This is a genomic window from Nocardioides lijunqiniae (genome assembly GCF_015024225.1).
GTDB classification, from domain to species: Bacteria; Actinomycetota; Actinomycetes; order Propionibacteriales; family Nocardioidaceae; genus Nocardioides; species Nocardioides lijunqiniae.
In genome coordinates, this window is sequence record NZ_JACJGM010000037.1 from 1 (window position 1) to 55,143 (window position 55,143).

General features: G+C 69.9%; 61 protein-coding genes (1 of these 61 only partly in view). 13 read left to right on the top strand and 48 right to left on the bottom strand.

All coding sequences use genetic code 11. The features are described from left to right. Positions 1-113: 113 nt before the first annotated feature. From IRQ30_RS19205 to IRQ30_RS19230, 7 genes are all read right to left on the bottom strand, one after another. The gene (locus tag IRQ30_RS19205) at positions 114-2,207 is read right to left on the bottom strand and encodes a reprolysin-like metallopeptidase (RefSeq protein WP_338089705.1); all 2,094 of its coding nucleotides are present in this window, start codon (positions 2,205-2,207) and stop codon (positions 114-116) included. Further along, positions 2,156-2,740, bottom strand: a complete 585-nt coding sequence (locus IRQ30_RS23560; RefSeq protein ID WP_227467558.1) for a hypothetical protein — start codon at positions 2,738-2,740, stop codon at positions 2,156-2,158. The genes IRQ30_RS19205 and IRQ30_RS23560 overlap by 52 nt, the downstream gene beginning before the upstream one ends. A gap of 113 nt (positions 2,741-2,853) precedes the next feature. Beyond that, positions 2,854-3,525: a dihydrofolate reductase family protein gene (locus IRQ30_RS19210; protein ID WP_193613457.1), complete on the bottom strand. Its 672-nt coding sequence runs from the start codon at positions 3,523-3,525 to the stop codon at positions 2,854-2,856. Next, on the bottom strand, positions 3,522-4,073 hold the full coding sequence (locus tag IRQ30_RS19215) for a class III extradiol ring-cleavage dioxygenase family protein (RefSeq protein WP_338089703.1): 552 nt from the start codon (positions 4,071-4,073) through the stop codon (positions 3,522-3,524). The genes IRQ30_RS19210 and IRQ30_RS19215 overlap by 4 nt, the downstream gene beginning before the upstream one ends. Continuing rightward, positions 4,070-4,933 (bottom strand): dihydropteroate synthase, encoded by an 864-nt coding sequence (folP, locus tag IRQ30_RS19220; protein ID WP_193613458.1) that lies wholly within the window; start codon positions 4,931-4,933, stop codon positions 4,070-4,072. Before folP ends, IRQ30_RS19215 begins: the two co-directional genes overlap by 4 nt. After that, the gene (locus tag IRQ30_RS19225) at positions 4,930-5,850 is read right to left on the bottom strand and encodes a glucosyl-3-phosphoglycerate synthase (protein ID WP_193613460.1); all 921 of its coding nucleotides are present in this window, start codon (positions 5,848-5,850) and stop codon (positions 4,930-4,932) included. The genes folP and IRQ30_RS19225 overlap by 4 nt, the downstream gene beginning before the upstream one ends. A gap of 33 nt (positions 5,851-5,883) precedes the next feature. Continuing rightward, positions 5,884-6,057: a hypothetical protein gene (locus IRQ30_RS19230; RefSeq protein ID WP_193613462.1), complete on the bottom strand. Its 174-nt coding sequence runs from the start codon at positions 6,055-6,057 to the stop codon at positions 5,884-5,886. A gap of 169 nt (positions 6,058-6,226) precedes the next feature. Between IRQ30_RS19230 and IRQ30_RS19235 the strand changes: the two genes are divergently transcribed. Then, positions 6,227-6,445, top strand: coding sequence for a hypothetical protein (locus IRQ30_RS19235; RefSeq protein WP_193613464.1), 219 nt, complete (start codon positions 6,227-6,229; stop codon positions 6,443-6,445). Positions 6,446-6,492: 47 nt separating this feature from the next. Here the strand turns inward: IRQ30_RS19235 and IRQ30_RS19240 are convergent, their stop codons facing one another. The 6 genes from IRQ30_RS19240 to rfbA form a co-directional block, all read right to left on the bottom strand. Next, on the bottom strand, positions 6,493-7,044 hold the full coding sequence (locus IRQ30_RS19240; RefSeq protein WP_227467843.1) for a DoxX family protein: 552 nt from the start codon (positions 7,042-7,044) through the stop codon (positions 6,493-6,495). 41 nt (positions 7,045-7,085) lie between these two features. Beyond that, a complete protein-coding gene (locus tag IRQ30_RS19245) occupies positions 7,086-7,997 on the bottom strand; it encodes an alpha/beta hydrolase (RefSeq protein ID WP_338089790.1) in 912 nt (303 codons plus the stop codon). 34 nt (positions 7,998-8,031) lie between these two features. Next, a complete protein-coding gene (locus tag IRQ30_RS24285) occupies positions 8,032-9,231 on the bottom strand; it encodes an O-antigen ligase family protein (protein WP_193614562.1) in 1,200 nt (399 codons plus the stop codon). Positions 9,232-9,348: 117 nt separating this feature from the next. Beyond that, positions 9,349-10,128: an N-acetylmuramoyl-L-alanine amidase family protein gene (locus tag IRQ30_RS19255; RefSeq protein ID WP_338089791.1), complete on the bottom strand. Its 780-nt coding sequence runs from the start codon at positions 10,126-10,128 to the stop codon at positions 9,349-9,351. Continuing rightward, on the bottom strand, positions 10,125-11,129 hold the full coding sequence (gene galE, locus IRQ30_RS19260) for a UDP-glucose 4-epimerase GalE (RefSeq protein WP_193614563.1): 1,005 nt from the start codon (positions 11,127-11,129) through the stop codon (positions 10,125-10,127). Before galE ends, IRQ30_RS19255 begins: the two co-directional genes overlap by 4 nt. A 47-nt stretch (positions 11,130-11,176) precedes the next feature. Next, a complete protein-coding gene (rfbA, locus tag IRQ30_RS19265; RefSeq protein ID WP_193609711.1) occupies positions 11,177-12,055 on the bottom strand; it encodes a glucose-1-phosphate thymidylyltransferase RfbA in 879 nt (292 codons plus the stop codon). Positions 12,056-12,077: 22 nt separating this feature from the next. On the opposite strand from rfbA, the gene rfbB reads away from it, so the two are divergent. Beyond that, on the top strand, positions 12,078-13,076 hold the full coding sequence (gene rfbB / locus IRQ30_RS19270) for a dTDP-glucose 4,6-dehydratase (protein WP_193614564.1): 999 nt from the start codon (positions 12,078-12,080) through the stop codon (positions 13,074-13,076). Positions 13,077-13,263: 187 nt separating this feature from the next. Next, entirely contained in the window at positions 13,264-14,661 is a 1,398-nt protein-coding gene (locus tag IRQ30_RS19275; RefSeq protein WP_193614565.1) for a sugar nucleotide-binding protein, read from the top strand. On the opposite strand, the gene IRQ30_RS19280 is transcribed toward IRQ30_RS19275, so the two are convergent. From IRQ30_RS19280 to IRQ30_RS19315, 8 genes are all read right to left on the bottom strand, one after another. Then, complete coding sequence (locus IRQ30_RS19280; RefSeq protein ID WP_338089792.1) at positions 14,628-16,316, bottom strand: polysaccharide biosynthesis protein; 1,689 nt, start codon at positions 16,314-16,316, stop codon at positions 14,628-14,630. The genes IRQ30_RS19275 and IRQ30_RS19280 overlap by 34 nt on opposite strands. Before the next feature lie 265 nt (positions 16,317-16,581). Next, positions 16,582-17,988, bottom strand: coding sequence for a polysaccharide biosynthesis tyrosine autokinase (locus IRQ30_RS19285; protein WP_193614567.1), 1,407 nt, complete (start codon positions 17,986-17,988; stop codon positions 16,582-16,584). 109 nt (positions 17,989-18,097) lie between these two features. After that, positions 18,098-18,382 (bottom strand): DUF2516 family protein, encoded by a 285-nt coding sequence (locus IRQ30_RS19290; protein WP_227464504.1) that lies wholly within the window; start codon positions 18,380-18,382, stop codon positions 18,098-18,100. A gap of 118 nt (positions 18,383-18,500) precedes the next feature. Further along, positions 18,501-19,184, bottom strand: coding sequence for a hypothetical protein (locus IRQ30_RS19295; protein WP_193614568.1), 684 nt, complete (start codon positions 19,182-19,184; stop codon positions 18,501-18,503). A gap of 43 nt (positions 19,185-19,227) precedes the next feature. Further along, entirely contained in the window at positions 19,228-19,605 is a 378-nt protein-coding gene (locus tag IRQ30_RS19300; protein ID WP_193609705.1) for a helix-turn-helix domain-containing protein, read from the bottom strand. Between the two features lie 319 nt (positions 19,606-19,924). Next, on the bottom strand, positions 19,925-20,890 hold the full coding sequence (locus IRQ30_RS19305) for an asparaginase (protein ID WP_193614569.1): 966 nt from the start codon (positions 20,888-20,890) through the stop codon (positions 19,925-19,927). Further along, positions 20,887-21,531: a PglD-related sugar-binding protein gene (locus IRQ30_RS19310; protein ID WP_193614570.1), complete on the bottom strand. Its 645-nt coding sequence runs from the start codon at positions 21,529-21,531 to the stop codon at positions 20,887-20,889. Before IRQ30_RS19310 ends, IRQ30_RS19305 begins: the two co-directional genes overlap by 4 nt. 4 nt (positions 21,532-21,535) lie before the next feature. After that, a complete protein-coding gene (locus IRQ30_RS19315; protein ID WP_193609702.1) occupies positions 21,536-21,886 on the bottom strand; it encodes a phosphomannose isomerase type II C-terminal cupin domain in 351 nt (116 codons plus the stop codon). Between the two features lie 100 nt (positions 21,887-21,986). Between IRQ30_RS19315 and cysC the strand changes: the two genes are divergently transcribed. The 5 genes from cysC (at position 21,987) to IRQ30_RS19340 (ending at position 28,672) form a co-directional block, all read left to right on the top strand. Further along, complete coding sequence (cysC, locus tag IRQ30_RS19320; protein WP_338089793.1) at positions 21,987-23,876, top strand: adenylyl-sulfate kinase; 1,890 nt, start codon at positions 21,987-21,989, stop codon at positions 23,874-23,876. After that, positions 23,873-24,901, top strand: a complete 1,029-nt coding sequence (locus IRQ30_RS19325) for a sulfite exporter TauE/SafE family protein (protein WP_193609700.1) — start codon at positions 23,873-23,875, stop codon at positions 24,899-24,901. The genes cysC and IRQ30_RS19325 overlap by 4 nt, the downstream gene beginning before the upstream one ends. A gap of 118 nt (positions 24,902-25,019) precedes the next feature. Next, positions 25,020-25,934 (top strand): sulfate adenylyltransferase subunit CysD, encoded by a 915-nt coding sequence (gene cysD / locus IRQ30_RS19330; protein ID WP_193609699.1) that lies wholly within the window; start codon positions 25,020-25,022, stop codon positions 25,932-25,934. Beyond that, positions 25,934-27,217 carry a sulfate adenylyltransferase subunit 1 gene (locus IRQ30_RS19335; protein WP_227467844.1) on the top strand — a complete coding sequence of 428 codons (1,284 nt, stop codon included), beginning with the start codon at positions 25,934-25,936 and terminating at the stop codon, positions 27,215-27,217. The genes cysD and IRQ30_RS19335 overlap by 1 nt, the downstream gene beginning before the upstream one ends. 165 nt (positions 27,218-27,382) lie before the next feature. After that, positions 27,383-28,672 carry an oligosaccharide flippase family protein gene (locus IRQ30_RS19340; protein WP_193614572.1) on the top strand — a complete coding sequence of 430 codons (1,290 nt, stop codon included), beginning with the start codon at positions 27,383-27,385 and terminating at the stop codon, positions 28,670-28,672. 45 nt (positions 28,673-28,717) lie between these two features. Here the strand turns inward: IRQ30_RS19340 and IRQ30_RS19345 are convergent, their stop codons facing one another. From IRQ30_RS19345 to IRQ30_RS19400, 12 genes are all read right to left on the bottom strand, one after another. Beyond that, positions 28,718-29,896 (bottom strand): glycosyltransferase, encoded by a 1,179-nt coding sequence (locus IRQ30_RS19345; protein WP_193614573.1) that lies wholly within the window; start codon positions 29,894-29,896, stop codon positions 28,718-28,720. A 1-nt stretch (position 29,897) separates the two neighbouring features. Continuing rightward, positions 29,898-30,458 (bottom strand): acyltransferase, encoded by a 561-nt coding sequence (locus IRQ30_RS19350; RefSeq protein ID WP_193614574.1) that lies wholly within the window; start codon positions 30,456-30,458, stop codon positions 29,898-29,900. Next, the gene (wecB, locus tag IRQ30_RS19355) at positions 30,455-31,585 is read right to left on the bottom strand and encodes a non-hydrolyzing UDP-N-acetylglucosamine 2-epimerase (RefSeq protein ID WP_193614575.1); all 1,131 of its coding nucleotides are present in this window, start codon (positions 31,583-31,585) and stop codon (positions 30,455-30,457) included. Before wecB ends, IRQ30_RS19350 begins: the two co-directional genes overlap by 4 nt. After that, positions 31,582-32,697, bottom strand: a complete 1,116-nt coding sequence (locus IRQ30_RS19360; RefSeq protein ID WP_193614576.1) for a polysaccharide biosynthesis C-terminal domain-containing protein — start codon at positions 32,695-32,697, stop codon at positions 31,582-31,584. Before IRQ30_RS19360 ends, wecB begins: the two co-directional genes overlap by 4 nt. Continuing rightward, positions 32,694-33,734, bottom strand: coding sequence for an SDR family NAD(P)-dependent oxidoreductase (locus IRQ30_RS19365; RefSeq protein ID WP_193614577.1), 1,041 nt, complete (start codon positions 33,732-33,734; stop codon positions 32,694-32,696). The genes IRQ30_RS19360 and IRQ30_RS19365 overlap by 4 nt, the downstream gene beginning before the upstream one ends. 54 nt (positions 33,735-33,788) lie before the next feature. Next, the gene (locus tag IRQ30_RS19370) at positions 33,789-34,397 is read right to left on the bottom strand and encodes a GNAT family N-acetyltransferase (protein WP_193614578.1); all 609 of its coding nucleotides are present in this window, start codon (positions 34,395-34,397) and stop codon (positions 33,789-33,791) included. Continuing rightward, complete coding sequence (locus IRQ30_RS19375; protein ID WP_193614579.1) at positions 34,394-35,641, bottom strand: glycosyltransferase family 4 protein; 1,248 nt, start codon at positions 35,639-35,641, stop codon at positions 34,394-34,396. Before IRQ30_RS19375 ends, IRQ30_RS19370 begins: the two co-directional genes overlap by 4 nt. 2 nt (positions 35,642-35,643) lie before the next feature. Next, a complete protein-coding gene (locus IRQ30_RS19380; RefSeq protein WP_193614580.1) occupies positions 35,644-36,231 on the bottom strand; it encodes a sugar transferase in 588 nt (195 codons plus the stop codon). Next, positions 36,228-37,424, bottom strand: a complete 1,197-nt coding sequence (locus tag IRQ30_RS19385) for a DegT/DnrJ/EryC1/StrS family aminotransferase (protein WP_338089794.1) — start codon at positions 37,422-37,424, stop codon at positions 36,228-36,230. Before IRQ30_RS19385 ends, IRQ30_RS19380 begins: the two co-directional genes overlap by 4 nt. Before the next feature lie 57 nt (positions 37,425-37,481). After that, positions 37,482-39,215, bottom strand: coding sequence for a DUF4012 domain-containing protein (locus IRQ30_RS19390; RefSeq protein ID WP_193614581.1), 1,734 nt, complete (start codon positions 39,213-39,215; stop codon positions 37,482-37,484). A gap of 127 nt (positions 39,216-39,342) precedes the next feature. Then, on the bottom strand, positions 39,343-39,765 hold the full coding sequence (locus IRQ30_RS19395) for a hypothetical protein (RefSeq protein WP_193614582.1): 423 nt from the start codon (positions 39,763-39,765) through the stop codon (positions 39,343-39,345). Positions 39,766-39,964: 199 nt separating this feature from the next. Next, positions 39,965-40,810: a beta-keto acid cleavage family enzyme gene (locus tag IRQ30_RS19400; protein ID WP_193614583.1), complete on the bottom strand. Its 846-nt coding sequence runs from the start codon at positions 40,808-40,810 to the stop codon at positions 39,965-39,967. A gap of 192 nt (positions 40,811-41,002) precedes the next feature. Here IRQ30_RS19400 and dtd point away from each other — a divergent pair, with 192 nt between their 5' ends. After that, entirely contained in the window at positions 41,003-41,428 is a 426-nt protein-coding gene (dtd, locus tag IRQ30_RS19405) for a D-aminoacyl-tRNA deacylase (protein ID WP_193614584.1), read from the top strand. Between the two features lie 211 nt (positions 41,429-41,639). On the opposite strand, the gene IRQ30_RS19410 is transcribed toward dtd, so the two are convergent. The 4 genes from IRQ30_RS19410 to IRQ30_RS19425 all read right to left on the bottom strand — a co-directional run bounded on the left by IRQ30_RS19410 (position 41,640) and on the right by IRQ30_RS19425 (position 43,965). Further along, a complete protein-coding gene (locus tag IRQ30_RS19410) occupies positions 41,640-41,936 on the bottom strand; it encodes a DUF1416 domain-containing protein (RefSeq protein ID WP_193609688.1) in 297 nt (98 codons plus the stop codon). Beyond that, a complete protein-coding gene (locus IRQ30_RS19415; protein ID WP_193609687.1) occupies positions 41,936-42,784 on the bottom strand; it encodes a sulfurtransferase in 849 nt (282 codons plus the stop codon). Before IRQ30_RS19415 ends, IRQ30_RS19410 begins: the two co-directional genes overlap by 1 nt. A gap of 30 nt (positions 42,785-42,814) precedes the next feature. Beyond that, positions 42,815-43,279, bottom strand: a complete 465-nt coding sequence (locus IRQ30_RS19420) for a DUF4395 domain-containing protein (protein ID WP_193614585.1) — start codon at positions 43,277-43,279, stop codon at positions 42,815-42,817. A 254-nt stretch (positions 43,280-43,533) separates the two neighbouring features. Further along, entirely contained in the window at positions 43,534-43,965 is a 432-nt protein-coding gene (locus IRQ30_RS19425) for a VanZ family protein (RefSeq protein ID WP_193614586.1), read from the bottom strand. Positions 43,966-44,075: 110 nt separating this feature from the next. Between IRQ30_RS19425 and gmd the strand changes: the two genes are divergently transcribed. After that, on the top strand, positions 44,076-45,074 hold the full coding sequence (gmd, locus tag IRQ30_RS19430; protein WP_193614587.1) for a GDP-mannose 4,6-dehydratase: 999 nt from the start codon (positions 44,076-44,078) through the stop codon (positions 45,072-45,074). After that, entirely contained in the window at positions 45,071-46,054 is a 984-nt protein-coding gene (locus IRQ30_RS19435; protein WP_193614588.1) for a GDP-mannose 4,6-dehydratase, read from the top strand. Before gmd ends, IRQ30_RS19435 begins: the two co-directional genes overlap by 4 nt. Before the next feature lie 3 nt (positions 46,055-46,057). Here IRQ30_RS19435 and IRQ30_RS24290 read toward each other — a convergent pair whose 3' ends face one another. Both IRQ30_RS24290 and IRQ30_RS19445 read right to left on the bottom strand, forming a co-directional pair. Further along, on the bottom strand, positions 46,058-46,525 hold the full coding sequence (locus IRQ30_RS24290; RefSeq protein WP_193614589.1) for a thioredoxin domain-containing protein: 468 nt from the start codon (positions 46,523-46,525) through the stop codon (positions 46,058-46,060). A gap of 297 nt (positions 46,526-46,822) precedes the next feature. After that, positions 46,823-47,125: a MoaD/ThiS family protein gene (locus tag IRQ30_RS19445; protein WP_338089795.1), complete on the bottom strand. Its 303-nt coding sequence runs from the start codon at positions 47,123-47,125 to the stop codon at positions 46,823-46,825. 86 nt (positions 47,126-47,211) lie between these two features. On the opposite strand from IRQ30_RS19445, the gene IRQ30_RS19450 reads away from it, so the two are divergent. After that, positions 47,212-47,952: a winged helix-turn-helix domain-containing protein gene (locus IRQ30_RS19450; RefSeq protein ID WP_193609681.1), complete on the top strand. Its 741-nt coding sequence runs from the start codon at positions 47,212-47,214 to the stop codon at positions 47,950-47,952. A gap of 21 nt (positions 47,953-47,973) precedes the next feature. Continuing rightward, complete coding sequence (gene mshD, locus IRQ30_RS19455; RefSeq protein WP_193609679.1) at positions 47,974-48,783, top strand: mycothiol synthase; 810 nt, start codon at positions 47,974-47,976, stop codon at positions 48,781-48,783. A gap of 3 nt (positions 48,784-48,786) precedes the next feature. On the opposite strand, the gene IRQ30_RS19460 is transcribed toward mshD, so the two are convergent. The 9 genes from IRQ30_RS19460 to ygfZ form a co-directional block, all read right to left on the bottom strand. After that, the gene (locus IRQ30_RS19460) at positions 48,787-49,815 is read right to left on the bottom strand and encodes a tetratricopeptide repeat protein (protein WP_193614590.1); all 1,029 of its coding nucleotides are present in this window, start codon (positions 49,813-49,815) and stop codon (positions 48,787-48,789) included. Beyond that, positions 49,812-50,795 carry a VWA domain-containing protein gene (locus IRQ30_RS19465; RefSeq protein ID WP_193614591.1) on the bottom strand — a complete coding sequence of 328 codons (984 nt, stop codon included), beginning with the start codon at positions 50,793-50,795 and terminating at the stop codon, positions 49,812-49,814. Before IRQ30_RS19465 ends, IRQ30_RS19460 begins: the two co-directional genes overlap by 4 nt. Next, a complete protein-coding gene (locus IRQ30_RS19470) occupies positions 50,792-51,760 on the bottom strand; it encodes a VWA domain-containing protein (RefSeq protein WP_193614592.1) in 969 nt (322 codons plus the stop codon). Before IRQ30_RS19470 ends, IRQ30_RS19465 begins: the two co-directional genes overlap by 4 nt. Beyond that, positions 51,757-52,221, bottom strand: coding sequence for a hypothetical protein (locus IRQ30_RS19475; protein WP_193614593.1), 465 nt, complete (start codon positions 52,219-52,221; stop codon positions 51,757-51,759). The genes IRQ30_RS19470 and IRQ30_RS19475 overlap by 4 nt, the downstream gene beginning before the upstream one ends. Further along, positions 52,205-53,092, bottom strand: coding sequence for a DUF58 domain-containing protein (locus IRQ30_RS19480; RefSeq protein ID WP_193609674.1), 888 nt, complete (start codon positions 53,090-53,092; stop codon positions 52,205-52,207). The genes IRQ30_RS19475 and IRQ30_RS19480 overlap by 17 nt, the downstream gene beginning before the upstream one ends. 4 nt (positions 53,093-53,096) lie before the next feature. Beyond that, positions 53,097-54,113: an AAA family ATPase gene (locus IRQ30_RS19485; RefSeq protein WP_476703680.1), complete on the bottom strand. Its 1,017-nt coding sequence runs from the start codon at positions 54,111-54,113 to the stop codon at positions 53,097-53,099. A 111-nt stretch (positions 54,114-54,224) separates the two neighbouring features. Continuing rightward, positions 54,225-54,884 (bottom strand): NUDIX domain-containing protein, encoded by a 660-nt coding sequence (locus tag IRQ30_RS19490; RefSeq protein WP_193614594.1) that lies wholly within the window; start codon positions 54,882-54,884, stop codon positions 54,225-54,227. Positions 54,885-54,927: 43 nt separating this feature from the next. Beyond that, positions 54,928-55,140 carry a hypothetical protein gene (locus tag IRQ30_RS19495; protein WP_193609672.1) on the bottom strand — a complete coding sequence of 71 codons (213 nt, stop codon included), beginning with the start codon at positions 55,138-55,140 and terminating at the stop codon, positions 54,928-54,930. After that, positions 55,141-55,143: the 3' portion of a CAF17-like 4Fe-4S cluster assembly/insertion protein YgfZ gene (gene ygfZ, locus IRQ30_RS19500; RefSeq protein WP_193614595.1), read on the bottom strand. It continues 981 nt past the right edge of the window; only the last 3 of its 984 coding nucleotides appear in the window; the start codon falls outside the window, past its right edge; it ends in the stop codon at positions 55,141-55,143. It lies immediately after the preceding gene.

Genomic DNA, 55,143 nt, shown 5'->3' on the forward strand with positions numbered 1-55,143 from the left:
GAGCGCCTGTCGAGAGCCGCAAGCGCCTCCACTCACGGGGTCTCGACGGGCGCTCGTCGCTGGTGCTCCTCTCTGCTCGACCACCGGTGGTCGAGCGGCGAGGGGATCAGAGGTCAGCGGATGCGGATCCTGGCGTCGTTGATGTCGAAGAAGTAGTTGCGGTTGGCGGCGATCATGATGCGGGCGTGCTTCGCCTTCTTGCGGGGGATGCGGACGGTCGCGCGGCCGTCGTTGGGGGTGGCGGAGCGCAGGGTGTAGCGCCAGGTGCGACCACCGTCGACGGAGAGCAGGATCCGCACGCGCTGGGCGAGCTTGCGGGTGCCGTTGACCTTCCAGGTGACCTGCCGCACCGACCCCCGCTTGAGGGTGACGCTCTTGCCGCCCTGCGAGGTGACGAGGAACGGGCCGGCGCTCGGGTCGAGCCGCAGGGTGACACCGTCGTAGGAGACGCCGCCCCCGTTGGGGAAGGTGTCGCGCGCCGTCAGCCGGAAGTGCATCGCAGGCTTGGTCGAGCCGGCGGTGCCGACGTAGCGCTTGGGCGGCAGGAACTCCGAGTAGCACGCCCGGACCCGAGACGGCACGGGCTTGTAGTCGTCGAGGTCGTCGGGCAGCGGAGCCACGGCGGGGCACCTGCCGGTCTTGGCGTTGGTGTTGCCCTGGAGGATCTGGTGGAGGTCGGGGAACATCCGGGTGCCGGTGGTGCCCGCCAGGTTGATGCCCGGGGAGGGCGACTCCAGCGTGCCCGTGTCGCTGACGGCGGCGGCCGTGCCGAAGACGCGGAAGAGCGGACCGGTGAACTTGCGGTTGGACACCAGCGCGGTGCCGCCGTCGGTGGTCTGGGTGTCCTCGGCGCCGACGTCCATCTGCTCCCACAGGTAGACGAGCTTCTGGCCGTCCCGGTCGGTCGCCGACCCCTTGAGCTGGAACGGCGTGCGCACCGGGATCGTGCGGTTGGCCGGTGCCCGCACGACCGGCGCGCGGTTGCGGGTGGTGGTGACCGAGATGCCGCCGTTGTCGGGCGCTCCGCCCTTGGCGGTCTCCCCGACGAAGCCGGTCACGCCGCCGGTGGTGGGACCGAACGTGAGCGGGTCGATGTCGGTGTGCGCGCCCGGCGCCTCCGGGTCGGCGGACGGGGCGAAGATCACCTGGAAGCCCGTGTCGTCGGGGGCGGTGAGGGGGGCGATGTCGTTGGTCGGGGTGTTGAAGGGGTCGTAGCCCCAGCCGGCGATCGTGACGTCGCGGCCCGTGAGCGACTCGACGGCCGCCTCGATGCCGGCGGCGTTGTAGTTGCCGCCGCGTGTCAGCGTGGCGGATCCCGCGCCGAAGCCGAGGTCGAAGCTGTCGCCGTCGTCGGCGAAGTCGCGCAGCGACACCGTCTGCACCTCGACCACGGGCGGGACCGTGCCCTCGGTGTAGGCGTTGACCTCGTCGAGCGTCTTGCCCGCGAAGTAGGGGTCGGTGTGGGGCTGCAGGTCGTCCTGGAGGCAGATCCCGGCGTAGGCCATCACCGAGGAGCCGGAGCCCGGCTCGACGGAGGTCCCGCCGTTGCGGTTGCCCCCGGCACACGAGCCCTGGACGCCGTTGAAGGTGTGGTTGCCCGCGAACTGGTGGCCCATCTCGTGGGCGACGTAGTCGATGGCGAAGAAGTCGCCCTTCGGCTGCGGCAGACCGGTGCAGCCACCGCCCTTGAAGTCCCAGCCGACGACGCCGAGGTAGGCGACCCCGCCGCCGTTGACGCCGAGGGCGAGGTGGCCGATGTCGTAGTCGGACGCGCCGATCAGCTGGCCCAGGACCGTGCGGTTGCGGCCCAGGCCGGGAACGTCGCAGTACTCGAGCTGGGAGGCGACGTCGTCGGCGTCGCCGGGACCGCCGAGGTTCTCCGGGTCGAAGCACGGGTGGGCGCCGCAGGGCCCGTCGGGCCCCGAGGCCTCCGCGACCGTGTCGAGGTTGAGCTTGTCGGTCTCGTTGACCAGGCGGAGGTTGATGGCGAGGTCGTCGTTGTAGATCTGGTTGACGCGGTTGATGAGGGTGACCTTCTCCGCCAGCACGTTGTCGGTGCCGAAGTAGGCGGCGTACGACGGGTCGCTGGTCAGGGCGAGCCGGTAGATCTTCTGCCTCACCACGCCCCCGGGGGCGGTGCGCGCGGCAGTCCTGGTCATGGCCTTGCGCACGGCCGGCGCCTCGCGCTCGGCGACCTGGTCCTCCATGCGGGGCACGGAGCCGCCGTAGTAGCTGAGGTGCCCGGTGGTGCCGCGGCGGTCGTAGGCGGGGTCGACGTAGTAGGCGCGCTGGCCCTGCGGGCCGCGGACGGCGGCGTGCAGGCCCATCGGGGTGACGTCGAGCGCGATGGAGGTCGAGGTCGGTCGAGGGAGCGGCCGGCGAAGGTGTCGAGCTCGGGGTGGGCCGCGGCGAGCTTCGACTCCATCACCTGGGTGCGCTGCACCGCGAACCGCTCCGACCCGCCCGCGGGCGTCGGCACGCGGAAGACGATGCTGCCGCCGGACCCCGCCTGGGGGGCCTGGGCCAGCGCCGAGCGCACCTGCTTGAGGTCGACGCGCACGGCGGCGTACTTGTCGGGAGCGATGCGCACCCGGTCGCCGGTGGGCGAGAAGCCCGGCAGCGCGCGGTACATCGTGGGGCGGTCGGCCACGGCGCCGGCCGAGGCGTCGAGCGCAGGCAGCATGCCGGCGGCCAGCACCACCGAGACGGCCGCGACGAGGCGGCGAGAACGAGACATCACGAGGTGGCTCCTAGCTCCCGGAAGTCGCCCGTCCGCGGAGGCACAGGCCCAGTCTCAGCACTGTAGGAGCCCTCGCCGACGGTGGGAAGGACCTGCCGAGCGGAACTTCCCGGCTAGCGGCGCACGAGCCACCGGGCGAGCAGCGTGCCGTCGTGCTCGAGCAGGGTGTGCAGCTCCAGGGGCACGTCGAGGGGCGGCGCCGCCACGATGCGCGGGTGGTCGCCGCCGACCAGCTGCGGCACGACCGTGCTGGTCAGCTCGTCGGCCACGCCCTGCGCGAGCAGCGCCCCCAGCAGGGACGGGCCGCCCTCGGAGAGGAGGTCGACCAGGCCCCGCTCGACGAGGCGCTCCTTGAGCTGCGCGAGGTCGACCTCGTCGTCGCCGAGCGTCAGCACCTGCTCGGCGCCGAGCAGCGCGCGGGCCTCCTCGAGCCCCGAGGCGCCGGTGGTCGTGGCCATGAGCACCGAGCCGGACGGCGCGTCCCGCAGCCGCTCCGGCACGTCGGCGCGCCGGCTCACCAGCACGATGGGCACGTCGACCGGCCGGTAGCCCTCGGTGCGCGCGGTCCCGGCGCCCACGACGATCGCGTCGGCGAGGCCGCGCAGCGTGTCGAAGACCTGCTTGTCCGCGGCGTTGTTGATGGAGCCGCTCTTGCCGGACTCGCCCGTGGCCGCGCCGTCGACCGTCGAGACCATGTTGACGCGCAGCCACGGCGTGCGCGGGGCGGCGTACAGCCGAGGCAGGTCCACCTCGTCCTCGGTGGCCGAGCCCATCAGCACCCTCATCGTCGTACGCCTTCCATCCGCATCACCCAGTACTGCACGCCGAAGGGGTCGGCGTCGTAGTCGACGCTCACCGACGCCGGGTCGACGTCGACCTCCTGCGCCAGCCGCACCAGGCCGTCGACGTCGGCCCACAGCTCGCGCGCCAGGTCGGCGTCGACGGCGCCGGGCCGCCCGGCCGTCAGCGCCGCCCGCAGCTCGTCGTCGAAGCCCAGCGCCCGGTCGTCCAGGTGTCCGGGCGCCTTCTCGGTCCGCGTCGCACTGCCGTTGGCGACGACCAGCACTCCCCCAACCGGTGGTCGAGGTGCGGCGAGCGCCTGCGGTGGTTGAGGTGCGAGCGGAGCGAGCCTCGAAACCACCTCCCCGCACAGGTACGCCGCCACCCGCTCACCCTGCGGCGAGGCGACCACCCGCGGGCCGGCGCCGAGCCACGCGACCGCGTCGAGGCAGGCCGACCGCAGCTCGGCGACCGGGTCCTCGAGGCCGCCGTACGACGGCAGCAGCGCGAGGACGCCGGGCACGAGCACGACCCGCACGGGCGCGCCGCTCACTGCAGGCCCCGGATCGCGCGACGAGGCGGGCGTCGGCCGGCGATCGTCCACACCATGTCGACGGTCTGCCGGGTCTCGACGACCTCGTGCACGCGGTAGACGCGCGCGCCGGCGAGCGCGCAGACGGCGGTCGCGGCGAGGGTGCCGGTCAGCCGCTCGCCGACCGGGAGGTCGAGGGTCTCGCCGACGAAGTCCTTGTTGGACAGCGACACCAGCACCGGCCACCCGGTCGCCACCATCTCGTCCAGGCGGCGGGTCACCTCGAGGGAGTGGAAGGTGTTCTTGCCGAAGTCGTGCGCCGGGTCGATCACGATCGACTCGCGCGCGACCCCGGCCGCGAGCGCCCGCTCGGCGTAGCCGACGGTGTCCTCGATCGCGGACCGCACGACGTCGTCGTACTCCACCCGGTAGGGGCGGGTGCGCGGCGTCGCTCCCCCGGTGTGGGTGCAGATGAGCCCGGCCCCGAACTCCGCGGCCACGTCGACCAGCTCGGGGTCGGCGCCGCCCCACGCGTCGTTGAGCACGTCGGCGCCGGCCTCGCAGACCGCGCGGCCGACCTCGGCGCGCCAGGTGTCGACCGAGATGACGAGTCCGGGGAAGCTCTCGCGGACCTGCGCGACGAAGTCGACGACCCGGGCCTTCTCCTCGGCGGCGTCGATCTCGACGCCGGGAGCGGCCTTGATGCCGCCGATGTCGACGATCTCCGCACCCTGCTCGACGACGAGCCGCACCCGCTCGAACGCCTTGTCCTCCGCCCAGGTCGCGCCCTTGTCGTAGAACGAGTCGGGGGTGCGGTTGACGATCGCCATCATCAGCGTGGCGTCGTCGTCGAAGTCGTGTCGTCCCAGCCGCAGCGTCATGCGGTCACCGCCGCCGGCCGCTCGCCGACGTCGACGAGCCGCTCGGCCGGCACGATCGTCCCGCCCTCGGAGCGGTACTGCCGCAGCACCACGGACCCCCCGGTGGTTGAGGTGCGAGCGGAGGGAGCCTCGACACCACCCCGCCGCCGCTCCACGGCCGCGAGGATCTGCGTCGCCATCGCCCCGAGGTCGAGCAGCGCCTGGTGCGCGTGCGAACGGCGCCCCAGGTCGACCTGCGCGATCGCGCCCGGTCCCCGCAGGGCCAGGGTGTCGATCAGCGCGGCCAGCTCGACGGCGTACCCGGTAGGCACCGACAGCGTCTCGAACAGCGAGCGCCGTACGGCCCACTCCCCCGCGAGCGGCTGCACGAGCCCGGCGAGCTCGGGGTACTCCAGCGCCAGGACCGGCCGCGCGACGAGCTCGGTCACGCGCCCGCCGTCCAGCGGACCGCCCTCGCCGTCGAGCAGCGGTCGCTCGTAGAAGCCCTTGACCAGCGCGACGTCCGGCTCGGTCAGCAGCGGACCCAGCAGCCCCGGCACGAAGTGGGTGTCCCAGTCGAGGAGGTCGGCGTCCATGAAGACGATGACCTCGCCGGTGGTGACGAACAGCGACTTCCACATCGCCTCGCCCTTGCCGCCGATGGTCCCGAGGTCGGGCCGGATCTCCGCGGAGCGGTGCACGACGGCTCCCGCGTCGGTCGCCACGTCGTACGTCGCATCCGTGGAGTCGGAGTCGATCACGACCACCTCGTCGAGCAGTGCCACCGTGTCGACCAGCGCGCTGCGCACCCGGGTGACGACGTCACCGACGGTGGCGGCCTCGTTGCGCGCGGGCACGACCAGGCTCACCCGGGTCTCCCCCTTGGCGGCCAGCAGGTCGTCGAGGGACCAGTCGTCCCAGTGAGCGGTGCGGAGCACGTGGCGAGCGTAGCCATGCCCCCGGCATGGCGCTCAGCCGATGAGCACCCGCCGGATCCGGTGCAGGGCACCGAGAATGCGCGAGGCGAGGTCGTCAGCGGGTCCCGCCACCGCGCCACGGCGCTCGAGCGCCTGCCGGACGCGCAGGTGGTCGTCGTCCATGCCCATCCACTCCGCGACGTCGAGCGGCACCGGTTCCCAGGTCATGCCCTCACGGTGCCGCCGTCCGCTCCGTGACGCATACCCAATTCAGGGGAAACGGAGAACTCACTATCGCTTGATCAGGCTCACCGCAAGATGCGTATCTATGCAATTCATGGTCAACGGACCCCTCCGCATGTCACCATCGATCCTTGACTGATCGGGGGATCGGACGATGCAGCAGCGGGAGTTCGAGAAGCTGGACGAGACCGTGGAGGGCGCTGCCCGACACGCCTGCCGGGCGCTGGTCGCGCTCGACGACCTGCGGACCTCCCCTGATCCGGTGCTGAGAGCGGCCTACCGCGACCTGCACGACCTGCTCGGCGACCTGGGCGGTCTCCGAGCGCAGCTGGGCGTCATGCACCTGGTCGAGTCGCTCCACCTCTCGGCCTGAGTGCACTGCGGGACCCGGGCCGTCGGGCGGGGGCCCGGCGGCGCGGGTCAGCCCTGCTGCGGCTCGGCGGCCGGCGTGGCGCGACGGGCGGCCTCCAGCGCGCCGTACGCCGCGGCGGCGCCGAGCGCGGCGGCACCCAGCGCGTAGCCCACGCCCTCGCGCTCGGTGCCCAGCAGCCGGTCCAGGGACAGCTCGCCCGGACCGTCCTCGGCGATGGCCAGCACGGCCGCGATCAGCACCGCGTTGTACTCCCAGCCGCCCTCGGCGTTCCACGGGCCGTTGGCGCGGTGCGCCTTCTGGATCGCGACCAGCATGGTGCCGGTCAGCGAAGCGCTCGCGAGCGGCGTGAGCAGCCCGGCGGCCAGCAGCGCACCACCGACGGTCTCGCTGATCCCGGCGGCGTAGGCGTTGCGGCGCGGAGGGTGCATCCCCATCGCCTCCATGCCGGCGGAGAGCCCGTCGATGCCGGGCCCTCCGAACCAGCCCTTGAGCTTCTGGGTGCCGTGGCCGACGAACAGGCCTCCGATCAGGACGCGGGTGGCGAGCTTGGCGAGCTTCATGGGGGTCTCCGAGGTGTCGTGGGCGTTCGAGTCTTCCATCGACAACGCCTCGTGACTGCCGGATCATCCCCGGCGCCACGTCAGCCGTGCAGCAGCGTCCGGGTACGGCGCACGAGGTCCTCGACCGCGGCGGCAGCAGCCGGGCTGGCCGGGACCATGTCGATGAAGCCGTGCACGAGGCCGTCGTACCGCACTCGGTCGACGGGTACGCCGGACGCGTCCAGCGCCGCGGCGTAGGCCTCGCCCTCGTCGCGCAGCGGGTCGAACTCCGCCGTCGCCACCAGCGCCTTCGCCACCCCGGCCACCTCGCCCAGCAGCGGAGACACACGCGGGTCGTCGAGCTGGTCCATCGGCACGCCGTAGTGGGTGAAGAACCACTCCATCGTGGCGTTCTCCAGCAGGTAGCCCTGCGCGTTCTCGGTGCGCGAGGGGTAGTCGCCCAGGACGTGCGTGGCGGGGTAGATGAGCAGCTGCGCGTCGACCAGGTCCGGGTGCTGCTGGGCGACGACCGCCGCCAGGTTGGCGCCGGCGCTGTCGCCGCCCACGGCGACCTGCTCGCTGCCGCCGAGCTCGGCTCGGTGCTCGGCCACCCAGCGCAGCGCGGCGCCGGCGTCGTCCACCGCCGCGGGGTACGGCGCCTCCGGGGCCAGTCGATAGGCGACCGAGACGACGACCGTCTCGGCACCCGCGCACAGGCGGCGGCAGAGCTGGTCGTGGGTGTCGAGGTCGCCGATGACGAAGCCGCCGCCGTGGAGGTAGAGCGTCGTCGGCCACGGGCCGTCGCCCTCGGGCCGGTAGGTGCGGGCTCGCAGGTCGGCGACCGTGCCGTCCTCGACGCTTCCCACGGGCACGACGTCCTCGGGCTTGACCCAGTCGACCGACATCGCGCGGAGCGCGCGCCGCCCGTCCTCGGGCGTGCCCTCGTGCATCGGCGGGAAGCCGGACGAGGCGATCAGGTCGAGCAGGGCACGGGTGGCGGGGTCCAGGGGCACGGGCACAACCTAGCGAGCGAGGTGCGGTCGACCTTCAGACCTTGGAAGAACGAGGCTGCGCTGGATCCCGAGTCGATGTCGCGACAGGCGGAACCCCTGAAGGCAACACCGTCGCCAGCCCCACCCCGATCAGCACCCACAGGAGGCGAGTGCCACCCAAGTCACTCGAGACCATGGCGTTGGCGATTGCGAAGAGACTGATCGCGAACAGCGCCAGGTCGGTCGTCGAGAACCCCGACGCGGCTCGCAGCCGCGCAACCGCGATGACCAGGATGCACACCAAGCCGATGAGCGCGACGAAACCTCCCTCAAGCGCCGCCTCGATGAAGATATTGTGTGCGTACTGCCGAGCCCCTGCTGCGACGTAGAAGCTCTGAGGCAGGGCCACTGTCTCGACCATGTCGCCCCATCCGGTACCGGCCCACGGTCGTTCCGGTATGGCTTCGAGACAGCGCTGCCACAGCGTGATCCTCTCCTCACTTTGGAGCTCTCCCAGCCGCGCAGTAGCGGTCCCCCGTGCACCAACGACCAGGGAGTACGAGGCATAACCCGCAACGGCCACCAAGGCGAGCCCTCGGAACCGACTGCGACCTCGACCGAACGCGAACACCAACGCAAGGGCGAGCAGAGCAGCGAGTAGAGGCCCTCGGCTCCCGGTCGTGCTCGACTGAAACGCACATCCAAGCGCGAGGATGACAAGCGCTGCTCGCTTCACAGGCGCCTTCACCTGAAATGCGGCCAGACCCAAGATGAGCGTCGCCAGCGCGCACATGAAACCGACGCCCAGGGGTGACGCCCCTGCGATGGTGGCGCGTCCACTGAGGGGATCGACCGTCCCAGCAACGAACAGGGTGACCGCGACGCCGATCCCGATCACGGCAAGGCACCCGACGAATGCTCGTCTCGCACGATCCCCTCGAAGCAGCTCGATCGCGCAAAACGCGCCAACGAAGCCGATGACCATCGCAGGCAGTTTCGACGCCGAGTAGGAGGTTCCCCCTGATTCGAAGATTCCCGGGAGGAAAGCGACGAACAGCAGCAGCAAGAGGGCGTGCGGCCGCCCTACGATCAGGTTCCTGGACAGCCACGCGTGCAGCGCGACGAGGCTGGTGAGGCCCAAGAAGACGATGGTCGGGTCCACAGGGAGACGATCGAGTGCCGGCAGGGCTTGGTTGGAGACCGCGAGGCCCCCGATAAGAATCCCGCCCAGGACCGCGTCGCGTGCGTCACCCACGGCGCGCGTCGTGGGCCTCATGACGGACTGGGAGTCTGGCCATGCGTAGCGATCAGGCACGCCGCCGACTCGCCGGCTCGGCCCTCAGCAGTACGTCGGCGACCCATGCCGGGCATCCTAGCGAGCGAGGTGCGCGCGCACCGCCGCCGTCAAGGCCCGGGCGTACCGCGCCTGCCCCCGGCTGCTCGTCATCCTGCGGGCGTCGCGCCGGTCGCGCATGTTGCCCAGCTCGACCATCACGGTCGGCACGTCCGAGAGGTTGAGCGTCGCGAGGTCGGCACGGAAGTCCAGGCCGTCCCCACCTGCGATGTAGCCGGCGACGCGGAAGCCACTCCGCCGGAGCGCCGCGCGCGTGTCTACCGCCAGCCGCCTCGACGGGCGGTAGATGTCGTGCGTCCAGGGGCGTCGGTCCGTCGGCGCGATGACGTGGAAGCCTCGGGCGCCGCGCGCGTAGGACCCGTCGCCGTGGATGCTGATCTTGAGGTCGGCCCGGGCCCGGTTGCCCGCCCGCCCGCGGGCGTCGACGCAGGGACCCCAGCGGTCGCGCCGGTTGCTGTCCCGGGTCATGACCACCGTGGCGCCGAGCGCCTCGAGACGCGTGCGGAGCCGCAGGGCGACCCGCCAGTTGAACGTCGCCTCCGGGTAGCCGCCGCGCGTCGCGGTGCCGGTGGTGTTGCACGGCTTGCGGGTGCCGCCGGCAGGCACGAGCCGGTTGATCCTGCCTGGGAATCGGCTGTTGCCGAGCTGGTGACCGGGGTCGACGACCACCAGCCGCCCGGCGAGCGGCAGTGCCTGCCGCGAGGGACGCTCGACCGGCGTCGCGGACGACGCCGGCCCTGCCGGGACCAGACTCATCAGGAGCGCGGTCACCGCGGCCGCCGCCGTACGTCGGATCACTCGTAGCCCAGGATCTCTTGGCGCCTCTCGCCCCAGGCCAGGGCCGAGGCGATGGCGTCGTCGAGGCTGAGCTCGGTCTGCCACTGCAGGAGCTCGCGCGACTTGTCGACGTTGGCGAAGGCGCCGACGGCGTCGCCGGGGCGCGGCGGGGCCTCGGCGATCGGGACCTCCTTGCCGAAGACCCGCTCGAACGACGAGACGAGCTCGCGCACCGTGACGCCCTCCCCGGTCCCGACGTTGATGACCGAGCTGGAGGCGTCGACCGCGGCGATCACGTCGTCGAACCGCTCGATCGCGCGCACGTGCGCCTTCGCCAGGTCCCAGACGTGGATGTAGTCGCGGATGCCGGTGCCGTCGCGGGTCGGGTGGTCGACGCCGGTGATCGTGAAGGCGTCCTTCTGGCCGCGCGCCGCCATGACGAGCTGGCCGAGCACGTGCGAGGGCTCCTTGGCGTAGATGCCGGACTCGAGGTCGGGGTCGGAGCCGATCGGGTTGAAGTAGCGCAGGATGATCGCGTCGAGGTCGGTCGCGGCCGCCATGTCCTGCAGGACCTGCTCCATCATCCGCTTGGTGCGGGCGTAGGGCGAGGGAGGGTCGAGCGGGTCCTCCTCGGTGACCTCGAAGTCGTCCTTCGTGGCGTAGAGCGAGGCCGAGGAGGAGAACAGGACGCGGGTCTTGCCGAGCGCGTTGAGCTCGTCGAAGAGCTCGAGCGACTTGGCGACGTTGTCGCGGTAGTAGAGGTAGGGCTTCTCGACCGACTCCGGCACGACGATGCGCGCGGCCATGTGGATGGTGGCGTCCAGATCGGGGTGGTCGGCCACGATGCGGCGCAGGAGCTCGCGGTCGGCGATGTCGCCCTCGTAGAAGGCGCGATCGCGCACGAAGACCTGCGGCCCGCTGAGCAGCGAGTCCAGGATGACCGGGGTGTGCCCGGCCTCCTCGAGCGCCTTGGCCGTGGTGGATCCGATGTAGCCGGCGCCGCCGGTGACGAGAACCTTCATCCGGGCAGCCTAGCGACGACCACGGGGCCTCGGATCATCCTCCGGGACTAGCCCTGGCTGAGCGGCTCCTCCAGCAGGTCGAGCAGGTAGGCGCCGTAGCCGCTCTTGAGCAGGCTCCGACCGATCTCCTGCAACCGGGCGTCGTCGATGAAGCCGAGCCGCCAGGCCACCTCCTCCGGCGCGCCGATCTTGGTGTCCTGCCGCTTCTCGATCGCCCGGACGAAGTTGCTGGCGTCGTTCATGTCGTCGAACGTGCCGGTGTCGAGCCAGGCGGCCCCGCGCGGCAGCACCTCGACCTGCAGGCGGCCCTGCTCGAGGTAGAGGCGGTTGAGGTCGGTGATCTCCAGCTCGCCGCGCGGTGAGGGGCTGAGGCCCTTGGCCATCTCGACGACCTCGTTGTCGTAGAAGTAGAGACCGGGGACGGCGTAGTGGCTGCGCGGGTGCTCGGGCTTCTCCTCCAGCGACAGCGCGCGGCGGTCGTCGTCGAACTCGACCACGCCGTACGACGACGGGTCGGCCACGCGGTAGCCGAAGACCGCGGCGCCCTCGATGTCGGCGAAGCGGCGCAGCCGGGTGCCGAGGCCGGCGCCGTGGAAGATGTTGTCGCCCAGGATGAGCCCGGCCGTCTCGGAGCCGAGGTGCTCCTCGCCGATCACGAACGCCTGCGCCAGCCCGTCGGGCGACGGCTGCACGGCGTAGCTGATCTCGATGCCGAACTGCGACCCGTCACCGAGGAGTCGGCGGAACTGCTCGGCCTCGTGCGGCGTGGTGATCACCAGGATCTCGCGGATCCCGGCCAGCATCAGCGTCGACAGCGGGTAGTAGATCATCGGCTTGTCGTAGATCGGCATCAGCTGCTTGCTCACGGCATGGGTGATCGGGTGCAGCCGGGAGCCCGTGCCTCCCGCCAGGATGATTCCGCGCATGCGGAGACTCTAGGGTGAGCGGGTGGAACACGTACTCGTGACCGGCGGCGCCGGCTTCATCGGCTCCAACTTCGTCCATCACCTCGTCCGCGAGACCTCGGCACGGGTGACCGTGCTCGACAAGCTCACCTACGCTGCGTCGCGGGAGTCTCTCGAGGGCCTCCCCAGCGACCGGGTGAGCCTGGTCGTGGGCGACGTCGCCGACGGCCCGACGGTCGACGGCCTCGTCGCCCAGGCCGACGCGGTCGTGCACTTCGCCGCGGAGTCCCACAACGACAACTCGCTGACCGAGCCCGGTCCGTTCATCCAGACCAACATCGTCGGCACCTTCCAGGTCCTGGAGGCCGCACGCCGCCACGGCACCCGCCTGCACCACATCTCCACCGACGAGGTCTACGGCGACCTGGAGCTCGACGACCCGCAGCGCTTCACCGAGGCGACGCCCTACAACCCGAGCAGCCCCTACTCCGCGGCCAAGGCCGGCTCCGACCACCTGGTCCGGGCCTGGGTCCGCAGCTTCGGCGTGAAGGCCACGATCAGCAACTGCTCCAACAACTACGGCCCCTGGCAGCACATCGAGAAGTTCATCCCGCGCCAGATCACCAACGTCATCGACGGCGACCGCCCCAAGGTCTACGGCACCGGCACCAACGTCCGCGACTGGATCCACGCACAGGACCACTCCGCCGCCGTGTGGCTCATCCTCCAGCAGGGTCGGATCGGCGAGACCTACCTGATCGGCGCGGACGGTGAGCGCAACAACCTCGAGGTCGTGCGCAGCATCCTCGAGCACTTCGACCGACCGGCGGACGACTACGACCTGGTCACCGACCGCGCCGGCCACGACCTGCGCTATGCGATCGACTCGTCCAAGCTCCGCGACGAGCTCGGCTGGCGCCCGGTCTACTCCGACTTCGAGGCCGGCCTGGCGCGCACCATCGAGTGGTACCAGGAGCACCAGGACTGGTGGCGCCCCCACAAGCAGGCCACCGAGGCGTCCTACGCCGCCAAGGGCCAGTGACCACGGTTGAGGTGGTTTCGAGGCTCGTCGCTGGCGCTCCTCGCACCTCAACCACCGAGGTGAGCCCCCGGTGGTTGAGGTGCGAGCGCAGCGAGCCTCGAAACCACCCAACGGCGGACGAGCGCCCGTCGAGACCCCGTGACCCGAGAAGCCACCGCGACCCAGCAACGATCGGACGCTGATCCCCATGCCTGACCTCACCATCGAGACCACCCCGATCCCCGGCCTCCTCGTGGTGCGCCTGGACCTCCGCGAGGACGCGCGCGGCTTCTTCAAGGAGAACTGGCAGCGCGAGAAGATGGTCGCGCTCGGGCTCCCCGACTTCGGGCCGGTGCAGAACAACGTCTCGTTCAACGCCCACCGCGGCACCACCCGCGGCATCCACACCGAGCCCTGGGACAAGTTCATCTCGGTGGCCAACGGCCGGATCTTCGGTGCCTGGGTCGACATGCGCGAGGGCGAGTCGTTCGGGGCGACGTTCCACGTCGAGGTCGACCCCTCGGTGGCGGTGTTCGTCCCGCGCGGAGTCGGCAACAGCTATCAGACGCTCGAGGACGGCGTGGCCTACACCTACCTCGTCAACGAGCACTGGCGCCCCGCTACCGCCTATCCCGCGCTCAACCTCGCCGACGAGACCGTGGCGATCCCGTGGCCGATCCCGCTCTCCGAGAGCGAGATCTCCGAGAAGGACCTCGCCACCCCCTCACTGGCCGACGTCACTCCCATGGCTCCGAAGAAGACGCTCATCGTCGGGGCGCTCGGCCAGCTGGGCCGCGCCCTGCAGGCCGACTTCCCCGAGGCCGACCTCGTCGACCTGGCCGAGCTGGACCTCACGGACGCGACGGCGGTCGCGGCGTGGCCGTGGCACGAGTACGCGCTCGTCCTGAACGCCGCCGCCTACACCGCCGTGGACGCGGCCGAGACAACCGAGGGCCGGCGCACCTGCTGGGCCGCCAACGCGGCCGCGCCCGCCACGCTCGCCCGACTGGCCGACGAGCACGGCTTCACGCTGGTGCACTACTCCTCGGAGTACGTCTTCGACGGCACCGTGCCCGAGCACACCGAGGACGAGCCGGTCTCGCCTCTCGGCGTCTACGCACAGGCCAAGGCTGCCGGGGACCTCGCGGTGGCCACCGCGCGGCGCCACTACGTCCTGCGCACGTCGTGGGTCATCGGCGAGGGCAACAACTTCGTGCGCACCATGAAGCGGCTGGCCGAGCAGGGGGTCTCCCCCGAGGTCGTGTCCGACCAGGTCGGGCGCCTCACCTTCACCGGCGAGCTCGCCCGCGCCACCCGCCACCTGCTCGACAGCCGGGCGCCGTTCGGCACCTACCACTGCAGCAACGGCGGCCCCGCCATGTCCTGGGCCGACATCGCGTCCGCGGTCTTCGAGCTGTGCGGGCGCTCAGCCGACGACGTGCGCCCGATCACCACGGAGCAGTACGCCGTCGGCAAGACGCTCGCGCCGAGGCCGGCCAGCAGCACCATGTCGCTGGCCAAGCTCGCGTCGACGGGCTTCGTGCCCGTCGACGCGGCGACCGCGCTGCGCGACTACGTGACCGGGAGCGCCCCGACCGACGGCTGAGGCACATGGGCCGTGCTGCACAGGTGCGCCATGGCTCCGCGGACCGTGTCGACCGAGCCGACGACCGGCAGCGACGCGACGACGTCGGCCGTCATCAGCGGCACCGGCACGTGCGACACCATCTGGTGAACCGGTCGGACGTCCTGGGGCTCGTCGTCGGCGAAGAGCTCCTCGTGCATCTTCTCGCCCTCCCGCAGGCCGGTGAACTCGATCTTCACCCGGGCTCCGGACTGCTCGATGAGCTGGTGGGCGACGTCGACGATCCGCACCGGCTCGCCCATGTCGAGGACCAGCGCCTCGCCCGCGCCTCCGATTGCGGCGGCCTGGATGACGAGCTGGCAGGCCTCCTCGATCGTCATGAAGTAGCGGGTGACCTCGGGGTCGGTGACCGTGACCGGTCCGCCCTCCGCGATCTGCTTGGCGAACGACGTCAGGACCGACCCGCGGCTGCCCAGCACGTTGCCGAAGCGCACCGACAGGAACGTGCCGTCGGCGTCCTGCGCCTTGGCGGAGGTGAGGCACTCCGCGATCCGCTTGGAGTAGCCCAGGACGCTGCAGGGGTTGGCGGCCTTGTCGGTGGAGATGTTGACGAAGCGGTCGACGCCCACGAGGTCGGCGGCGTCGAGGATGTTGCTGGTGCCGAGGATGTTGGTCTTCACGGCCTCGGCGGGGTACTGCTCCAGCATCGGCAGGTGCTTGAGCGCCGCGGCGTGGAAGACCACGTCGGGCCGACGCTCGGCGAAGATGGCGTTGACCGCGTTGCGGTCGCGGATGTCGCAGAGGATGACCTCGTCGGAGTCGAGCAGGGCCCGGCCGTGGATCGAGAGCTGCAGCGCGTGGAGCGCCGACTCGTCGCGGTCGAGCATCATCAGCTCGGCGGGACCGAAGCGGTGGATCTGCCGGCACAGCTCGGACCCGATCGACCCACCGGCGCCGGTCACCAGGACCTTGCGGCCGGCGAGGTAGTCGGCGATGGCCGCCACGTCGGTGTCGAGCTGGTTGCGCCCCAGCACGTCGGTGAGGTTGATGTCGCGCAGGTCGCGGATCCCGACGTGGTCGTCGAGCAGCTGGGTGCTGGCGGGCAGCACCTTCACGGCGAGGTCGGCGTCGAGCGCTGCGAGGCGCAGCCGATTGATGGTGTCGGCGTCGGCGCTGGGCAGGGCCAGGACGATGGTGCCGACGCCGTACTCGGAGGCCTTCTCGGCGAGCTCCGCGGTGGTGCCGACCACCGGGATCTGGCGGAGCCGCAGGTGGCGCTTGCGGCGGTCGTCGTCGAGGATCGCCACCGGTCGCCACTGGCGCTGCGGGTCGCGCATCATGGAGCTGATCAGCTCACGACCCGCCTCACCTGCTCCGACCACGAGCACGCGGCTCGAGCCGTCCTCGGCGAACCGCTCGTCGTCGTACTCATTGAAGCGGCGCCACGACGCCCGCGAGTAGGCCATCAGCACGAGGGCGAGCAGGGTCGCCCCGGCCGGCACCGTGCGCGGCACCCACTGGGTGAACAGGTTGATCACCGTGACCACACCGCCAGAGCTGGCGGCACACACACCGAGCAGCAGCATCTCCTCGAGGCTGGCGACGCGCGCCCGCCCCTGATGGAGTCGCACGGCTCGCGCGAGCACGAGGAAGAGCCCGGCTGTCAGGGCACCCACGGCGACTACTTCCCGCCAGGGCACCCAGTCGGCGTCGGTGTCGAACCGCAGCCAGGCAAACACGAGAAATGACACCATCCACGCCACGACATCCAGCCCTGCGGAGAGGACCAGTCGAAAGTGACGCGCCCGAGCGACGATGTTGGTCACGACGACACAGCTCCAAACTTCTTGAGTACCCCCAGGAGTATCCACCTGAAACGGACTGCTTAGGTGGGATTTGCCGAATTCTGAGCGACGATCCGGCGATCATTTGCAGCGACGACTACGCGCGGCGGTCGTTGCCGCGCTTGCCGGGGTCCGTCGCCGTGGGTGCGTAGGAGTAGCCGTAGCCGTACCCGTAGCCGTAGCCGGCCGACTTCTTCGCGGGAGCCAGGTTCACCACGACGCCGACGCACTTGGCGTCGACCTGCTCGACCCGCTCCAGCGCGTGGCGGAGCTGGTCGCGGGTGGTCTTGCCGTGGCGCACGACCGCCAGCATGCCGTCGGCCTGGGCCGACAGAAGGGCTGCGTCCGTGACCGGCAGCAGCGGAGGCGCATCCAGGATCACCACGTCGAAGCGCTCGCGGAGGTCCTTGATGAGCACCTCCATGGCCTGCGACTGCAGGAGCTCGGAGGGGTTGGGGGGCAGCTGGCCGCAGGCGAGGACGCTCAGGTCCGTGCCGTCGTAGGTCTGCAGGGCGTCGTCGAGCGACACCTTGCCGATGAGCACGCTCGTCGTGCCGACCGCCTCGTCCAGACCGAGGCGGCGCGCGATCAGGGGGCGGCGCAGGTCGCACTCCACCAGCGCGACCCGCTCCCCTGCCATCGACAGCGTGATGGCGAGGTTGACCGCCGTCGTCGACTTCCCCTCGGCCGGCAGGGAGCTCGAGACGACGAACACCCGCCGCTCGTGGTCGACGTCGACGTACTGCATGTTGGTCCGCAGCACGCGGAAGGCCTCGGCCCAGGGCGTCGACTCCGCGAGCGCCACGGCGGGTGCCTTCTTCACGGCGGAGGGGTCGCTGTTGATGTGCCCGAGGATGGGAGCCGACGTGACCAGACCGATGTCGTCGGACGATGACAAAGACGTGTCCATGAGGTCACGCAGCACTGCGAGGCCGATCCCGAGCACGAGGCCGAGGAGGGCACCGAGACCGATGTTGCGGACCGGTTGCGGGCTCACGGGCGACGACGTGACCTGCGCATTGTCGACGATCGATGCCGTGATGACCGCGTCTCGCTTGCCCGGCGGAGTCTCCAGGTCGGCGACGAGGTCGCTGAGAGCCTCGGCGTAGGCCTGGGCGATGTCGCGCGCTCTGGTCGGGTCGGGATCGGTGGCGGTGAGCACGATGTTGACGGTCTCGGGGACGACCTGGGCTGAGATGGCGGAACGGAGGCTCTGGGGGTCGTTGGCCGCCGCGCCGCCCAGATCGTTGGCTACCCGGTCAGCCAACTGGCGCGTGGGGACGAGGTCGACGTAGGACGAGGCTCGCTGGGTGGCGAAGGTGTTGCCAGCGAGAGCATCACTGGTGTCTGCAGGTGTCGTGGACACGAAGATCCGGGCCGAGGAGGCGTACTGGGGGGTGGCCTGCCAGGTGAGGACCCCGGCCCCAGCGACGAACAGGAGGAAGACGACGACGATGAGCTTCCAGCGACGACGGATCGTCTGCCAGTAGTCCTTGAGTTCCACGCTCGTTCCGTCCTGTTGTGCGCGCCCCACGTCTACGCGCAGTCACCTTAACGGCAGGTCAGGGGGCGGATGAAACTGTCGCGGACAGAAAAGAGGACTCTCGTCGCAGTCAGCGGCGCCGCAGTCCGGCGAGTGCCGGGCGGACGTCGACCAGGAAGACGATCGCCGCGATGGTGAACGCCAGGTTGATGAGCGGACCCAGGACCGGCAGCAGCTGCATCACGACCGCCAGGCCCAGGATGATCGTCCAGGCGGGCTTGGTGAGCTTGCCCGCGGCGACGTACGCCTCGGCGGAGTAGGTCATCGCAGTGACGAACGCGAAGATCTTGACGGCCAGCAGGGCCAGCACGAGCACCAACCCGACCGTGCCCTCCAGCGATCCCAACGCGTCCATGCGACCAGCGTATCTGGAGCGATCGTGCCCGGACGTGACGAGGCCCCCGGCGGTCACGCCGCCGGGGGCCTCGTGCTGCGCTCTAGAACAGCGCCAGCTGTCCCTCATCGAGATCTCTTCAGTCGCCAACCTTCACCGCGGCGTCGGTGGCGGCCTTGGCGGCGCTCGACGCGGTCTTCTTCGCGGCGGTGGTCGTCGCCTTGGCGCTGCTCCGTGCGGGGGCCGAGGACTTCTTGGCGGTGGTGGCCGTCTTCCGGGCCGTGGTCTTCGCCTTGGTGGCGGTCGACTTGGTGGCCTTCGCGCCCTGGGTCCTGGTCGACTTGGCCTTCGCCGTGGTCGTCTTGGCCGAGGAGACCGTGGCCTTCGTGGACTCCTGCTTGCGCACGCGAGACACGAGCTTCTCGCCGCGCTGGGCCAGGTCGGCGTAGGTGCCGGTCACGGTGGTGACGTTGTCGTTGAGGGCGCTCTGCACCTTGGTCGGGAGCGCGAGGGCGTCGGCCTGGAGGGCCTCCACGCGGGCCTCGACGGCGGCGCGACGGGCGCGGGCGTCCTTGGAGAGGGCCTCGACGCGGGCGTTGACGACGGTCAGGGCCTGGTCGCGGAGCGCCTTCGGCTCGAGGTCGAGGCTCGTGACGGTCTTCTGCACGTCCTTCTGGTAGCCCGCGAGCACCTTGCGCACGTCGGCGACGTAGTCGCGGACGACCTCGACGGCGAGGTCGGTGGCACCCACGCCGGCGTAGAGCGGCTTGGCCGCGACGGGGGGAAGGTCCAGCGTGGTGATGTCGAACTTGGCCTTGGCCATGTCGTTCTCCTTTGGTCGTGCGGTGAGGTGGAGGTCGTTCGGGTCAGTCGTCGTCGGGCGTGCGTCCGGCGTTCATCGCCAGGAACGACGAGTAGACGTCGAGCAGCGACTGCTTCTGCCGCTCGGTCAGGCCGCTGTCGTTGAGCACGGCCAGCTCGACCGAGCCGCCGACGCCGTCCTCCGGGCTGATGATCCCGGCGCGGATGTAGAGCTGCTCCGCGGAGATGCGCAGCGCCTTGGCGATCTGCTGGAGGACCTCGACGGAGGGCTTGCGGAGCCCGCGCTCGATCTGGCTCAGGTAGGGGTTGGAGACGCCCGCCTGCTCGGCGAGCTGACGGAGCGACAGCCGCGACGCGACCCGCTGCTCCTTCAGATAGTCCCCGAGAGACTCGACGGTCTTGCCGACCTTCCCCTTTGCCATGCCTCCATAGTGCTAACTCCAGCAAGCAAAATGCAAACTAGAGCAGGGTGACATGAGGCACAGACCCCGATTTAACAATGTTTCGAACGAGTCACACAGCAAGCACGGATGCCAGGGTCGGGGTGGTTTCAGCGCCTCCGGTGGTTGAGGTGCGAGCGAAGCGAGCCTCGAAACCACCCCACTGCCCCCGGTGGTTGAGGTGCGAGCGAAGCGAGCCTCGAAACCACCCACCGCCGATCGAGCAGCGAGGAGCGTCAGCGACGAGCGCCCGTCGAGATCCCCGCACCCGACCGCGGCCGCAACCCCACAAGAGACAGCGTCAGAACGACGCGCGGATCTCCCCGACAACCACGCCGCCACCCAGCAGCTCATGCACCCCGGTACGCCGCACGGCGTCCCCGTCGACCCACGCCTCGCCGTCGACACCGGAGCGTCGCAGCGCCTCCCCCATCAGCACCGGCCGCACACGAGCAGCCCCGTCGTCCGTCTTCAGCGCGAACGCCCGCCCGTCGGGCAGCGCCACGGCGTAGCAGGACTCCGCCCCGGCCTTGCCGATCGACCCGGGCATCGCGGTCAGCAGCGCGAGCTCGTCACGACGGGTCCCGGACACGAACTCCGGGTGACGTCGGATGGCGGCCGCGATGCGTGCCTCCGGCCCCTGCTCCGCGACGGCGAGCGCCCGGAAGGCTCGAGCCAGCCCGACCAGCGTGGTCGAGAGCAGCGGTGCCCCGCAGCCGTCCACGGCGACGGTCTCGACCGGCACGCCGGTGAGCTCGGCGAACGTCGCCAGGATCAGCTGCTGCAGTGGATGCTCGGGCTGGAGGTAGGTGCCGACGTCCCAGCCGTTTACCACGCACGTGGCGAGCATCCCGGCGTGCTTGCCGGAGCAGTTCATGGCGATCGACGTCTTCGGCAGGCCGGCGCGCAGCGCCTCGGCCCGCGCCTCGTCGTCGAGCGGGTAGTCGAGCGGGGTCTGCAGCGCCGACTCGTCGATCCCCGCAGAGGCCAGGATCCGTCGGACGCCATCGATGTGGAAGGCCTCGCCCGAGTGAGAGGCACAGACCAGGGCGAGCAGGTCGTCGGGCAGGTCGAGGCCGGCCCTCACCATGGCGAGGGCCTGCACCGGCTTGTTGCACGAGCGCGGCAGCATCGCGGTCTCGACCGGTCCGACGGACCAGTCGACGCTCCCGTCAGCAGCCAGGGCGACGACCGAGCCGTAGTGGTGGCCCTCGACGAAGCCCGACCGGACGATCTCGGCGATGGCAGGGGATGAGCTCATAGTCATGTGCGCCTCCTCGCGGGCGTGCCGACGACCGTGGTGCCGCTTGCTACGTCCCGGATCACGGTGGCGCCGCTGCCGACGACCGCGTCCTCACCGACGCGCACCCCTTGGTTGAGTGCGGATCCGGTTCCCACGAAGCTGCGCTCGCCGAGCTCGACGTTGCCGCTCACCGCCACCAGGGGGCTGACGGTGACGCACGAGAGAAGAACGGCGTCGTGGCCCACTGTGGTGTTGGCTCCCACCTGCACGTCGTCGCCGACCACCACGTGGTTGGCTACGCTCACGTGCGAGCAGAGCACGGCACCCTGACCGATGTGGACCACTCGTCCCCTCGTCACCGTCGGATGGATCAGCGCCGGCCGCGTGCGGCCGCGCAATGACTCGACCACCCGGTGCCTGGTCTGCGGATGGGCTATACCCACGGTCACGAGGACGTCGCTGGGCAGCTCGTGCACATCCGCCACGGTCCCACGGCGGCTGGTGCCATAGGCGGCGAGTAGACGCTCGTCGGGCGTGCCGTCGTCGAAGACCCCGACCACCTCGTAGCGCTCGCTGGTGCGTCCGTCGGCGTTGATCGCGTCGACGATGTCGAGGATCTCTCGTCCGAACCCACCGCCACCGACGACTGCCAGCTGAGCGCTCACGCGATCACTCCGCCCGACCGAAGTCGTCCTCGAGGCGGTTGATGTCGTCCTCGCCGGTGTAGGCGCCCTGCTGGACCTCGATGATCTGCAGGTCCTCGGCGTGCTCGTTGGAGAGACGGTGCGCGGCACCGCGGGGCACGTCGATGCACTCGCCGGGCGCGGCGACCACGATCTCGCCGTCCACGGAGCAGGTCGCGATGCCGAAGATGACGACCCAGTGCTCGGAGCGGTGGCGGTGGGTCTGCAACGAGAGCCTCTTACCCGGATGGACGACGATCCGCTTCACCTTGTAGCCCTGGCCGTCCTCGATGACGTGCCAGCTCCCCCAGGGACGGTCTTGCGACAGGTCGGACATGGGCTCACTCTCGTCGGTGGCGCAGCGATGCGCTGCCGAACGCTAGCAACGGGCCGCCGCGGGTGCGGGAGGCCCCCTGGAGATGCGGCAGGATGAGTGCGTGCCTCCTTCACCCGCGCCCCAGCACTGCCCCTCGCCGCGCGAGCTGGACGACCTCGAGCTGCTCAGCGTCGGGGCGCTGCTGCCGGTCCGCGCGTTCAACGAGCCGGGCAGCGCGGTCACCCTGGACCTGCCCCCCGACGTGGCCGCGGTCGCCCATGAGGCCGGAGCGGTGGAGCTCGTCGATCCCGAGGGCCTGCCGCTGGCCCGCGTGAGCGTGGGGTCGCCGGACGGCTGGGCCGTCGAGCCGCTCACCCACGCCCAGCACGGCCCGTTCCGCAGCCACTACCTCTCCCCCGCCGTCGTGCGCGAGCGCTTCGCCGGGCGTGCCTTCGTGCCCGTCACCGACGCCCTCACCGACGTCCAGCTGCGCGACATCCGCGACCTCGGGCCCTCGGTGCTCCTCACCCTGGTCGGCCACGGCACACCGCACCTCTCCCCCGTCGCGCTGCTGCGGGCCACGCTGGTCGCCGCCGACTTCCTCGACACCGCGGTGGTGGCCGTGCCGCTCGCCTCCCACGGCGACGCGACGGTCGACCACGAGCTCGGCGTCCAGGTGGTCGCCAACTACGCCGGCATCGACCGCGTCCACGGCCTGCGGGACGGCGGCGAGCTCCCGCTCGAGATCGCCGAGATCGTCGAGGCGGACAGGCCGGAGCCCGACGAGCAGGGCTTGGTGCTGTTCTTCACCGGGCTGTCCGGGAGCGGCAAGTCCACCCTCGCCCGGGCGCTCATGGACCGGATCCTGGAGCGCGGCGAGCGCACGCTGACCAGCCTCGACGGCGACGTCGTACGCCGCAACCTCTCCTCCGGCCTGACCTTCTCCAAGCAGGACCGCGAGACCAACATCCAGCGCATCGGGTGGGTCGCGGCGGAGATCTCCCGCCACGGCGGCGTCGCCGTCTGCAGCCCGATCGCACCCTTCGACGCCACCCGTCAACAGGTGCGGGCCATGGTCGAGGACGCAGGGGGCGCGTTCTTCCTGGTCCACGTGGCCACCCCGCTGGAGGAGTGCGAGCGGCGGGACCGCAAGGGCCTCTACGCCAAAGCGAGAGCCGGCGAGATCCCCGAGTTCACCGGCATCTCGTCGCCCTACGAGGAGCCGCAGGACGCCGACGTGCGCGTCGACACCACCGGCCGCTCGATCGACGACGCTCTCGGCGACGTCCTCGACGCGCTCGCGGAGGCGGGCTACCTCGACCTGCGCCTTGACGAGGGTCTCGAGACAGGCACCGGCACGCCTTCCTCCACCCCCGAGCCGGCGACACCGTCGGAGGTTGAGGAGGTTGCGAAGCAACCGTCTCGAAACCCTGACGACGCCGATGGGAATGGCGTCGAAGAGCCGACCGAGCCGCCCTCGCTCAACGTGCTCTTCGTCTGCACCGCCAACATCTGCCGCTCCCCCTACATGGAGCTCTCCGCACGGGCAGCGACCGCCGAGGACGGCAGCGTCGTCTTCCGGAGCGCCGGCACCCACGGCTTCCGGGAGCACGGGATGGACGCCGTCATGGCGGAGGCGATGGGTCGTCGTGGTGTCGACCACGCCGGCTTCGTCAGCCGCCCACTCACCCCTGCCCTGATCGAGCAGTCCGACCTCGTCCTCACCGCCGAGGCCACCCACCGCACCTTCATCCTGCAGGACCACCCGGCGGCGTTCCGCAAGGTCTTCACGCTCGGCCAGTTCGCGGACGCCGTGGCCGGCAGCGACCTCGTCGGGGCCGAGCTCCTCACGGCTGTGGGCGAGCGGCGCGGCAACGCGGAGACCAGCCTGGACGTCCACGACCCCTACGGTCGCGGACCCGAGGCCGCCGAGGCCTGCGCGACCCAGATCGACGACCTGCTGCGCGTCGTCGTCCCGGCGCTCACCGGGTCGACGAGGATCGGCGCATGAACGACCTCATCACCTCCGACTTCCCCTCGATCCTCGCGGCGGCGTTCTTCGTCGGGATCGTGGTGGGCCTCACCGGCATGGGCGGCGGCGCGCTGATGACCCCCGCGCTGATCTTCCTGGGCGTCGGAGACACCGCCAAGATCGTCACCGCCGACCTCACGGCCGCGGCGATCTACAAGACCGGCGGTGCCATCGTGCACTCGCGCGAGGGCTCGCCCAACCTGGACCTCGCGAAGTGGCTGATCCTCGGGTCGGTGCCGACCGCCCTGGCAGGTCCGCACGTGCTGGCGGGCGTCGTGGACCCCGAGGACGTCGACGACGTCCTGAAGATGAGCATCGGCTTCGCGCTGCTGCTCGCGGCCACGACGTACGCGCTGCGCCTCTACATCAACCTGCGCCGGGTGCGCGCCGGCGGAGCCAGCGGCAACCCCAACCCCCGGGTGCGACCTGTCCCCACGCTGCTCGTCGGTGCCCTGGGCGGCCTGCTCGTGGGCATCACCAGCGTCGGATCCGGCTCGGTCATCATGGTGGCGCTGCTGATGCTCTACCCCGGCCTCTCCGCGGTGAAGCTGGTCGGCACCGACCTCGTGCAGGCCGTGCCGCTCGTGCTGGCCGCCGCGATCTCCAACATCATCGTCAACGACGGTCTCGACCTGGGCCTGACGCTGCCGCTCGTGATCGGGTCGGTGCCCGGCACGATCATCGGCAGCAAGCTGGCCCCGCGGGTCCCCCAGTCGTTCATCCGGCGCGCCATCGTGGTCGTGCTGACGATGTCGGGCGTGGCCCTGCTCGACAAGGCCGGCTGGGCTCCGCTCGGCGTCGAGGAGACCCACCCGATCCTCATCGGCGGCATCGGCCTGGCGATGGTCGTCCTGGTCCCCCTGGTGTGGGGACTGCTGCGCAAGGAGCAGGGGCTGCCGATGTTCGGCGCGCCGACCGTGGCCCAGCTCGAGGACATGGGCTACCACCAGCCGGCCGGCCGAGCCGCCGGCAAGCCCGCGGCACCGGAGGATGCCAGCCCGTAGGACGCCGCATGGCGGCGAAAAGTGATGTGCCACACTCGACAATGCTCGCTTCTTCGTCACCGGAGAGGCACCTGGCTACGATGTCGGTTGCTGTCCACCGAGAGGTCCCTGTTTCCCCATGTCGCAAACCCACGCCGACTACCGGCTGAGCCAGCTCGACCAGCTGGAGGCCGAGTCGATCCACATCTTCCGTGAGGTCGCCGCCGAGTTCGAGAAGCCGGTCCTGATGTTCTCCGGGGGCAAGGACTCGATCGTGATGCTCCGCCTCGCGGAGAAGGCGTTCTACCCCGCCAAGATCCCCTTCCCGGTGATGCAGATCGACACCGGCCTGGACTTCCCGGAGGTGCTGGTCACTCGGGACCACTGGGTCGAGCGCCTGGGCGTCAAGCTCGTCGTGGCCAGCATCGACGACGCGATCGCCAACGGCGTCGTCGTCGACGACGGCAAGACCAGCCGCAACCGGATGCAGACCGGCACCCTGCTCAACGCCATCGAGGAGAACGGCTTCACCGCCGCCTTCGGCGGCGGCCGACGCGACGAGGAGAAGGCCCGCGCCAAGGAGCGCGTCTACTCCCACCGCGACGAGTTCGGCCAGTGGGACCCGAAGATGCAGCGCCCCGAGCTGTGGAGCCTCTACAACGGCCGCCTGCACGCCGGCGAGCACATGCGCATCTTCCCGATCTCCAACTGGACCGAGCTCGACGTCTGGGACTACATCGGCCGCGAGGGCATCGAGATCCCGCCCATCTACTTCTCCCACCAGCGCCGCGTCTTCGAGCGCGACGGCATGCTGATGAGCGAGACGCCCCTCAACCCGCTGCGCTCCGGCGAGGTCGTCGAGGAGCGCACCGTCCGCTTCCGCACGTGCGGCGACATCACCCTGACCGGGTGCGTGGAGTCCACCGCCTCGACCATCCCCGAGATCATCGCGGAGGTGTCGATCGCCAAGCTCACCGAGCGGGGCGCCACCCGCGGTGACGACCGGTTCTCCGAAGCAGCCATGGAAGACCGCAAGAAGGAAGGCTACTTCTGATGCCCGACGCCACCGAGTCCATCACCGCCAACATGGACATGCTTCGCTTCGCCACCGCCGGCTCGGTCGACGACGGCAAGTCCACCCTCATCGGGCGGCTCCTCCTCGACTCCAAGTCGATCTTCGAGGACCAGCTGGAGGCCGTCGAGGCCACCAGCGCCTCCAAGGGCTACGACTACACCGACCTGGCCCTCTTGACCGACGGGCTGCGCTCGGAGCGCGAGCAGGGCATCACGATCGACGTCGCCTACCGCTACTTCGCCACCCCGGCTCGCAAGTTCATCATCGCGGACACCCCCGGGCACGTGCAGTACACCCGCAACATGGTCACCGGCGCCTCGACCGCCGACCTGGGCCTGGTGCTCGTCGACGCCCGACAGGGCCTCACCGAGCAGTCGCGCCGCCACGCGGTGATCCTGTCGCTGCTGCGGGTGCCGCACCTCGTGCTCGCGGTCAACAAGATGGACCTCGTCGACTTCTCGCAGGAGGTCTACGACAAGATCCACGCCGAGTTCACGACGTTCGCCACCAAGCTCAACATCCCCGACCTCGAGGTCATCCCGATCTCGGCGCTGGCCGGCGACAACGTCGTCAACCGCTCCGAGAACATGGACTGGTACTCCGGCCCCACGCTGATGCACCACCTGGAGAACGTCCACGTCGCCTCCGACCGCGACCTGGTCGACGTCCGCTTCCCGGTGCAGTACGTCGTGCGCCCCAAGTCCGACGAGCACCACGACTACCGCGGCTACGGCGGCATGGTGGCCGGCGGCGTGCTGAAGCCCGGCGACGAGGTCGTCGTGCTGCCCAGTGGCATGACGTCGAAGATCGCCGGCATCGACCTCTTCGACCAGGAGATCGCCGAGGCCTTCCCGCCCATGTCGGTCACGGTGCGCCTGGAGGACGACGTCGACGTCTCTCGCGGCGACATGATCGCCCGGCCGTCCAACGCCCCGAAGCCGAGCCAGGACATCGACGCGATGATCTGCTGGATGGCCGACGCCCCGCTCAAGCCCCGCCAGAAGCTGGCGATCAAGCACACGACCCGCTCCGCCCGGACGCTGGTAAAGGACATCCAGTACCGCCTGGACGTCAACACCCTCCACCGCGACCAGGAGACCAAGGAGCTCGGGCGCAACGAGATCGGCCGCGTGCAGCTGCGCACCACGGTGCCGCTGCTGTGCGACCCCTACTCGAAGAACCGCACCACGGGGTCCTTCATCCTGATCGACGAGGCGACCGGAATCACCGTCGGCGCCGGAATGATCAACTCCGGCGCGTGACCTGCTGGGAGGGGTGACTCCTTCGTTGCGGGCCGGCAGCGACTCGCGATGCATCCCATCCAGACCCCTAACGCAGTCGAGGGCAGAAGATGCCCCTCCACCCGGTACGTTTCCCGTGCCTAGCCACCTGCCCCAACCCCGGGACCTGCCTAGACGGTCACTCCCGTGGTAGCCGACGGATCGAGCAGCCCGCGGCGGGCGGTTCTCTCGATCGCCGCGGGAACGGGGGCGGCGAACCTCATCGTCGTCGCGGGTTCCCCCGTCATTGCGTACCTCTTCACGCCGTCGGAGTTCGGCACGTTCTCGAGCATCGCCGCAGTCGCGTTCATCCTCACTCCGCTCCTGTCACTGCGACTCGAGCTAGCGGTTCCCCTTGCTGAGGACGAGGTCGATAGCCGCACCTTGGTCGTAGTCGGTTGCGCGTGCGCACTCGTCGTCGGAGCGTTTGTCGCGACGGCACTCCTCACGGTCACGCTGGTCACCGGTGATGCACTTTCCCCCTGGGCCTGGACTGCCCCGCTCATCGCGGCGCCCATGGCCGTGTTCCAACTGTTGAACGCCCTCGCCATCCGCGCCCAGCGCTACAGTGCGATTGCCATCAGGAACGTCACGGTGGGCTTGGCCACCCTTGTTCTGCAGGTCGCACTGGGGGCCAGTGGTCTTGGCATCAGTGGCCTGCTTCTCGGGTGGGGGTTAGGGCAACTCGCTGGAGCGATGTCTCTGCTCCGGAAGAGCGGTCTGAACGACGCCGGCGCACGACAGAGCTACACGCTTCGCCAGGGCAAGGCGATCCTTCGGCGATTCCGGCACGTCCCAACGGTCCTGGCGCCCGCCGGCGCAATCAACGTCATGGGACTGCAGTTGCCGGTGATCCTCCTCGCTGCGTTGTACGGACCTGACGTGGCCGGTCAGTTCGGATTGACCCAGCGAGTCCTGACCGCCCCGGTGGCTCTCATCGGTCTGGCCGTCGCTCAGGTGTACTTGGGGCGTCTCGCTGCTGTGCGCCGGGCGGGCGGCGAGCCGCCCGTGCGCGTCTTCCGCGATGCCACTCGCCAACTGGCTGTTATAGGCACAGGTGGTGCGGCCGTCCTTCTCCTGTTCAGCGAGCCTCTGTTCCTATGGGTCTACGGAAGCTCGTGGGCCACCAGCGGTCAAATGGCGCGCATGCTGAGCATCGCCCTGCTGTTCCAGATCGTCGCGTCGCCCTTGTCGCAGACTCTGGTGGTCTACGGAAGACACAAGACGCAGTTGGCCTGGGACTCCAGCCGCCTCATCATCGTCGGATCGACGGTGTACTTCAGTAGCGCGTTGGATGCCTCCCCCGTGCAGACGGTGGCAGGACTGTCCATGGCGACGGCCGCCACCTATGCGATCTCGTGGTACCTGTCCTGGCGAACGCTGTCCGTTGCCCACGCGCAATGGAGGCAGGAACAGCCGCCCCAACAGCTCAGCTGAACAGTGAACGAGCGAACCGTGCGCCCATGCCCCGGTCCTCGACGCTCAATGAGACAGCCCGACGTGCTCCAACACCTGGCGCGCGATGCCATCGCCACTGAACCTCGAATTGCGCCTCGCACGCTCGTCTCGCCGTTCGTCTGTGCGATCCGCACCGGAGTACTCATCGAGCGCGCGGGCAAGACCCTCGATGCCCAACTCCGCCTCGAAGTACTTTCCAGTTCCAGGTTCGACCAGATGTCCCACCCACTGGTTCTGAGGCAGCACGACGAAAAGTCCGGTCCCCATGGCCTGCTGAATGGAGATGGCGGGCAGCCGCGGCCAGACACCGATGTCAGCCGCGTTGTACAGGGCGTTCAGGCTTTCAGCATCCCGGAAGTCGAGAACCTCGACGGGGACGGCATCCTGGTCACGGCCGGCGACCATCGCGCGGATCTCGTCGCTGTACTCAGAAGAGTCTGCGCCGACCAAGAGGACCCGGAGGTTGACGTCCTGACGACTTGTGCGGTCGACCGCTTCGACGATGTCTTCGATCCCCTTGTAGCGCTGGAACTTGCCCACCGTGATGACCAGCACGTCATCTTCGCGGAGCCCCAACTGAGACCTCGTTGCACGACGGAGATCTGCGTCGTGGAAGAACCTGTCTGCGTCGTACGCGAGGGGCAGTACGTCTGCTGGCGTGCTGCCGAAGAAGCCGCGCAGCCGAGTGATGGTGTCTGGCGTGTATCCGTAGGCGTGCACCGCGCGCGAATTCACGTAACGGTAGGCAAGGCCCTTCGAGATGGTGAAAGCAACCCACTTCAAGGCCTGTTTCCACTGGGGCAGCGCAAGCCACATTGCGGCATTGTCACCGTAGAGCGCGACGCGCCGTTTGCCCGCGGAGGCGAGCGACGCAGCGATGGGCAAGCCCTGGCCTGGCATCACCTGGACAACCAGATCGTGATCTGAGCGCCTCAGGTACGAGACTGCCTGGGACGACCAGACCATGGACCGGACCTCCCGCACCGGGAACCTCGTCACCGTGACTCCGTTCTCGATCGTCGTCCCTGAGTCGTAGGCCCGATGACGCCCCAGCTTCTCCAGGTGAGCGTCGTTGAAGATCGGAGATACCCGGTCCCCTGCAATCACCTCGACCTCGGCATAGCGGGAGAACGCCTCGGCCAGGGCAACCTCTTGGTAGCCGCTGAACCAGTCGAAGTAGCCGCAGACAAGAGCGATACGCACGTCAGTCTCCCCGAAGCTCACCGGCGAACCGGGGCTCCAGCAGAGGTCCATCCAGCACTCGTGAGTGCTCCGCCACTTCGCGCTGGCTGCTGAACCGGTCGCCGATCTTGGTCGCCGGTACGCCTGCGACCACGGCGAACGGTGGGACGTCCTTGGTGACGACGGCGTTGGCAGCGACGATCGAGCCACGCCCTAGCCGCACACCGCGCCTGATGATGGCGCGATACCCCACCCAGACATCGTCCTCGATCTCGGTCCTACTTTGTCGGGGTCTCCCTGAGAACTGCATGGGAGTGCCCACGAGGTCGGTGACGTGGTCGTCCCCCACGATGGCGACATGGCTCGCGAGCATGGTGTACCGACCGATCGTCACACCGGGGTCGATCTGGCAACCTGGGGCGACAAAGACGTACTCCGCGCAGGTGAGGTCCTTAGCGACTACTGCCGTTCCATGCACGTATGCCGTCGGATGGACAGCCTTGAGGCCCTTCTTCACGTGAATGGCCTTGTTACGAAGCATGCGCAGGTTCTGACCCAGTCCGCTGTCGCGTGAAAGTCTCATGTCGCCGACTCCCTGATACCTGCCCAGCTCTTGTGGCGGTGCGCCGTGGAGAGGATGAACCGGTATGTCCTCAGAGACGTGTCAAGCACCTCGTACCCAGCGGGAAGCGCACTTGGCACCCCACGGGCGAAGTCATCCATGACCGACCGGACCGCGGCGACGACATCGTCGCGGTGCAGTCCTGTCATGATGATGGCGCCGGCGTCGAGGGCTTCCGGCCGCTCGATGGAGTCGCGGAGGGTGACCGCAGGAAACCTCAGGACGGAACTCTCCTCCGAGATCGTGCCGCTGTCGGAGAGGACGCACGCGGCCGCAGTCTGCAGCTTGTTGTAGTCGTGGAAGCCGAAGGGGTCCATGAACTCGATCCCGCTGACCTGGTCGACGTCATCCAATGCCTCCAGACGCTTGCGGGTGCGTGGGTGGGTCGACACCACCACGCGGTATCCCCATTCCTCCCGCACCGCTGAGAGGCAGTCGAGCAGCATTCGGAGCCGGACGGGCGAGTCGACGTTCTCCTCGCGGTGTGCGCTGACCAGAAAGAACTTGGCCGGCTCCAGCCCGAGCCTCTCCACGACGTCCGACGACTCGATCTGACTGCGATAGTGCTCGAGCACCTCTCGCATGGGCGACCCAGTGAGCAGGATTCTCCGCGGATGGAGTCCCTCCGCCAGGAGGTTGCGCCGCGCGTGCTCCGTGTAGACGAGATTGAAGTCGGCGACATGGTCCACCATTCGCCGGTTCGTCTCCTCTGGGACGTTCTCGTCGAAGCACCGGTTGCCCGCCTCCATGTGGTAGGTCGGGATGCGGAGCCTCTTCGCCATCACAGCGGCGATGCAGCTGTTGGTGTCGCCCAGGACGAGTACGGCGTCCGGCTGCTCGGCCCGCATCACCTCCTCGACGCGGATCAACGTCTCCCCCAGCACGCGACCGAGGGAGGAGGTGTCCACCTCGAGGAAGTGGTCAGGCTCCCGGAGACCCAGGTCATCGAAGAAGACCTGGTTGAGCGAGTAGTCGTAGTTCTGCCCGGTATGAACCAGGACATGGTCGACTGAAAGGTCGAGGCGCTCGATCACGCGGGCGAGGCGGATGATCTCCGGCCTCGTTCCCACCACGGTCATGACCTTCATGGGCGACCTTCCAGAGCGACGAGTTCGGGGTACTGATCCGGATTCTCGGGATCGAGGAGCTGATCTGCCCAGAACATGGTGACGAGATCCTCGGTGCCGACATTGCTGATGTTGTGCACCCACATGGTGGGCATGTCGACGAACCCTGGCCGCTCTCCGTCGATCCGGAAGGTCACCACGTCGTCTGTCAGCAGCCGACGCAAGGAGATCTCGGCCTGGCCTCTCACGACGAAGAACCTCTCCACCTTGTGCAGGTGATAGTGATCTCCCCGGGTGAGACCCGGACGAGTGGTCGACACGAATGCCTGACCCGTCCCTCCGTGGCTTCGTGCGGTCTCGACCAGCATCCCGCGGTCGTCGGCGTGCACCTGCGGATGGATGGGGAACGCCTGAGGAAACGTGTAGGACCTGTAGGTGTTGAAGAGGTCGACGAGGAACTGCTCGCTCAGGTCCGGCACCTCACCACGCGAGTAGAGGTCGCGGAAGCCAACCAGCAGGTCCAGCACCTCCGAGACGAGGCGGCGTTCGGCCTGAGGCCGGATCTGGACGTTCTGCTCGCCCTGCATCGCCTCGATCAGGCACTCGGCTGCGGCCTGAGCGTGCAGCAGCGGGATCTCCTTGTCCCCCATGACCGACGGCGAGCCGCCCTCGGCCAGCACACTGCAGAAGGTCGCCACGAAGGAGTTGTAGTGCGGCCTCCCATGCTCACCGAACAGGTTGGGCAGCAGGACATCGGCCAGAGAGCCGCCCACTCGTGCCGCGGACTCCGCCAATACCACTGCCGCTGCCGCCTTGCCGGCCCCGTAAGGGCTGTGTTCGAGCTCGGCTTGGATGGAGTTGGCGTAGACGACACGGATCGGCCGCCCCGAGGCCACGATCGCCGCAGCAACCGCACGCGCGAGGTCCTCGTTGCCCTGTCGCACCGCCTCGTCCGACTCGGCGCGGTTGACCCCCGCGATATGGATCACGACGTCGGCGCTCGCGACGACCGTTTCGAGGTCCGCCTGGTCTTCACGACCCAGGCGTGTCGCGTCGATCCCGTGCATGGCGCGTAGGCGGCATGCGGTGTGCCAGCCAAGGAAGCCGTAGCCGCCCGTGATGACAACCCTCACGCGGTCGACTCCACCGGTCGCCCCGCAGCAGCCAGCTCGCGTCGAATGGCAGGAAGAGTGAGCAACAGCGTCTTGACTCCCTCCACATCCAGGCGCTCCGTGTTGTGCGAGGTGTAGTCGTGGTCGATCAGCTCCCGCTCACCTTCCTCGAAGAAGAGTTCGTACTCCAAGGAGCGCGCGTCGAGGGGCACCCGGTAGTAGTCGCCGTGGTCGTCCGCCTTCTGCAGCTCCTCGCGGCTCAGCAGCGACTCGTAGAGCTTCTCACCGTGGCGCGTCCCCAAGATGCGGATCTCGGGGTCCTCCACTCCGAACAGCGAGGCCACGGCCAAAGCAAGGTCCTTCACCGTGCTCGCCGGTGCCTTGCGGACGAAGAGGTCCCCCGGCTTCGCCTCAGTGAAGGCGTACTCCACGAGGTCGACGGACTCGTCCAACGACATGAGGAACCGCGTCATGGTGGGATCCGTGATCGTCAACGGCTTCCCCGTGCGCAGTTGCTCGACAAAGACCGGAATGACCGATCCGCGGCTGTACATGACGTTGCCGTAGCGGGTGATCGAGACGATCGGCCCATCCTCACCGCGGTGGCGTGCGTGCGCCTGCGCCACCTTCTCCATCATCGCCTTCGAGATGCCCATGGCGTTGATGGGGTAGACCGCCTTGTCGGTGCTCAGGCAGACCACCGACTCGACGCCGGCGCGTTCGGCTGCCCTGATCACGTTGTCACTTCCGGTGACGTTCGTGAGCACGGCCTGCTGGGGGAAGAACTCGCAGCTGGGCACCTGCTTGAGGGCGGCGGCGTGGAAGATGTGCTTCACACCGTTGACGGCGTCTTCCACGCTGCGTGAGTCACGGACGTCGCCCACGTGGAACTTCACTCGCCCGTCCCCGAGCTCGCGCCGTAGGTGGTCCTGCTTGGCTTCGTCCCTGCTCAGGATCCGGATCTCGTCGATGTCGGTCGCCAGCAGACGACGGACCATGGTGGACCCAAACGACCCAGTCCCGCCGGTGACGAGAACTGGGCCACTATTCGAACTCACGGTTCGGTGTTCCTTCCGATTTCGGATCGACGGTGCAGGCCGTTGCGCCGCGCGTCAGACGGACCCATCCTGCCACGTGTAGCAGTTCATCTTCCGCCCCTCCGGAGTTTCGAAGGTGCCGTCCAACGCCCAGTTCGCCCCACGGTAGAAGGCGTTCACCCGGTCGTTGTCCTCGCTGTCGGTCGTGAGGTACGCCTCGCTGACGCCCGTCTCGACCACGGATGCCGTCCATGCCTCCAACAGCCTCTTGGCGGCGCCGGTGCCTCGTGCCTCGTCTGCCACGCAGATGGAGCTGAGGAGCGCGCCGCGCACCTCCAAGGGCGTCTGGCCCCGGTAGGTCACGGCACGGAGAAGACGGGGCACGACACTGGGCCGACGAAGCACGAGCCTGAGGCTCGCGAGAGCGAAGGCGTACCAGCGTCGGATCAGCAGACGGCGGAAGAAGCCGGCGGGCTGAGTGTGACCGACCGCCACGCCGACCAGGTGCCCCGCCTCCGAACGAGCCACGAGCGCGATTCCCTGGGGCTCGAGGAAGGCCCTGTAGAACTCCCGCAGGAAGGGCTCCCCCAAGCTGCTGAGGAAGAACGACGGGAAGGCAGTGCGGTGCAACGCCGCCGCCTCACGGACGTCCTCGCGAGTGAGTGCCCTGATCGTCACACTCATGCTCGACCCCTCCGCCCTGCGGCAGTGGTCAGCAGCTCCTCGATCGTCTCGACACCTTGGTCGTAGGCGAACGTGCGCTCGTAGTACTCCCTGGCGGCGCGACGACGCCCCGCCAGCCCTTCGGGTCCAAGAGAGGCGGCTTCCTGCAGCGCGTCCACCAGGCCGGACACGTCACCGGGTGCCACGGTCCACCCCGATCCTGATTCGTTGACCACCGCCGCGGCATCCCCGCCCAACGAGCCCACCACGACACCGCCGGCCGCGAGGATCGCCTGCAGCTTGCTGGGCATCGTCACGTGCGCCAACGGGTGGTCGTTGAGGGCCACGTAGTTGACGTCCGCCGCGGCCGCGAGAGCCGGCATCTCCTCCTTCGGCAGGCGGCCGAGGAAGCGCACGTTGTCCGCTCCGGCCCGTGCGGCCAGGTCGCGAAGGCGGCCTTCCTCAGTGCCCGAACCGGCGATGAGGCAGATGACCCGGGACTCCTTCATTCGGCCGCAGGCCTCGACCAGCGTCTCGAGCCCTTGGGCGCGTCCGAGGGTGCCTGCGTAGACGACCGCGAGCTGATCCCGGTCGAGGCCGTAGCCTCTCGTGTCCGGCCGCGGGGTCGGCTTGTGGAGCGTCTCGTCAGCCCACATGGGTGCGTAGGCGAGCTTGTCGCGAGGCACTCCGCGCTCGGCCAGGATGTCGCCGACGCCCGGCGAGATGTAGGCAACGCGATCCGCTGCCCGGTACATCCAGTTGCACACCGCATCCACGGCGCTGACCGCCGTGCGACCGCGTCCACCGGTGGACCCGAGCCCCACTGCCGCCAGGGTGTCCGGCCACAGGTCCAGCACGTGCACGACCGACGGGGTCCGGCGTAGGAGGCGCTGCACAGCGAAGGGCAGGCCTATCGTCACCGGCGAGTAGTTGACCCAGAGAGCATCGACGTGACGAAACGACGCCGGAACGCCCGCGACCGCCGCGGAAGCGGCGAACGAGCCGTAGTTCAGGAGCCGGCGGGACATGGACTCGCTGTGCGAGGGATAGAGCGCCACCCGGCTCACGCGCACCCCGTCCACGTCCTCTGTCGAGCGCGGGCGGACGCGGTAGCCGGCGGCAAGAACGCCATCTGGGTAGTTCGGATACCCGGTCACCACCTCGACCGAGTGGCCTCGCGCCACCAGTCCGCGCGCCAGGGCCGCCGGGAGCGCAGCAGGTCCCGGCTCCGGGTCGTACCACTGGGTGAGGATTCCGATACGCATCGTCATCCCCTCGCGACGGTGGAGATCGTGTCGCCCAGCACCTTCAGGTCGCCTGCCAGGGTGCGGGTGCGCGCGTACTCGAGGTAGAGCGCGACCTTCTGAGGCAGGATCACGTCCACGTAGTAGGCCTCTGGGTCGGCGGCGGACGCCAGCAGCTCGGCCTCCCGCCGGAATGCGATGGAACCAGGATCGGTGATCCCGGGACGGAGCCCGAGGATCTCGCGACGCGCGTCCACCGGCCACAACGCCACGTACTTCGCGAGCTCAGGACGAGGTCCGACCAAGCTCATCTCTCCCCGGAGCACGTTGATGAACTGGGGAAGCTCGTCGAGCTTGGTCGACCTCAACCACCGGCCGACCCTGGTGATCCTCGGGTCCTGACCGGCGGTGACGCTCGCGCCGGAGGCCGCATGCGTCATGGTGCGGAGCTTCAGGATCTCGAAGGGCACGCCGTCCCTGCCGATCCTCTCCTGCCGAAAGACCACGGGCCCACGGGAATCGAGCCTGATGGCAGCGAAGGCGACAACGAGCAACGGAGCAGACAGGAACAATCCGACAGCTGCGACGGCGATGTCGATGACGCGCTTCATCCGGCCGCGGCCTCACGAACCGCCTGCACGACCCGGTCCACGTCGTGGCTGCTCATGGAGGAGAAGATCGGCAGGCTCACCACCCGCTCGAACTCCGCCGTGGCAGCGGGGAAGTCGCTCGGCGCGTGGCCGGCGAAGTCGCGCCAGTAGGGCTGCAGGTGGAGCGGGATGAAGTGGACGCTGGACCCGACTCCAGACCGTGCGAGCGATGCGATGAACTCGTCACGATCCCTGCCCGCCGGGACGCGGATGACGTACAGGTGCCAGGCGTGGAGGTCGGCGATCGCGGCAGCTGCCGGCAGGCCCAACCCGAGATCTGCGAGCTCCCGGTTGTAGCGGTCCGCTGTCGCCGCGCGCTTGTCGCGCATCTCCTTGCCGCGCGACAGCTGCACCAAGCCCATCGCTGCGGCGGGGTCGGTCATGTTGTACTTGTATCCGGGCGCAACGACCTCGTAGCGCCATGAGGGCACATCCGAGCGATAGCGATCGAAGGCGTCACGGTCGATCCCGTGCAGCCTCATGATGCGGATGCGCTTCGCGATCTCCGGGTCTCGCGTGACGACCATGCCGCCCTCTCCGGTCGTCATGGTCTTGGTCGCATAGAAGCTGAAGACGACCGCCTCGCTCTCGCCCGCACCCACCATCTGCCCCTCGGTGACGGTCGGCAGGGCGTGAGCAGCATCCTCGACCACCTTGAGGCCGTGTGACAGCGCGAAGGCACGAAGCGCACTCGGGGAGACGCCCAGTCCGGCGAAGTGGACGGGCATGATCGCCTTCGTGCGAGCGGTCACGAGCCGCGACGCCTGCTCCAGGTCGATGTTGAGGGTGTCGGGGTCCACGTCGACCAGGACGGGAGTGGCCCCCAGGTAGCGCACCACCTCCGCCGTCGCCGTGAACGTCCACGTGGGGAGCAGTACCTCGTCGCCTGCCGTGATGCCACAGGCCTCCAGCGCGAGGTGGAGCCCCGCGGTGGCTGAGTTGACGGAGACCGCCTCGACGCCGCCGCCGAGCAGGTCGGCGAAGGCTGCCTCGAACTCCTTGACCTTCGGTCCGGTCGAGACCCAACCGCTGCGAAGGGCCGCCACCACGGCCTCGATCTCGTCCTCACCGATGTCCGGGAGCGCGAAGGGCAGCTTGTCTGGCATGTGGGTTCTCCGTTCGTACCGTGACAGATGAAAAGTGGTCGTAGGCACAGTTCGAGCTGCGCCCTTCGGACCGACGTGCACCGCTGGTGTGCGACGAGCCGGCGGTCAGCAGGCGCTCGCGAAGGTGAAGTCCTTGCTTCCGGCCTGGATGCCGGGCGTCAGACCCACCTTCCCGGCTCCAGTCTGCCCCGGGCCGCTGGTCATGGACCAGGAGATGACCACGTCGTCACGGGTGGCGATCGAGATGGCGAGGACGACCACGGGTCGGCCGTCGATCGACTGCTCGTCCAGAACCTGACGCTTGCCATCCACCTTCAGCTCGTCGATGGTCCCACCGTGCGGCCCGTAGATGCGGATGAAGGTGAGCTGGGTGCCGGGTTCGGTGCCGTACGTGCCGCCGCCAGTCACCGACGCGGGCAGCTTCGCGGCCTCACCCGGGGCAATCGCCTGGCTGAGACTCATGGACCCGGACACGCTCTGTCGACCCTCCGCGCAGGACGTGGCTCGCGAGTCGGCCCAGTAGCGCAGGTAGTAGGACATCTTCGACCCCGTGGCGTCATTGACTCCGATGTCGATGTGCGGCGTGCTGCCCTCATCACCCGCCAGCCGTCCCTGGATGGCTGATCCCTCGAGCTCGCTCGTCACCGCCTCGTCGAACGAAGCGATGAGGAAGCGTCTCTCCGTGGCGGCACGATTCAGCCCCCTCACCATGTCAACCGGGGAGGGCGGCTTGCGGGTCAACCGGTCGAAGATGGCCCCGGCGGCGTCCTCGAACAGCGCATCCTGCGCCTGCACATCGAGCTCGCGGTACGGTTTGTTCAGCAGCTCGTCGACCAGGTTGTCCGACGTGAGGGTGACCGCTCCCACCTCGACGGGGCCGGTGCCCTCCAGCAAGTAGGACATGGCCACGGGATCGAGCGAGAGCACCCCGTCGATAGGAACCGAGGGGAACTTCGCGTTCCAGTGGGCCCGCCACAGCTCTGCCGCTCGAGGGAAGTCGGGGGTGAAGCCGGGGTCCTGGAAGTAGGTGCCGATCTCTTGGCCGTAGACGGCGACCTCCTCGGCACTCAGCGGCAGGACCGGGCGCTGAGCCATCGGGAAGTCGAGCGCGGTGCCTTGCTTCACCATCTCGAGCTTGCCGTTCTCGGCGTGGATCTGTGCCCACGCACCTGGCATGCCGCCCGTGGCGCGGATCTCGGCGTTGTTCTGGAAGAGCAGCAGGTAGTCGCGGGGACCGTCGACACCCACCATGGCCGGAAGGACCGCGGTGGCGGTGTCGGCGGCCGCGAGCGCCCCGGCGGCCTCGTCCACTCGGTCGACGTAGTCGTCGAATCGTGGACGCAGGGCGCCGACGAAGCCCTCGCTGTCGATGCCGTCCACCTCGGCAGCCGCCTTCTGGAACGCGGCCTCAGCGTCTGAGACGGGCCCTTGGAGCCCTTCCACGACCCCGACGTCGACACGGCCGTCGACCGAGAGGCGGTCCAGGTCGTCGATGGTGACGGCCAGGGGGGATATCCCGTCATTCGCCATCACCTCCAGCGAGCTGCTCAGCGCGCGCACACCCCGGACGTCGTCGCCGACGAACGGGAGCTTGGTCAGGCCGGCCCACCACAGGCCGTCCGTGCGGTCGGCGGCCGAGGTGGACGCGTCCTGCAGATCGGCGATGGCTCGATCTCGTGCACTCTCGTCGCCGTCACGGACGGCGACGGTGAGGTCGTCCACGCTGGCCTCGGCGGAGCGGAGATCGCGCTGGACCTGCCAGGCCTGCCATGCGGTGAACAGCACCGCGGCCAGGAGCACGCAGCCGAGTGCGACCAGGACCCTGCGACGTGTCAGCACGCGGGCATCCTTTCAGGTCTGCTGCCCTTGGCAGGCTGCGGCTCGACGAACGCCTCCGGCCGGCTACCGAGACGGGTTCGGACATGCAAAAGGCCCCACGACATCGTGGGGCCCTTCGCAAGTGGTGTCAGCGACGACGCTTGACGACCTTGAGGCTGTAGGAGTCCCTCGACGCCCGGTAGACCGAGTTGCGAGCCGGGGTGAACACCATCGTGACGGTGTAGCGGCCGGTCTTGCGCAGACGCGGGCCCTTCACGGACTTCCGCGAGCCGGTGTAGGAGGTCGTGCGGGTGTTCTTGAAGCCGCCACCCTTGCGCGCGACCGTGATCTTCACGGAGCCACGGACCCGGGCGTTGCCCGCCGCCGGCCGCACGTTGATCTTGAACGTCGGGGCGGTGTTCTGGCGAACGGACGCCGGACCCGAGATGCTGGACTTGGTGGCGATGCAGCCCGTGTAGGGGCAAGCAGCGGTGGACGGGGAACCGGTGAAGGCCACCAGCCCGGACGCGATCAGGAACGAGGCCAGCAGGCCCACGATCAGCTTCTTCATCTGGTATCTCCCCATGTGACGTCCCGAGACGTCGTCAGTATTTGAAAGTGCCTGCGTAGTGAATCACACGGTTACGGCGTTTTGCCAGTTCAGAGCGCCTTTTATGGGACAAGAGGGCTCCTAACCCGAATGTTCACCAGAAGGTCTACGACACGTGGCCCGATCGGGCCATGCCGCGACCGAGAAGGACTACTCGGGTCTAGGCCGAGTGGGCGGTGTTGAGGAGCGTGCGGGCCTCGGAGGTCGTCATCGGACGTCGCTGTGCGAGGGCCCCGAGGGCGACCACACGTTCGACGAGCTGGGCGTTGCTCTCGACCGGGACGCCGCGGCTGATCGTCAGCACGTCCTCCATGCCCACCCGGAGGTGGCCGCCCTTGGACAGCGACGCGAGGGCGACGGCGAGGGTGGTGCGGCCGATGCCCGTGGCAGACCAGGAGGTCACCTCCGGCGGGAGCGTCGCGACGCCGGCCACGAGGGCGTCGGCCGTGCCGGGCATGCCGCCGGGCACGCCCATGACGAAGTCGCAGTGCACCCGGCCGCCGTACGGGAGGCCGAAGCGGTCGATCAGACGGGTCAGGGCGTGAGCCTGCCCGAGGTCAAAGAGCTCGAACTCGGGGACGATCTGGCGCTCCTGGCTGAGCTGGTAGAGCTCGCAGACGAAGGGCCAGGGGTTGGAGAAGACGTCGTCGCCGAAGTTGGTGGTGCCCATGGTGAGGCTGCAGGAGTCGGGGCGGGCGTCGAGGACCTTGAGGCGCTTGTCGAGCGGGTCGTGGACGGAGCCGCCGGTCGAGAGCTGGACGACGAGGTCGGTGCTCTCGTGGAGGGCATCGACGGTCTCGGTCAGGAGGGCCAGGTCGAGGGTGGGGCGGTGCTCGGCGTCGCGGACGTGCACGTGGATCATCGCGGCGCCGGCGGCCTCGCAGGCCTGGGCGGTGGTGACGAGCTCCTCGAGCGTGGTGGGGAGCTGCGGGCAGTCGGCCTTCGACGTCTCGGCGCCGGTGGGGGCGACCGTGATCAGCAGGGCCTCGGGAGGTACGGCGGGCATGCGGGTCATCGTGTCAGAGCGGGATCGGTGGGTGGGGTGGGTGGGCGGGTGTCTGGGGTCTCGACGGGCGTTCGTCGCTGGCGCTCCTCACTGCTCGACCACCGGGGGTCGGCGCCGCTTGGGCTCGTGGTTTCGAGGCTCGCTGCGCTCGCACATCAACCACCGGGGGTCGGGGTCGGGGAGATTGTTCTCATGAGGGCTGTGGTGCAGCGGGTGTTGTCGGCGTCGGTCACCGTCGAGGGGGAGGTCGTGGGGGCCCTGCGGGAGCCGGGGCTGCTGGTCCACCTCGGGATCACGCACGACGACACCGACGAGGTCGTCGCGTGGATGGCGCGGAAGGTGTGGGAGGTGCGGATCCTGCGGGAGGAGCGCTCCGCCTCCGACGTCGGGGCGCCGGTCCTGGTGGTCAGCCAGTTCACCCTGTACGGCGATGCGGTGAAGGGTCGGCGCCCGACCTGGGCGTCGGCCGCGCCCGCGGCTGTCAGCGAGCCGCTCTACGAGCGCTTCTGCTCGGAGCTGGAGTCGCTGGGGGCCGAGGTGTCGCGGGGCGTGTTCGGCGCGGACATGCGGGTCGAGTCGGTCAACGACGGCCCGGTGACGCTGCTCCTCGAGCGCTGACTCAGCCGACCTGCATCGACTGGTAGACGACGAAGGCCGTGACGGCCACCAGCAGGACGAGCCCCGCCAGCTGGAGGTAGGCCATCCGCTTGCGGGCCTCGGCCGGGTTGCGCTTGGACACGTCGCTGCCTTTCAAAGACACGGTATTAAGCGCAGCATAGGAGCGGCCCCAGGCGGGTGTCTTACGAACACGCGTCCCGGGGCCGAACTCTCAGATGCGGACGTTGACCTCCGCGACGGACCCGACGGCCGCGACGACGCGGTTGTCGACCGGGTCGGCCTTGGGGGCCAGGGTGCGCAGCGTCCACTCGCCCTCGCCGGCGAAGAACCGGAAGTGGCCGGTGGCCGAGGTCGGGACCTCGGCGGTGAACTCACCGGTGCGGTCGAGCAGCCGCACGTAGGCGTTGCCGACGGGGTCCTCGCCGCGGAAGACCTGGCCCTGGATGATGGCCTCCTTCTTCACGTCCACGCCGTCGAGCGACAGGCCGCCCTCGGTCGCGCCGCACATCAGGCGTCACCCGGCTCGTCGCCGAGCGCGATCGGAACGCCGACGAGGGAGCCGTACTCGGTCCACGAGCCGTCGTAGTTCTTGACGTTCTGGTGGCCCAGGAGCTCCTTGAGCACGAACCAGGTGAGCGAGGAGCGCTCCCCGATGCGGCACAGGGCGATGGTGTCCTTGGAGTCGTCGATGCCGACCTCGGCGTAGAGCGCCTTGAGGTCCTCGTCGGACTTGAAGGTGCCGTCGTCGTTGCAGTTCTTGCTCCACGGCACGTTGAGCGAGGTCGGCACGTGGCCGGCGCGCTGCGCCTGCTCCTGCGGCAGGTGGGCCGGGGCCATCAGGCGACCGGCGTACTCGTCGGGGCTGCGGACGTCGATCAGGTTCTGCACGCCGATGGCGGCGACGGCGTCGTCGCGGAAGGCCCGGATGGAGGTGTCCTGGTCCTGGGCGGTGTACGTCGTCTTCTCGCGCGTCGGGACCTCGTCGGTCAGCTCGCGGGAGTCGAGCTCCCACTTCTTGCGACCGCCGTCCATCAGGACGACGTCCTGGTGGCCGTAGAGCTTGAAGTACCAGTAGGCGTAGGCCGCGAACCAGTTGTTGTTGCCGCCGTAGAGCACGACCCGGTGGTCGTTGGAGACGCCGCGGTCGGACAGCAGGGCCTCGAACTGCGCCTTGTTGACGAAGTCGCGACGGACCTGGTCCTGGAGGTCCGTGGTCCAGTCGAGCTTGATCGCGTTGCGAATGTGGCCCTTGTCGTAGGCCGCGGTGTCCTCGTCGACCTCGATCAGGACGACGTCGGGGTTGTCGAGGTTGTCCTCCACCCACTGGGGGGAGACGAGGGAGCTCTCGCGAGTCATGGCTTCTCTTTCTGTAGGGCGTTGCGGAGGTCAGTTGAGTTGCGGGGTTTCGAGACGCTCGCTGCGCTCGCTCCTCAACCAGCGTTGAGTGAGCAGGTAGAGCTCGCAGCCCAGGCAGAACCGGAAGACCGCGTTGAGCAGGGCGGCGGTCAGGGCGAACCCGGTGGCCACCAGGCCGAGGAGCGTCGCGCCGGCGAGGAAGCCGACGACGCCGACGAGCGCGAAGCCGAGGCCGACCGCCTGGGCGAACCGCGGGGGTGCCGCGTCCTCCCACTCGGGCGCCTTGGTCAGGCGAGGACGCACGAGCGTGCGGAAGACCCACGAGTGCGGGCTGCGCTGGACCCCGAGGACGGCCGCCCACGCGAACAGCCCGGCCTGCGCGGCGAGCAGGACCGTGGCGAACGTGCTGGGGGCGGTCGCGAGCACGATCGCCAGCACGACGGCGGTGACCGCAGCGTTGAGCTGCGGGCCGCGCGAGTCGATCTGGGTGCTCATGGCTCTCCTGTGTCCTGGCTGCTGGGGAAGGCAAGGGCCCGTGGCGCGCGAGGCGCTCGGCTCGGCTTCAAAACTAGAGTGATCTAGTAGACTTAGCGGAGCGGTGGACGGGACCCGTCAGGACATTCGACACAGGGACGAGTGGACGCGGCAGTGGTCCACCGCGCGTCGCTTCGTCAACCAGGTCGAGATCATGGCTCCAGAGTAGGGAGCGGCCGGTCGCGCCGCCCAATCGACGTCCGCATGGTGGATGGTCAGTCCGACATCTGAGATCGCCAGGCTCGGACGAGTCCCACGACCGCGCCCCCCAGGAGGGCACCGAGCGTGTTGGCCACGACGTCGACGTACGTCGCCGAGCGCTCGTCGAGCAGCAGCGCCTGCACCACCTCCACGCTCCCGGAGAAGACGAAGCCGTAGGCCGTCCAGTCGCGCCACGACGGGCCTGGCCAGATGACGGCCGCCAGCCCGGTGGCCGGCACCAGGATCGCCACGTTGCAGAGGAACTCGACCCTGGTCGGCAGGAGCAGCCGGTCCGGCGCACCCAGGCGCTCCAGGACGTCGCCGACCCAGGAGACGCTGGAGGACGGCGTGTCCACCGACGGGGTGAGCAGCGCGAAGAGCAGCACCGCGAGGTAGCCCAGCAGCAGGACGCGCGCTCCTCGGCGCACCCGGTCGCTCGTCTCCACGACGGACACCGTGCCACGTCGTTCGGCGGGATCGCAGGAGACCCCCGGCCGCGATCTCTATGCTCGTGGGCCATCCGACGTCCACCGCAGGGCAAGAGAACGGGACCACCGTGCCGAAGCGCGCATTCATCACCGGCATCACCGGCCAGGACGGCTCCTACCTCGCCGAGCTGCTGCTCGCCAAGGGCTACGAGGTGCACGGCCTCGTGCGCCGGTCCTCGAGCTTCAACCGCGGTCGGATCGACCCCATCTACCTGAACGCCGAGGCCGGCGAGCGCCTCTTCCTGCACTACGGCGACATGACCGACGGGGTCAGCCTGGTCAACCTGATCCTCGAGATCCGCCCCGACGAGGTCTACAACCTGGCCGCCCAGAGCCACGTGCGGGTGTCGTTCGAGATGCCGGAGTACACCGCGTCGGCCGACGGCATCGGGACGATCCGGCTGCTCGAGGCCATCCGCGCCGCCAAGCTCGACTGCCGCTTCTACCAGGCCTCCACCTCTGAGATGTTCGGCGCGACTCCCCCGCCCCAGGGCGAGGACACGATCTTCTACCCGCGCTCGCCGTACGCCGCCGCCAAGCTCTACGCGCACTGGATGACGGTCAACTACCGCGAGGCCTACGACATGTACGCCGTGTCGGGGATCCTCTTCAACCACGAGTCACCTCGCCGCGGCGAGACCTTCGTGACCCGCAAGATCACCAAGGCGGTGGCCGCGATCAAGGCCGGCGTGCAGGACGTCCTGATGCTCGGCAACATCGATGCGGTGCGCGACTGGGGCTACGCCAAGGAGTACGTCGAGGGCATGTGGCGGATGCTGCAGGCCGACGAGCCGAGCGACTACGTGCTCGCGACCGGCGTCGGCACGACGGTCCGGGAGTTCGTGGAGATGTCCTTCGAGCACGCCGACCTCGACTGGCACGACTACGTGATGTTCGACCAGCGCTACGAGCGACCCACCGAGGTCGACGCGCTGATCGGCGACCCCTCCAAGGCGCGCGACCAGCTGGGCTGGAAGGCCGAGACCGGTGTGCGCGAGCTCGCGCGCCTCATGGTCGACGCGGACGTCGCCGCGCTCGCCGAGGGGTTCGGCACCCAGCCACGATGAACGCGTCCGCGCAGACCGCGCTGGTCACCGGCGTCTCGGGCCAGGACGGCGTCTACCTTGCTCGAGCGCTGGTGGCCGGCGGCGTCCGGGTGGTCGGGACCGTGCGCCCGGGCGACCCGGCCTCGCACGAGATGGCGGTCTACCTCGACGGCGTCGAGGTCGTCGAGCACGACCTGCGCGACGACGCGGGATTCCGCAGGCTCCTGGAGACGCACCGGCCCGCGCGGGTGTTCAACCTGGCCGGCTTCTCGTCGGTCGGCGCCAGCTGGGACCACCCCGAGCTGGTGGACGAGGTCAACGGCGCCGCGGTCGAGCGGATGCTCGCGGCCCTTCTCGAGCTACGTGACCGGCACGCCCTCGACGTGCGGTTCTTCCAGGCGGGGTCGGCCGAGGAGACCGGCGACGCCTCCGACAGCCCCTACGCCCGCGCGAAGGCTCGTGCCCACGCCGCGACGACCCGCTCCCGCGAGGAGGAGAGCCTGTTCGCCTGCACGGCCGTGCTGCACAACCACGAGAGCCCCTTGCGCCCACTGCGCTTCGTCACCCGCAAGATCGTCCGCGCCGCCGCCGAGATCGCGCTCGGTCGACTCGACGAGCTCACGCTCGGCAACCTCGCCGTGGCGCGCGACTGGGGCGCCGCGGCTGACTACGTCGACGCGATGGTGCGGATGCTCGCGGCGGACGCGCCGACCGACCTCGTGATCGCCACCGGGGTCACGCACACGCTGCACGACCTGCTGGTGACGGCGTTCGACGCGGCGGGGGCGGGCGACCCGGCGGCGTACGTCGTGCAGGACGTGGCCCTGCTGCGGCCCTCGGACTCCCCCACGATGAGCGCCGACCCCTCGGAGGCGCGGCGGGTGCTGGGGTGGGAGCCGACGCAGACGTTCGAGGACGTCGTGGCGCACATGGTGCGCGTCGATCTGGCCCGGCTGCGGTCGGGCGTCGAGGAGTCGCCGGAGTACCTCCACCCAGGCTGAGGCTCAGGTGAGGCGGCTCAGCGCCTGCAGGACCTGCTCCTTGCGGGGAGCACCGGCGGCCCGGGTGACCTCGACGCCGTCCGCGTCGAGCACGAGCGTGGTCGGGGTGCGCAGGATGCCGACGCGGCGCACGAGGTCGAGGTGGTGCTCGGCGTCGACCTCGACGTGGGCGACGCCGGGGACCACCTCGGCCACCTCGGTGAGGATCCGGCGGGTAGCGCGGCACGGCGCGCAGAACGCCGAGGAGAACTGCAGCAGCGTCGCCCGCTCCCCCAGCTGGTCGGCCCAGGCGGTCTCGGCGAGCAGCGAGTCCGGGGTGGGCTCGACGGCCTGGGGCTGCTCGGGCTCCGCCGTCTCGGCGTCGCGCACCTGGTGGGTGCCGCGGAAGCGGCCGTCGGTCAGCGCGCGGTAGCCGCCGAACGCGAGCGCCGCCACGACGGCGACGACGAGCACGAGGAGTCCGGTGGGCACGTGGGCGTCAACGACGCGACGTCGTTGGGCATTCCGCCGCCTTCGGTGGTCGAGGTGCGAGGAGCGCCAGCGACGGAGGCAGGCGCGCTACTTCCGGTGATCGAGCAGCGAAGGCGTTCTGCGCCTGAGCGCCCGTCGAGATCCCCGCACCTGAGGCACCCTCCGTCCCCGCCGCCCTGCCTCCCTCACGGGGTCTCGACGGGCGGTCGGCGCTGGCGCGCCTCCCTGCTCGACCACCGAGATCGTGGGTTGAGGAGGTTGCGCAGCAACCGTCTCGAAACCCCCTAGCGGGGTCTGTCAGCCGCCGGCGAAGGGTGGGAGGAACTCGAGGGTGGAGCCGGGCGGGACCAGGAGCTCCGCGGGGTCCTCGGTGGCGACGGGGCGGTCGCCGAGGAGGACCGAGCAGACGCCGATGACGTCCATGAGCCGGGTGCCGGGGTGCAGGTCGGCGACGCGCTGGAGCACGTCGGCCAGAGATATCGGGCCGGTGACGGCGAGCTCGTCGCCGTCCACGCCGGCCGCACTTCGTGCGGCGGCCCAGTAACGGACCCGGATGAGATCGGTCTCATTTAACTTGGAACGATCCACTGTGTCTGACACGTTTCGGTACTCTTCTCCTCAGATTCGCCTGACCGGAGCCCAGCGTTGCGTTTCGGTCCCCGCCCCATTGTCGGGAGGAGACCATTGTGAGCACACTGCTGCTACTCACGAGCGCACTGCAGCCGTCGTCGGAGGTGCTGCCCGGTCTGTCGCTGCTCGGGCACCAGGTCAAGGTCCTGCCCGCGGAGGGCAGCGCCCTGCTCGAGGCGCCCGAGGCCGGGCTGCTGCTCGTCGACGGCCGTCAGGACCTCGCCGGCGCGCGCGACCTGTGCCGGCTGATCCGCACCACCGGCACCGACGTGCCCGTCCTGTTGGTCGTGACCGAGGGCGGCCTGTCCATCGTCAACCACGACTGGGGCATGGACGACGTCGTCCTCCACACCTGCGGCCCCGCCGAGCTCGAGGCCCGCATCAAGCTCGCCATCGGCCGGCTCAACGCCCGCCGCGACGCCGCCGACCCCGACGCCCACGTCATCCGCTCCGGCGAGGTCGTGGTCGACGACGCGACCTACACCGCCAAGATCGGCGGGCGCTCGCTGGACCTGACGTTCAAGGAATTCGAGCTCCTGAAGTTCCTGGCCCAGCACCCGGGCCGGGTCTTCAGCCGCCAGCAGCTGCTGCAGGAGGTGTGGGGCTACGACTACTTCGGCGGCACCCGCACCGTCGACGTCCACGTGCGCCGGCTGCGCGCCAAGCTCGGCCCCGAGAACGAGACCCTGATCGGCACCGTCCGCAACGTCGGCTACCGCTTCGTGGTGCCGGCCAAGGACAAGGAGAGCGCCGCCGACGCGGCCCTCGTCGCCGAGCGGCAGCAGCAGGACGCCTGAGCGCAGCCCTAGGCTGACCGGATGAGTCGACTCGAGCTGATCGCGACCGAGGCCGAGGCGGTCGACGGAGCCGCCCCGATCGACGAGGGCACCTGGCGCGCGCGCCGGCTGCACCCCGAGCAGGCGCAGGAGTGGACCCACGACGACGGGTTCGCGCTGCTGGTCGGGGACGAGCTGAGCCTGGTCGTGCGGCCCGAGGCCCGGCGCCACGGCATCGGCCGCGAGCTGCTCGAGCAGGTGCTGGACGATCACGACGGATCTACGCTGCTGGCGTGGTCGCACGTCGGCCATCCCGGAGCGGCGGCCCTGGCGGCGAGCCACGGCTTCGAGGCGGTGCGCGCACTGTGGGTGATGCGCCGACCGACCACGGCGGCGCTGGCGCCGCTCGTCGTGCCGGAGGGCATCGAGGTGCGCTCCTACCGGCCCACCGACGCCGCGGAGGTGCTGCGCGTCAACGCGGCGGCGTTCGCGCACCACCCGGAGCAGGGTGCGATGGACACCGACGACCTGGCGGCACGGATGGCCGAGACGTGGTTCGACCCGGCCGGCCTGCTGGTGGCCGACGCGGGCGACGGACGGCTGCTGGGCTTCCACTGGACCAAGCGCCACTCGCCGGTCACCGGGGAGGTCTACGTCGTCGGCATCGACCCCGCCGCGCAGGGCAAGGGCCTGGGCAAGACGCTGACGCTCGCCGGCCTGCACCACCTCGCCGACGTCGACGAGGTGATCCTCTACGTCGAGTCCGACAACGCACCCGCGATCGCGGTCTACTCCGGCCTGGGCTTCACCCACGCCGACGCGGACACGCACGTGCAGTACCGGCGCGGCTAGGTCTCACCACTCCGGCACGGGCGCCGGCTCCGAGATGGAGTTGGAGCGGGTGTCCCGGCGCGACTCGCGACGCTGCTCCTCCAGGCGACGCTGCTCGAGCGCTCGCCGGTTGCGCTCGGCGAGACGCTGCTGGCGCTCGGCGACGGTCTCGTCCGCCGGCGGCGGGTCGGCGGCGTCCTCGGCGTCGGGAGGGTCACGGTCGGCCAGCTTGTCCGCGAGGCGGTCGTCGATGACCACGGAGGACTCCTCCGGGCTCACGGAGCCGTCGCGGTCGGCATCGGCGAGCGCTGCGTCGGCGGCTGCCCGCTCCTCCGGAGTCACCTCACCGTCCCCGTCGGCGTCCGCGTCCGCCGCCGCCTCCGCAGCGGCTCGAGCCTCGTCGGCGCTGACGACCCCGTCCTCGTCGGTGTCCGCCTCGGCGGCGGCCTCCGCCTCCTGAGGGCTCACCTCGCCGTCCTGGTCCGTGTCCGCCTGCGCCGCCGCCTCCTCGGCGCTGATCTCGCCGTCCTGGTCGGTGTCGGCGTCGGCCGGGTCACGGGGATCGTCGAGCTCCTCGGCCTCTCGCGCGGCCTCCTTGGCAGCCTCGACCTCGACACAGCCCTCGAGCACCTGGCGGGCGATCAGCCACTCGTCCTCGGCGGCCAGCTTCCCGCGCTCCTCCACCAGCGCGTCGCCCAGCTCCTCGTGGGCCAGCGCGAGGTTGTTGCGGACGCGGCACTCCCACTCCTCGGGCACGTCCTCGTCGAGCGACCGCTCGTAGGAGCTCACCGCCCCGTCGAGGTCACCGGCACGATGCCGGGAGGCACCCTCGTCGAAGTGGGCGATCCACTGCTCGAAGGGGTTCAGGACCTGGTTGAGCGCGAAGTCACCGCGCGCGTCGTCGAAGTCACCGGTCTCGAAGGCCGACAGCCCCTGCGACTCCTCGACGAGCAGCAGCCCGATGCGACCGGAGACCAGGAGCATCAGCAGGGCCGGCAGGACCCCGACGAGGTACAGCCGGTTGCGCGTCCGGGTGCGCCGAGGGTTGCTCATGCCAGCGACCTCCGGGCCGCCCAACCACGTCGCCAGTGACGGCGCAGGTCCACCAGCACCAGCACGAGGAGGGCGAGGGCGAGGATCCAGTACAGGTCCAGGGCCACCGGCACCTCGGCACCGTCGTACGCCGGGTCCGGCTCCTGGAACCGGTCGCCCCACTCCGCCGCGACGGCGTCCAGCCCGCCGGTCCCGGTGCGGTGGAGGTAGGGCACGCCCATCTCCTGGGCGGCGGAGCGCAGGTTGGCCTCGTCGATCCGGGAGACGGCATCACCTCCTCGGCGGTCCGGCACCCACCCCTCCTCCGGGCGTCCCTCCACCAGCGGCATCCGACCCCCGGCGGCCGTCCCGTAGCCGAGCGCGACACCGGCGTCGACGAGAGGGGCGATCGCGGCGAAGGAGCGCTGGGCCTGGGTCTCGGTGTTCTCGCCGTCGCCCATCAGGACGACCAGGCGCGGGCGACGCGGCGAGCGCTCCTCCAGCTCGGCGAGCCGGCTCGCCATCGTGGAGAGCGGGCGGTCCAGGCTCGAGCCGTCACCCGCGAACGCCTCCTCGCGGCGCAGCAGCTGCACGTAGTCGGCGATCACGGTCTCGTCCTGGGTCGACGGCAGCTCGACGCGCACCCGGCGACCGAACGAGACGACGGTGAACCGGCCGGTGGGCAACGCGTCGACGAGCGCGTTGAGGTCGGCCCGGGCCCCCGCGAAGCGAGGCCGTTGCCCCGACCAGTCCAGCGCCGACATGGACGTGGTGCGGTCGAGGAAGACGAGGACCTCGAGGTCGGCCGTGCGGGTGGGCGCGACCGGCTCCTCCCCCCAGCCGGGGCGCAGGGCGATGGCGACCAGGAGCGCGACCATCAGCCCGCGGAGGAGCCACCCGCCGCGCTCGCTGCGCCGTGACCAGATGGCGCCGTAGACGACCGCGGCGAGCAGCACGAGGGCGCCGACGACGATCAGGGGCACGTCCAGGAGGGGGTTCATCGACGCCTGCCCAGGAGGGCGCCGCCGAGCAGCACGACGAAGCCCGCGACGGCGATCCCGAACGGGACGGCCGGCTCGTCGATCTCGACGCCGGTCGGGATGGGACGCAGCCGGTCGCGCTCGATCTCCTGGATCCCGCGGACGACGTCGTCGACGCCACCGGTGTCCTCGACGACCGACATGAACCCGCCGGTGGTCGCGGTCGCGTCGGCGAGCTCGGTGGCGCGCTCGGGCCTCATGCCCGGCGTGCCGACGCCGTAGACCACCACGTCGTCCCGCCTCGCCTCACCGGCGGCCTCCTCGACGGTGAAGATCCCCTGGCCGAGCGGGTCGTTGTCGGTGGCGAGCACGACCGCGCGACCGCGGTCGTCGTGCTCGACGTCGAACCGTTGGAGGCACGACATGATGCCGTCGCCCGTCTGGCTCGCCCGCTCCTCGACCGCCTCGGTGCCGACGAAGTAGTCGTAGTCCTCGCTGGAGAAGGCTGCCTCCGCCTCGTCCAGCTTGCTGCGGACGAAGTCGTAGTCGTCGGTCAGGGGGAACACCGAGATGGACAGGCCGCTGTAGATGGTCAGGCCGAGGCGCTCGCCGTTCAGCCCGTCCAGCAGCTGTCGGAAGCTCTCGACGACCTGGCGGTTCCACCGGTCCATCGAGCCGGAGACGTCGAGGCACAGCACGATGTCCCGGCCGTTGCGGTCGGGCTCGACCACGACCGGACGGGCGGGACGGGCGCTCAGGAGGATCGCGCCCGCGACCATCCCCAGGGCGCCGGCGGTTGCGAGCGCCGCGACCAGCTGCTCGCGCCGCGCCAAGGTACGAAAGCGCGGCAGGGCCCGCAGGCGCTCGGTGTGGGCGACCAGCACGCCGTCGTACGCGCTGCGGGGCCGGCGGATCCAGAGCAGCAGCAGCACGACGACCAGCGCTGCGAGACCCACTGCCAGCATCGGCCACCGGAGCTCGCTCACGGCGCCCACCCGGTGATGACGGCCCGCGCCTCCGACAGGGCCGGGCCGAGGCGGTCGGCCGGGTGTCCCTGCGAGCCCGGGGAGAACTCCGGCGGGTAGACCAGCGCGACCAGGTCCGCCACCGGGGCCGGCCCGCGGCTGCGCAGCTGCTCGAGGTTCATCGCACGCGCGTCGACGGCCCCCACCGCGGTCGCGAAGGAGCGGACGATCTCGCTGATCTCCTGGTGCGCCTCGCGCAGCGAGAGGTCTCCCCCGCCCACCTCGGCCTCGACGCGGTCGAGGCGGGCCAGGTGCTCGCGCCGGTGCCGCTCGGCCCGGGTCGCTCGCGGGCGGCTCGCGGACCGCGACCACCAGGTCACCCCGGCGTACCAGGCGATGACGAGCACCGGGAGGAGGATCGCGAGCCACGTCAGCCACGGGGAGTACGACGTCGGGCCGGTGAACTCAGCGGCCGCGAGCATGCCGGTGCCTCTCCAGGAGCCGGAAGACCGCGGGCACGGCCGTCTCGTGGTCGGCGACCCGCTCGTGCGGGATCCCGAGCCGCGCGAGCTGGGCCTTGAGACCCGCGGCCTCCGTGGCGACGGCCTCGACGAAGTCCTGACGCAGGCGGGCGTCCCCTCCCAGCCAGTCGGGCAGGGGGGCGCCTTGGTCGACGTCGGTCAGTCCGGGCACCGGACGCCGGGTCGGGTCGAGGTCGTCGAGGGTCACCAGCAGCACCTCGTGCTGCACCCGCGCCCGCCCCAGCGCCGCCACCGTCCGCTCGTCGAGGCCGTGCTCGTCGCAGACGACCACCATGATCGTGCGGCGCCGACGTACGACGCGGGCGACGTGCTCGAGCAGACCGGCCAGGTCGGCCGGGGCCGCGTGGGGGGTGATCGCGTCGTGGACGGCACCGAGCGAGCGCTCCAGCCGGAGCTCGCCGCCCGAGGCGGGTCGCACGTGGCAGGCCGCCGCGTCGCCGTAGGCCACGCCCACGAGGTCGCCGTGGCGCACCGCCAACCAGCCGACGACCCCGGCGACGAACACCGCGAGGTCGCGCTTGGGGAGGAGCTGCTCGTTGACGGCCGCCATGCTGCGCCCGGTGGAGACGACGACGAGCACGGTGTGCTTGCGCGTGGCGACGAAGCGCTTGACGAGCATCTGCCCGCCGCGGGCCGACGCCTTCCAGTCGATGTCGCGCACGTCGTCACCCCGGACGTACTCGCGCAGGTCGTTGAGGTCCATCGAGCGTCCGACCGCCGTGGAGGCGTACTCGCCCTGGAGCAGGCCGCGCACCTTGCGGTGCGAGTGGATGGCCAACCGGGCCTTGATCCGCGGAAGGTGGGTGGTCATCCGCTCAGGGGGTCGGGACCGCGTCGAACAGCGCGTCGATGATCTCCTCCGGACGGACCCGGTCGGCCAGCGCCTCGAACGTCAGGTGGATCCGGTGGCGCAGCACGCCGTGGCGCAGCCGACGCACGTCCTCGGGGAGGACGTGGTTGCGACCGTCGAGGACGGCCAGCGCCCGCGAGACCTGGAGGAAGGCGATGCTGCCGCGGGGGCTCGCCCCGATCTCGACGTACCTGGCCTGCTCGGGGCCCAGGACGTCGCCGACGTGGCGGGTCGCGTGGACCAGCCGCACGATGTAGTCCTTGATCGAGGCGTCGACGTAGACCCGCTCGGTCAGCCGCTGCAGCCCGACCACCTGCGCCGTGCTCAGCACCGGCGAGACGTCGACGGCGTGCGGACCGAGGGTGCCGTCGGCGACCCGGTCGAGGACGTCGAGCTCCTCGGACAGGGAGGGGTAGTCGACGACCTCCTTCAGCAGGAACCGGTCCATCTGGGCCTCGGGCAGGACGTAGGTGCCCTCCTCCTCGATGGGGTTCTGCGTGGCCAGCACCATGAACGGCTCGGGCAGCCGGTGCACCACGCCGGCGATCGAGGTCTGGCGCTCCTGCATCGCCTCCAGCATCGCCGACTGGGTCTTGGCGCTGGCCCGGTTGATCTCGTCGAGCAGCACGATGTTGGCGTGCACCGGACCCAGCTGTGTGTCGAACTCATGGGTGCGGGGGTCGTAGACCTGGGTGCCGACGATGTCGCTGGGCAGCAGGTCGGGGGTGCACTGGATCCGGGCGAAGATCGCGTCCATCGACCGGGCGAGCGTGGAGGCGGCCAGGGTCTTCGCGAGTCCCGGGACGCTCTCCAGCAGGAGGTGGCCCTCCGCGAGGACGGTCGTCAGCAGCGCGGTCCGCACCTGCTCCTGCCCGGCGATCCGCGACGAGAAGACGTCCTCCACCGCCGCCAGCATGCTGCGCGCCTCGGTCAGCTCACCGGCCTCGATGGTGCCCGACTCCGCGGCCGCGATCGTGCTCAAGGGGAACTCCTGGTCGGTCGTCGAGCGTGAGCGCCAAGTAAACCAAGGGATCCCGGTCCCCGTTGCCAGTCCGGGATTCCGGACCCGGTCACCGATCGAGGAGGGTGGGCCTCAGGGGCGGGCGACGAAGGGGCCGGCGGTGGCGGCCCACTGCAGGAGGACGACGGTCTTGGCGTCGGTGATGGTCGTGCCGATGGCCTGAAGGGCGGCGTCGAAGTCGAGCTCGACCAGCTCGATGTCCTCCCCCTCGTCGTGGACGCCGTGGAGGCGGTGGTCGACGCTGCGGGAGTCGTAGGGCGCGGCGAAGAAGTGCAGGCGCTCGGTCACCGAGCCGGGGCTCATGAACAGGTCGAAGACGTGCGTCACCTCGCCGACCTCGACGCCGGTCTCCTCCGCGGTCTCGCGGCGCACCGCGGTTTCCGGGTCCTGCTCGTCCAGGAGGCCGGCCGCGGTCTCGGTGAGCATCCCGTCGGGGTGGCCGTTGACGTAGGCGGCGTACCTGAACTGGCGCGTGAGCAGCACCCGGCGCGCCTCGGTGTCGTAGAGCAGGATGGTGGCGCCGTTGCCGCGGTCGTAGGTCTCGCGGCGCTCGGTGAGCCAGGACCCGTCGGCGCGGCGTCGGTCGTAGGTGGTGGCACGCAGGACGTACCAGTCGCACGCCAGGAGCTCGACCTCGCGGACCGCGATGTCCGGGTTGCGGTCGAGGTCGAGGCCGGTGAGGTGCAGTCCGGTGCGACCGCGCTTGTCGGGTTCGTCCTCGCCGATGGTCACGTCGTCTCTCCTTGTCGCGTCGCTGTCCCGCGGTGGCGGGCCGTCAGTCCCTGCGGAGCAGAAGGTAGCTGCAGCCGGCCATCCCGACCGCCCACGTCAGCAGGATCGGCACGTCGCCGCTGTTGAGGCCGTGCCGCGGGCTGAAGGCGATCAGGGTGCGCCCTGCCCACGGCCCGTGACCGGCGATCAGCAGCGCGGTGAGCCCGGAGAGGGCGAGCGCGATGACCACCACGACCGCGCGGTCGGTGCCTCGCATCTA

Bases quoted from the DNA above. Each gene is read 5' to 3' on its own strand.
- IRQ30_RS19205 (WP_338089705.1), bottom strand. From the start codon at position 2,207: ATGGAGGACCAGGTCGCCGAGCGCGAGGCGCCGGCCGTGCGCAAGGCC.
- IRQ30_RS19210 (WP_193613457.1), bottom strand. From the start codon at position 3,525: ATGAGGGTGCTGATGGGCTCGGCCACCGAGGACGAGGTGGACCTGCCT.
- folP (WP_193613458.1), bottom strand. From the start codon at position 4,933: ATGACGCTGCGGCTGGGACGACACGACTTCGACGACGACGCCACGCTG.
- IRQ30_RS19230 (WP_193613462.1), bottom strand. From the start codon at position 6,057: ATGACCTGGGAACCGGTGCCGCTCGACGTCGCGGAGTGGATGGGCATG.
- IRQ30_RS19235 (WP_193613464.1), top strand. From the start codon at position 6,227: ATGCAGCAGCGGGAGTTCGAGAAGCTGGACGAGACCGTGGAGGGCGCT.
- IRQ30_RS19240 (WP_227467843.1), bottom strand. From the start codon at position 7,044: ATGGAAGACTCGAACGCCCACGACACCTCGGAGACCCCCATGAAGCTC.
- galE (WP_193614563.1), bottom strand. From the start codon at position 11,129: ATGAAGGTTCTCGTCACCGGCGGCGCCGGCTACATCGGATCCACCACG.
- rfbA (WP_193609711.1), bottom strand. From the start codon at position 12,055: ATGCGCGGAATCATCCTGGCGGGAGGCACGGGCTCCCGGCTGCACCCG.
- IRQ30_RS19275 (WP_193614565.1), top strand. From the start codon at position 13,264: ATGCCTGACCTCACCATCGAGACCACCCCGATCCCCGGCCTCCTCGTG.
- IRQ30_RS19290 (WP_227464504.1), bottom strand. From the start codon at position 18,382: ATGGACGCGTTGGGATCGCTGGAGGGCACGGTCGGGTTGGTGCTCGTG.
- IRQ30_RS19295 (WP_193614568.1), bottom strand. From the start codon at position 19,184: ATGGCCAAGGCCAAGTTCGACATCACCACGCTGGACCTTCCCCCCGTC.
- IRQ30_RS19300 (WP_193609705.1), bottom strand. From the start codon at position 19,605: ATGGCAAAGGGGAAGGTCGGCAAGACCGTCGAGTCTCTCGGGGACTAT.
- IRQ30_RS19305 (WP_193614569.1), bottom strand. From the start codon at position 20,890: ATGACTATGAGCTCATCCCCTGCCATCGCCGAGATCGTCCGGTCGGGC.
- IRQ30_RS19315 (WP_193609702.1), bottom strand. From the start codon at position 21,886: ATGTCCGACCTGTCGCAAGACCGTCCCTGGGGGAGCTGGCACGTCATC.
- IRQ30_RS19325 (WP_193609700.1), top strand. From the start codon at position 23,873: ATGAACGACCTCATCACCTCCGACTTCCCCTCGATCCTCGCGGCGGCG.
- cysD (WP_193609699.1), top strand. From the start codon at position 25,020: ATGTCGCAAACCCACGCCGACTACCGGCTGAGCCAGCTCGACCAGCTG.
- IRQ30_RS19335 (WP_227467844.1), top strand. From the start codon at position 25,934: ATGCCCGACGCCACCGAGTCCATCACCGCCAACATGGACATGCTTCGC.
- IRQ30_RS19350 (WP_193614574.1), bottom strand. From the start codon at position 30,458: ATGAGACTTTCACGCGACAGCGGACTGGGTCAGAACCTGCGCATGCTT.
- wecB (WP_193614575.1), bottom strand. From the start codon at position 31,585: ATGAAGGTCATGACCGTGGTGGGAACGAGGCCGGAGATCATCCGCCTC.
- IRQ30_RS19370 (WP_193614578.1), bottom strand. From the start codon at position 34,397: ATGAGTGTGACGATCAGGGCACTCACTCGCGAGGACGTCCGTGAGGCG.
- IRQ30_RS19375 (WP_193614579.1), bottom strand. From the start codon at position 35,641: ATGCGTATCGGAATCCTCACCCAGTGGTACGACCCGGAGCCGGGACCT.
- IRQ30_RS19380 (WP_193614580.1), bottom strand. From the start codon at position 36,231: ATGAAGCGCGTCATCGACATCGCCGTCGCAGCTGTCGGATTGTTCCTG.
- IRQ30_RS19395 (WP_193614582.1), bottom strand. From the start codon at position 39,765: ATGAAGAAGCTGATCGTGGGCCTGCTGGCCTCGTTCCTGATCGCGTCC.
- IRQ30_RS19400 (WP_193614583.1), bottom strand. From the start codon at position 40,810: ATGCCCGCCGTACCTCCCGAGGCCCTGCTGATCACGGTCGCCCCCACC.
- dtd (WP_193614584.1), top strand. From the start codon at position 41,003: ATGAGGGCTGTGGTGCAGCGGGTGTTGTCGGCGTCGGTCACCGTCGAG.
- IRQ30_RS19410 (WP_193609688.1), bottom strand. From the start codon at position 41,936: ATGTGCGGCGCGACCGAGGGCGGCCTGTCGCTCGACGGCGTGGACGTG.
- IRQ30_RS19415 (WP_193609687.1), bottom strand. From the start codon at position 42,784: ATGACTCGCGAGAGCTCCCTCGTCTCCCCCCAGTGGGTGGAGGACAAC.
- IRQ30_RS19420 (WP_193614585.1), bottom strand. From the start codon at position 43,279: ATGAGCACCCAGATCGACTCGCGCGGCCCGCAGCTCAACGCTGCGGTC.
- IRQ30_RS19435 (WP_193614588.1), top strand. From the start codon at position 45,071: ATGAACGCGTCCGCGCAGACCGCGCTGGTCACCGGCGTCTCGGGCCAG.
- mshD (WP_193609679.1), top strand. From the start codon at position 47,974: ATGAGTCGACTCGAGCTGATCGCGACCGAGGCCGAGGCGGTCGACGGA.
- IRQ30_RS19460 (WP_193614590.1), bottom strand. From the start codon at position 49,815: ATGAGCAACCCTCGGCGCACCCGGACGCGCAACCGGCTGTACCTCGTC.
- IRQ30_RS19465 (WP_193614591.1), bottom strand. From the start codon at position 50,795: ATGAACCCCCTCCTGGACGTGCCCCTGATCGTCGTCGGCGCCCTCGTG.
- IRQ30_RS19475 (WP_193614593.1), bottom strand. From the start codon at position 52,221: ATGCTCGCGGCCGCTGAGTTCACCGGCCCGACGTCGTACTCCCCGTGG.
- IRQ30_RS19480 (WP_193609674.1), bottom strand. From the start codon at position 53,092: ATGACCACCCACCTTCCGCGGATCAAGGCCCGGTTGGCCATCCACTCG.
- IRQ30_RS19495 (WP_193609672.1), bottom strand. From the start codon at position 55,140: ATGCGAGGCACCGACCGCGCGGTCGTGGTGGTCATCGCGCTCGCCCTC.